At 69.1% G+C, this 57487-nt stretch carries 51 protein-coding genes (2 of these 51 running past the window's edge); 21 read left to right on the top strand and 30 right to left on the bottom strand.

Annotation, left to right across the window (positions count from 1 at the left end):
• From Q9R17_RS09020 to Q9R17_RS09000, 5 genes are all read right to left on the bottom strand, one after another.
• Positions 1–390: the beginning of an NAD(P)H-dependent glycerol-3-phosphate dehydrogenase gene (locus Q9R17_RS09020; RefSeq protein ID WP_308158074.1), read on the bottom strand. It extends 636 nt beyond the left edge of the window; 390 of the gene's 1026 nt are visible here — the first part of the coding sequence; it begins with the start codon at positions 388–390; its stop codon lies beyond the left edge, outside the window.
• A 17-nt stretch (positions 391–407) separates the two neighbouring features.
• Positions 408–923 (bottom strand): protein-export chaperone SecB, encoded by a 516-nt coding sequence (gene secB / locus Q9R17_RS09015; RefSeq protein ID WP_308158073.1) that lies wholly within the window; start codon positions 921–923, stop codon positions 408–410.
• A 110-nt stretch (positions 924–1033) separates the two neighbouring features.
• Positions 1034–1471, bottom strand: coding sequence for a rhodanese-like domain-containing protein (locus tag Q9R17_RS09010; RefSeq protein WP_308158072.1), 438 nt, complete (start codon positions 1469–1471; stop codon positions 1034–1036).
• A 56-nt stretch (positions 1472–1527) separates the two neighbouring features.
• Positions 1528–1956: a hypothetical protein gene (locus Q9R17_RS09005; RefSeq protein ID WP_308158071.1), complete on the bottom strand. Its 429-nt coding sequence runs from the start codon at positions 1954–1956 to the stop codon at positions 1528–1530.
• A gap of 31 nt (positions 1957–1987) precedes the next feature.
• Positions 1988–2455: a YiiD C-terminal domain-containing protein gene (locus Q9R17_RS09000; RefSeq protein WP_308158070.1), complete on the bottom strand. Its 468-nt coding sequence runs from the start codon at positions 2453–2455 to the stop codon at positions 1988–1990.
• Positions 2456–2490: 35 nt separating this feature from the next.
• Between Q9R17_RS09000 and Q9R17_RS08995 the strand changes: the two genes are divergently transcribed.
• The 3 genes from Q9R17_RS08995 to Q9R17_RS08985 all read left to right on the top strand — a co-directional run bounded on the left by Q9R17_RS08995 (position 2491) and on the right by Q9R17_RS08985 (position 5668).
• A complete protein-coding gene (locus Q9R17_RS08995; protein WP_308158069.1) occupies positions 2491–3279 on the top strand; it encodes a uroporphyrinogen-III synthase in 789 nt (262 codons plus the stop codon).
• Between the two features lie 97 nt (positions 3280–3376).
• Positions 3377–4354 carry a uroporphyrinogen-III C-methyltransferase gene (locus tag Q9R17_RS08990; RefSeq protein ID WP_308158068.1) on the top strand — a complete coding sequence of 326 codons (978 nt, stop codon included), beginning with the start codon at positions 3377–3379 and terminating at the stop codon, positions 4352–4354.
• Positions 4355–4360: 6 nt separating this feature from the next.
• Complete coding sequence (locus Q9R17_RS08985; protein WP_308158067.1) at positions 4361–5668, top strand: heme biosynthesis HemY N-terminal domain-containing protein; 1308 nt, start codon at positions 4361–4363, stop codon at positions 5666–5668.
• Positions 5669–5783: 115 nt separating this feature from the next.
• Here the strand turns inward: Q9R17_RS08985 and Q9R17_RS08980 are convergent, their stop codons facing one another.
• Positions 5784–7079 carry an acetyl-CoA C-acetyltransferase gene (locus tag Q9R17_RS08980; protein WP_308158315.1) on the bottom strand — a complete coding sequence of 432 codons (1296 nt, stop codon included), beginning with the start codon at positions 7077–7079 and terminating at the stop codon, positions 5784–5786.
• A 93-nt stretch (positions 7080–7172) separates the two neighbouring features.
• Here Q9R17_RS08980 and Q9R17_RS08975 point away from each other — a divergent pair, with 93 nt between their 5' ends.
• Complete coding sequence (locus Q9R17_RS08975; protein ID WP_308158066.1) at positions 7173–8060, top strand: hypothetical protein; 888 nt, start codon at positions 7173–7175, stop codon at positions 8058–8060.
• A 131-nt stretch (positions 8061–8191) separates the two neighbouring features.
• On the opposite strand, the gene Q9R17_RS08970 is transcribed toward Q9R17_RS08975, so the two are convergent.
• The 10 genes from Q9R17_RS08970 to glnA form a co-directional block, all read right to left on the bottom strand.
• Positions 8192–8821, bottom strand: a complete 630-nt coding sequence (locus Q9R17_RS08970) for a superoxide dismutase family protein (protein WP_308158065.1) — start codon at positions 8819–8821, stop codon at positions 8192–8194.
• Between the two features lie 31 nt (positions 8822–8852).
• Entirely contained in the window at positions 8853–9419 is a 567-nt protein-coding gene (locus tag Q9R17_RS08965) for a superoxide dismutase family protein (protein WP_308158064.1), read from the bottom strand.
• A 96-nt stretch (positions 9420–9515) separates the two neighbouring features.
• Positions 9516–10970 (bottom strand): nitrogen regulation protein NR(I), encoded by a 1455-nt coding sequence (gene ntrC / locus Q9R17_RS08960; protein WP_308158063.1) that lies wholly within the window; start codon positions 10968–10970, stop codon positions 9516–9518.
• A complete protein-coding gene (locus tag Q9R17_RS08955; protein ID WP_308158062.1) occupies positions 10963–12024 on the bottom strand; it encodes an ATP-binding protein in 1062 nt (353 codons plus the stop codon). The genes ntrC and Q9R17_RS08955 overlap by 8 nt, the downstream gene beginning before the upstream one ends.
• A 62-nt stretch (positions 12025–12086) precedes the next feature.
• Complete coding sequence (locus Q9R17_RS08950) at positions 12087–12365, bottom strand: hypothetical protein (protein WP_308158061.1); 279 nt, start codon at positions 12363–12365, stop codon at positions 12087–12089.
• Between the two features lie 84 nt (positions 12366–12449).
• Positions 12450–13616 (bottom strand): MltA domain-containing protein, encoded by a 1167-nt coding sequence (locus Q9R17_RS08945; protein WP_308158060.1) that lies wholly within the window; start codon positions 13614–13616, stop codon positions 12450–12452.
• Positions 13617–13686: 70 nt separating this feature from the next.
• Complete coding sequence (locus tag Q9R17_RS08940; protein ID WP_308158059.1) at positions 13687–14433, bottom strand: N-acetylmuramoyl-L-alanine amidase; 747 nt, start codon at positions 14431–14433, stop codon at positions 13687–13689.
• A gap of 98 nt (positions 14434–14531) precedes the next feature.
• The gene (gene amt, locus Q9R17_RS08935; RefSeq protein ID WP_308158058.1) at positions 14532–15962 is read right to left on the bottom strand and encodes an ammonium transporter; all 1431 of its coding nucleotides are present in this window, start codon (positions 15960–15962) and stop codon (positions 14532–14534) included.
• Positions 15963–15983: 21 nt separating this feature from the next.
• A complete protein-coding gene (locus tag Q9R17_RS08930) occupies positions 15984–16322 on the bottom strand; it encodes a P-II family nitrogen regulator (protein ID WP_308158057.1) in 339 nt (112 codons plus the stop codon).
• A 320-nt stretch (positions 16323–16642) separates the two neighbouring features.
• Positions 16643–18052, bottom strand: coding sequence for a type I glutamate--ammonia ligase (glnA, locus tag Q9R17_RS08925; protein ID WP_308158056.1), 1410 nt, complete (start codon positions 18050–18052; stop codon positions 16643–16645).
• A 223-nt stretch (positions 18053–18275) separates the two neighbouring features.
• Between glnA and Q9R17_RS08920 the strand changes: the two genes are divergently transcribed.
• Both Q9R17_RS08920 and Q9R17_RS08915 read left to right on the top strand, forming a co-directional pair.
• Positions 18276–19070: an undecaprenyl-diphosphate phosphatase gene (locus Q9R17_RS08920; protein ID WP_308158055.1), complete on the top strand. Its 795-nt coding sequence runs from the start codon at positions 18276–18278 to the stop codon at positions 19068–19070.
• Positions 19071–19142: 72 nt separating this feature from the next.
• Positions 19143–19955, top strand: coding sequence for an META and DUF4377 domain-containing protein (locus tag Q9R17_RS08915; protein WP_308158054.1), 813 nt, complete (start codon positions 19143–19145; stop codon positions 19953–19955).
• Between the two features lie 121 nt (positions 19956–20076).
• On the opposite strand, the gene Q9R17_RS08910 is transcribed toward Q9R17_RS08915, so the two are convergent.
• The 9 genes from Q9R17_RS08910 to Q9R17_RS08870 all read right to left on the bottom strand — a co-directional run bounded on the left by Q9R17_RS08910 (position 20077) and on the right by Q9R17_RS08870 (position 29077).
• Positions 20077–20688: a YbhB/YbcL family Raf kinase inhibitor-like protein gene (locus tag Q9R17_RS08910; RefSeq protein ID WP_308158053.1), complete on the bottom strand. Its 612-nt coding sequence runs from the start codon at positions 20686–20688 to the stop codon at positions 20077–20079.
• Between the two features lie 11 nt (positions 20689–20699).
• The gene (locus Q9R17_RS08905; RefSeq protein WP_308158052.1) at positions 20700–22775 is read right to left on the bottom strand and encodes a tetratricopeptide repeat protein; all 2076 of its coding nucleotides are present in this window, start codon (positions 22773–22775) and stop codon (positions 20700–20702) included.
• 69 nt (positions 22776–22844) lie between these two features.
• The gene (locus Q9R17_RS08900; protein WP_308158314.1) at positions 22845–23831 is read right to left on the bottom strand and encodes an alpha/beta fold hydrolase; all 987 of its coding nucleotides are present in this window, start codon (positions 23829–23831) and stop codon (positions 22845–22847) included.
• Between the two features lie 55 nt (positions 23832–23886).
• On the bottom strand, positions 23887–24678 hold the full coding sequence (locus tag Q9R17_RS08895) for a lysophospholipid acyltransferase family protein (RefSeq protein WP_308158051.1): 792 nt from the start codon (positions 24676–24678) through the stop codon (positions 23887–23889).
• A gap of 109 nt (positions 24679–24787) precedes the next feature.
• The gene (locus Q9R17_RS08890) at positions 24788–25222 is read right to left on the bottom strand and encodes a hotdog fold thioesterase (protein ID WP_308158050.1); all 435 of its coding nucleotides are present in this window, start codon (positions 25220–25222) and stop codon (positions 24788–24790) included.
• An 11-nt stretch (positions 25223–25233) separates the two neighbouring features.
• Positions 25234–27303 carry a phospholipase D family protein gene (locus Q9R17_RS08885; protein ID WP_308158049.1) on the bottom strand — a complete coding sequence of 690 codons (2070 nt, stop codon included), beginning with the start codon at positions 27301–27303 and terminating at the stop codon, positions 25234–25236.
• Positions 27300–27833: a YceI family protein gene (locus Q9R17_RS08880; RefSeq protein WP_308158313.1), complete on the bottom strand. Its 534-nt coding sequence runs from the start codon at positions 27831–27833 to the stop codon at positions 27300–27302. Before Q9R17_RS08880 ends, Q9R17_RS08885 begins: the two co-directional genes overlap by 4 nt.
• A 106-nt stretch (positions 27834–27939) precedes the next feature.
• Positions 27940–28416 carry a histidine phosphatase family protein gene (locus Q9R17_RS08875; RefSeq protein ID WP_308158048.1) on the bottom strand — a complete coding sequence of 159 codons (477 nt, stop codon included), beginning with the start codon at positions 28414–28416 and terminating at the stop codon, positions 27940–27942.
• A 31-nt stretch (positions 28417–28447) separates the two neighbouring features.
• Positions 28448–29077, bottom strand: a complete 630-nt coding sequence (locus Q9R17_RS08870) for a ParA family protein (RefSeq protein ID WP_308158047.1) — start codon at positions 29075–29077, stop codon at positions 28448–28450.
• Positions 29078–29200: 123 nt separating this feature from the next.
• Between Q9R17_RS08870 and Q9R17_RS08865 the strand changes: the two genes are divergently transcribed.
• Positions 29201–30685 (top strand): AAA family ATPase, encoded by a 1485-nt coding sequence (locus Q9R17_RS08865; RefSeq protein WP_308158046.1) that lies wholly within the window; start codon positions 29201–29203, stop codon positions 30683–30685.
• A gap of 544 nt (positions 30686–31229) precedes the next feature.
• On the opposite strand, the gene Q9R17_RS08860 is transcribed toward Q9R17_RS08865, so the two are convergent.
• Positions 31230–32135: an AEC family transporter gene (locus Q9R17_RS08860; RefSeq protein ID WP_308158045.1), complete on the bottom strand. Its 906-nt coding sequence runs from the start codon at positions 32133–32135 to the stop codon at positions 31230–31232.
• An 86-nt stretch (positions 32136–32221) separates the two neighbouring features.
• Positions 32222–32863, bottom strand: coding sequence for a tetratricopeptide repeat protein (locus tag Q9R17_RS08855; RefSeq protein ID WP_308158044.1), 642 nt, complete (start codon positions 32861–32863; stop codon positions 32222–32224).
• A 166-nt stretch (positions 32864–33029) separates the two neighbouring features.
• Between Q9R17_RS08855 and Q9R17_RS08850 the strand changes: the two genes are divergently transcribed.
• On the top strand, positions 33030–36716 hold the full coding sequence (locus Q9R17_RS08850; protein WP_308158043.1) for an indolepyruvate ferredoxin oxidoreductase family protein: 3687 nt from the start codon (positions 33030–33032) through the stop codon (positions 36714–36716).
• Positions 36717–36786: 70 nt separating this feature from the next.
• On the opposite strand, the gene Q9R17_RS08845 is transcribed toward Q9R17_RS08850, so the two are convergent.
• Complete coding sequence (locus Q9R17_RS08845; protein ID WP_308158042.1) at positions 36787–37401, bottom strand: DUF938 domain-containing protein; 615 nt, start codon at positions 37399–37401, stop codon at positions 36787–36789.
• A gap of 664 nt (positions 37402–38065) precedes the next feature.
• Here Q9R17_RS08845 and Q9R17_RS08840 point away from each other — a divergent pair.
• The 9 genes from Q9R17_RS08840 to Q9R17_RS08800 are packed head-to-tail and all read left to right on the top strand — an operon-like array spanning position 38066 to position 50426.
• Positions 38066–39697: a TldD/PmbA family protein gene (locus Q9R17_RS08840; protein ID WP_308158041.1), complete on the top strand. Its 1632-nt coding sequence runs from the start codon at positions 38066–38068 to the stop codon at positions 39695–39697.
• Positions 39698–39727: 30 nt separating this feature from the next.
• Positions 39728–41362, top strand: a complete 1635-nt coding sequence (locus Q9R17_RS08835; RefSeq protein WP_308158040.1) for a TldD/PmbA family protein — start codon at positions 39728–39730, stop codon at positions 41360–41362.
• 21 nt (positions 41363–41383) lie between these two features.
• Complete coding sequence (locus tag Q9R17_RS08830; protein WP_308158039.1) at positions 41384–42718, top strand: TldD/PmbA family protein; 1335 nt, start codon at positions 41384–41386, stop codon at positions 42716–42718.
• Positions 42718–43425 carry a DUF4159 domain-containing protein gene (locus Q9R17_RS08825; RefSeq protein WP_308158038.1) on the top strand — a complete coding sequence of 236 codons (708 nt, stop codon included), beginning with the start codon at positions 42718–42720 and terminating at the stop codon, positions 43423–43425. The genes Q9R17_RS08830 and Q9R17_RS08825 overlap by 1 nt, the downstream gene beginning before the upstream one ends.
• A 16-nt stretch (positions 43426–43441) precedes the next feature.
• Positions 43442–44425 (top strand): MoxR family ATPase, encoded by a 984-nt coding sequence (locus tag Q9R17_RS08820; protein ID WP_257471376.1) that lies wholly within the window; start codon positions 43442–43444, stop codon positions 44423–44425.
• Positions 44426–44432: 7 nt separating this feature from the next.
• Entirely contained in the window at positions 44433–45329 is an 897-nt protein-coding gene (locus Q9R17_RS08815) for a DUF58 domain-containing protein (RefSeq protein ID WP_308158037.1), read from the top strand.
• Positions 45326–46447 carry a BatA domain-containing protein gene (locus Q9R17_RS08810; RefSeq protein ID WP_308158036.1) on the top strand — a complete coding sequence of 374 codons (1122 nt, stop codon included), beginning with the start codon at positions 45326–45328 and terminating at the stop codon, positions 46445–46447. The genes Q9R17_RS08815 and Q9R17_RS08810 overlap by 4 nt, the downstream gene beginning before the upstream one ends.
• Positions 46444–48621, top strand: a complete 2178-nt coding sequence (locus Q9R17_RS08805; RefSeq protein ID WP_308158035.1) for a hypothetical protein — start codon at positions 46444–46446, stop codon at positions 48619–48621. Before Q9R17_RS08810 ends, Q9R17_RS08805 begins: the two co-directional genes overlap by 4 nt.
• The gene (locus Q9R17_RS08800; protein ID WP_308158034.1) at positions 48618–50426 is read left to right on the top strand and encodes a hypothetical protein; all 1809 of its coding nucleotides are present in this window, start codon (positions 48618–48620) and stop codon (positions 50424–50426) included. The genes Q9R17_RS08805 and Q9R17_RS08800 overlap by 4 nt, the downstream gene beginning before the upstream one ends.
• Before the next feature lie 35 nt (positions 50427–50461).
• Here Q9R17_RS08800 and Q9R17_RS08795 read toward each other — a convergent pair whose 3' ends face one another.
• Positions 50462–51073: a hypothetical protein gene (locus tag Q9R17_RS08795; RefSeq protein WP_308158312.1), complete on the bottom strand. Its 612-nt coding sequence runs from the start codon at positions 51071–51073 to the stop codon at positions 50462–50464.
• A gap of 190 nt (positions 51074–51263) precedes the next feature.
• On the opposite strand from Q9R17_RS08795, the gene Q9R17_RS08790 reads away from it, so the two are divergent.
• Positions 51264–53162, top strand: a complete 1899-nt coding sequence (locus Q9R17_RS08790) for a hypothetical protein (RefSeq protein WP_308158033.1) — start codon at positions 51264–51266, stop codon at positions 53160–53162.
• Between the two features lie 14 nt (positions 53163–53176).
• Here Q9R17_RS08790 and Q9R17_RS08785 read toward each other — a convergent pair whose 3' ends face one another.
• Positions 53177–53629, bottom strand: coding sequence for a hypothetical protein (locus Q9R17_RS08785; protein ID WP_308158032.1), 453 nt, complete (start codon positions 53627–53629; stop codon positions 53177–53179).
• Positions 53630–53833: 204 nt separating this feature from the next.
• Here Q9R17_RS08785 and Q9R17_RS08780 point away from each other — a divergent pair, with 204 nt between their 5' ends.
• The 3 genes in view from Q9R17_RS08780 to Q9R17_RS08770 are tightly spaced (at most 60 nt apart) and all read left to right on the top strand, a layout consistent with a single transcriptional unit that may run on beyond the window.
• Positions 53834–56323: a DEAD/DEAH box helicase gene (locus tag Q9R17_RS08780; RefSeq protein ID WP_308158031.1), complete on the top strand. Its 2490-nt coding sequence runs from the start codon at positions 53834–53836 to the stop codon at positions 56321–56323.
• Positions 56320–57363 carry a ribonuclease H-like domain-containing protein gene (locus Q9R17_RS08775; RefSeq protein ID WP_308158030.1) on the top strand — a complete coding sequence of 348 codons (1044 nt, stop codon included), beginning with the start codon at positions 56320–56322 and terminating at the stop codon, positions 57361–57363. The genes Q9R17_RS08780 and Q9R17_RS08775 overlap by 4 nt, the downstream gene beginning before the upstream one ends.
• Before the next feature lie 60 nt (positions 57364–57423).
• Positions 57424–57487, top strand: the start of a protein-coding gene (locus Q9R17_RS08770; protein WP_308158029.1) for an I78 family peptidase inhibitor. The gene runs 263 nt beyond the window's last position; only the first 64 of its 327 coding nucleotides appear in the window; its start codon is at positions 57424–57426; the stop codon falls past the right edge of the window.

Below are 57487 nucleotides of genomic sequence, written 5' to 3'. Positions count from 1 at the left end.
GTCACCGAGGATCTCGCGTGCCACTTCATGCAGGAAACGGCCCGACCCCGGTTCGAAGCCCTTGGTCGCCCACGCCACGCCGGCACCGGCCGGGCGCAGCGGCGCCAGCGCGCGCACCGTTTCATTGAACGCGTGCGACGGGGTCACCACCAGCACCCACGCCGCATCCTTCACCGCCGCGGCCATGTCGGTGGTCGCGCGCAGCGAGGCCGGCAACGGAATGCCCGGCAGGTAGCGGGTGTTCTCGTGGCGCTGGTCGATGGCCTCGACCATGGCCGCATCGCGGCCCCACAGCACGGTCGGGTGACCGTGCCGGGCGAGCAGGCTGGCCAGCGCGGTTCCCCAGGAACCGGCGCCAAGCACGGCGATCTTGTCAGCGCTCTCGTTCATCGACGATGCGGCGGCGATCAGGCGTTGCCGGCCGGCTCGGAATCGGCCAGCGAAGCGCCTTCGCCCTGTTCCTGGCGCTGGCGCAGGGTTTCCGCGTACAGGCCTTCGAAGTTGATCGGCTGCAGGAAGAACGGTGGGAAGCCGCCGGCCTGGATCAGGTCGCTGACCAGCTGGCGCACGTACGGGAACAGGATGTTCGGGCACTGGGTGCCCAGCAGCACGTCGATCGACTGCGGGTCCAGGCCGACCAGGCCGAACACGCCGGCCTGCTTCACTTCGGCCACGTAGGCGGTGCGCTCACCGGCCTTGCAGCTCAGGGTGACGGCCAGCACGACTTCGAAGGCGTTCTCGCCCAGGCGCTGGACCTGCTGGTTCAGGTTCAGCTGCAGCTCCGGCTGCACGGCATCGTTGAAGATGGACGGCGCGTTCGGCGATTCGAAGGAAACGTCCTTGACGTAGATCTTCTCGACGGTGAAAGCCGGACCGGTGGCGGTATCGGCCAGTGCGGCGCCGTTGGTGTTCTCTTCGGACATTGCCTGTTGCTCCCAGAAATGAATGCAATAAAAACGCGTGTTGAATGACAGCTATAGGGTCGGCCGGTGCGCAGCACAAGCCCACCCGCCGTGAATACGGAAAATAAAGGTCAGTTGCGACCCTTGACCAGCGGCAGCTCGGCCTGCTGCCAGGCCGGCAGGCCGCCGTCCAGCACGAAGACCTTCTCGAAGCCGGCCTTCTTCAGCGCCTTGGCGGCGGTTTCCGAGGCGGTACCGGTGCGGCACACCAGCACGACCGGGCTCTGCTTGGCATTGGCGACCAGCTTGTGGTCCGGGCCGAAGGCACTGGCCTGCGCGTTGCGGCTGCCGGCGATATGGCCCTTTTCAAAGTCGCCACTGGCCGACAGGTCGACCACGACCGCGCCACCGGCGGTCATCAGCTGCACCAGTTCGGCCGGCTTGACGCCCTTGAACCCCCGGAACAGGCGGCGGATCTCGGTCACGAGGATGGCCACGGTCAGACCGACCAGCGCCGCGGTCAGCATGGGGTTTCGGCCGGCAAAGGCCAGCAACTCTTCGTAATTCACTCAGGTCACGGGTCGATAAGCGGGCGCCGATTGTCGCACAAGCCGGCAACCGCCCGTCACTGGCCGCGCCACAGGTCCGGCAGGCCCGCCGTCTGCCACCAGCGCTTGGCCTCCGGGTCCCAGCGCCAGCGCTCGACCACCACCACCAGCCGTTCGGCCTGGGTGTTGACGTTGATCACGCCGATCTCGACCCGGCGTTCGACCACGCCATCGGGCAGCGCCGCGCTGGAACGCTCGCGGTAGGAGGACACGCGCAGCTGCGCATAACGCTCCAGCTCGAACTCGGTGGGTGGGTTTTCCTTGCGCTGCCGGGGATCCAGGTAACCGATGGCATCATCCATGCTGCCCCAGCGGATGGTCGCACCGTAGGCGTTCTGGGTGTTTTCCAGCGCGGTGCGCTGCTTGCGGCTCGGGCCGTCGGCGAAGGCCGCCGAACTGGCCAGCAGCAGCATGGACAGGATCAACAACGGGAACAACCGGCGCATCGCACTCTCCCCAGGGCGTAGGCCGCCCATCCTACCCTTTGGGGAAGGCGACGAAGCGACCGGTGAACTCGGCCGCTGCACGGCCGTCGGCCCCGGGCTGGGTGGCCACGATGCTGATGCGTGCCTTGCCGCGCTGGGCAAAGGTGGCCAGGAAGGTCTCCCAGCTGGCGGTGTCGGCCGCCTGCGCATGGGCATGCAGGTCCTCGTAGACCGGGGCCAGGTAGCGCAGCTGGCTGTCGGCCACGTAGACCTCGGCCGGGTGGCCGGCCAGTGCCAGGCGCAGGCTGACCAGCGCCCAGCCGGACAGGGTCAGTACCGAAGCCAGGCTGCCACCGAAGGCATTGCCCTTGTCGTTGACGTTGGCCACCAGCGGCGCGGTGATGCGCAGCACGCCATCGGCGTAGCCATCCAGGCGGATCTGCATCGCGCGCACCGCCGGCATGGTGTCCAGCACGTCCTGCAGGGCGGTCAACGAAGAAGACAGGACATCGGCAGACATCGGCGCAGCAGCCACGGCAACGAAGGGCCCGCATAATGCAGGCAATGGCCGACCATACGATACCCACTGGCTGGACCCTCGTTTCCCTGCGCCCGCAGGGACAGAATGCGGCCCTGCGACGGGCGTCAGGCCCGCTGGGCGGGCATCTGCTGGCACTACCGCCCTGGCGGTTGCGGCGCCAAAGCAGTTCGGTGGTGCTGTCCAAACTGAACGCTGCCCTGATGGCCGACTGCGTGGTGTTCACCAGCCCGGCCGCGGTGCACGCTGCTGCCGCCCTGCGGCCCCTGCCCGCCACAGCGGCGGTGCCGTGGCTGGCGGTCGGCGAAGGCACCCAGCGTGCCTTGCAGGCGCATGGCGTGCAGGGGGTGCAGGCCCCGGCACGGATGGACAGCGAAGGCCTGCTGGCCTTGCCGGTGCTGGCCCAGCCGGGCGGGCAGCGCATCGGCCTGGTCACCGCGCCCGGAGGCCGCGGCCTGATCGCCGCGCAGCTGGCCGCCGCCGGTGCGCAGGTGGTGCGTGCCGATGTCTACCAGCGGGCACCGCTGCGGTTGCCGGCGCGGGCCTTGTCGCGCCTGGCACGGTTACCCCGGCCCTGGGTGCTGGCGGTCAGCAGTGGCGAGGCCCTGGCACGCACCTGGGCACAGCTGCCACCGGCCTGGCAGCAGCAGCTGCAGGCACACGCGCGGGTCGTGGTGGCCAGTGACCGCCTGGCGGCGCAGGCGCAGGCGCTGGGACTGCAGCGTATCGACGTCGCTGGCGGGCCGACCGCCCTGCAACTGGTGCAGGCCGCACACGCCGCGCTCACGGCCCCGGCAGTGACCTGAACAGGGCCGCGATGCCAGCTTGCCGCTGGGCACCCCAACAGGGATGCTGTGTAGCGTACCCGGCCGGCCAGCCGCCGCGACCGACAAGGATGCCCGGATGAACGACACCCTCCCGCCCACGCCCCGACGCCCGCTGCGCTGGCTGCTGCCCGCCACGGCACTGCTGCTGGTCGCTGCCGCCGGCTATGGCGGCTGGCAGTACTGGCAGCAGCTGCAGCGCGAACAGGCCAGCCGCGCGCAGACCAGCGCCGTGCAGCTGCGGGGCCTGGCCGATGCGCTGGACGCCCTGCGCCGTGACCAGCGCGCCACCAGCCAGCGCCTGCAGGACGCTGCGGTGACCAACCGCGTGCTGCGCGATGAAATGCTCGGCCTGTCCCAGCGCAGCGCACTGCTGGAGGAGAACCTGGCCAAGCTGGCCGACAGCACCGCCCACGGCCGCCAGGCGGTCTATCTGGACGAGGCCGAGCTGCTGCTGGGCCAGGCGGGGCAGCGGCTGGCTTACGCCGATGACGTGGAGGGCGCCCGCCGGCTGTATGCGATGGCCGCGACCGCGCTGGGGCACCTGGCCGACAACGACGGATTGAACCTGCGCCAGGCCCTGATCCAGGAGCGCGATGCGCTCGATGCGCTCGGCCAGGGCCCACGCCATGCCGCACGCGCGCGGCTGGCCACCATCGAGGCGGCATTGCCGTCGCTGCCGCTGCAGGTGCAGGCCACCGCCACGCCCGCCTCCGCCGGCACCCCCTGGTGGCAGCGCACGCTGGCGCCCTTCGTGGACATCACCCCGACCCGCCTGAACGGGCCACTCAGCGACGCCCAGCGCCAGGCCGGGCTGGAAGCACTGCAGGTGGAACTGACCCTGGCCCGTGCGGCCATCGAGCGCGGTGACCGCCCCGGCAGCGATGCCGCGCTGCGGCGCGTGGAGCGCTGGCTGCCGCGGCTGTGGCCGGATTCACCAGCCCTGCGCAACGTGCGTGGTGAACTGCAGGGCCTGCGCACGATGCCCCTGCAGCTGGACAGCGCCACCCTGGGCAGCACCCTGCAGCAACTGCGTACCCTGCGAGACCGGAGGTAAATCCCGATGAAGCCATTGCAATCCGTTGTCGTGCTGCTGCTGGCCGTGGCCATCGGCGTGTTCGCCGCACACTGGCTGGGGGCCGCCGACCTGAACCGCTTCGGGGAAGTGATCCTGCGCTATGGCGGCTACGACTACCACAGCAACCTGCCCAAGGTGGCCCTGCTGGCGGTGATCGCCCTGCTGGTGCTGTGGCTGCTGTGGAGCCTGATTGCTGCGCCGTTCCGCGCGTGGGGCCGCTACCGCCGCAAGCAGGGCCGCGTGCGCCTGATCGATGGCCTGCAGGCTTACGAGCATGGCCAGTGGCAGCGTGCGGAAAAGCTGTTCGACGGCGCGGCCGCCGACAAGGAAGTGGCCGCCGTGGCGCTGGCCCATGCCGTGCGCAGTGCGCAGGCCCGCGCCGATGCGGCTGCCAGTGACGCCCTGCTGCAGCGCCTGGCGACCGACGATGCCACCCTGCATGCCCTGCTGCGCGCCGAACAGTTGCTGGAACGCGAGCTGCCGGTGGATGCGATCAACACGCTGGATGCGGCGGCGGTGCAACCGCTGCCGCCGCGCGGCTTGTGGCTGCGTACCGAAGCACTGGCACGCGCCGGCCGTGCGCATGAGGCCTATGGGCAGCTGGGCCCCCTGCGGCAGAGCAAGGTGCTGCCGGCCGAGGTGGCCAGTGAACTGGAAGCACGCCTGGCTGCGCAGGCGCTGCTGGAAGCGGCCGATGTCAACGCACTGGCCGCGCAGTGGGAAACCACGCCGAAGGCATTGCGCCCCACCGCCGATGTGGTGGGTGCCTATGCCACCCGCGCCGTCGCGCTGTCGTGGGACGAACCGGCGCTGCTGGCGCTGGAGCAGGCGCTGGACAACCGCTGGGACGACACGCTGGTGGAGCTGTACGGCCGCCTGCCGGCCGAGCGCCTGGCCACGCGGGCAGCGAACCTGCAGCGCTGGCGCAGCACGCACGATGCATCGGCCGCGTTGCGCCTGGCACAGGGCCGCATCGCCCTGGCCCAGGAACAATGGGATGCCGCCGATGGCTTCCTGCATGAAGCGATCGCTGCCGGTGCCGGCGCACCCGCATGGGAAGCGCTGGGCCTGGCCTTCCTGCAGCGTGGCGAACCGGCGCTGGCGGCGCAATGCCTGGCCAATGCACTGCGCCTGCAGCGCGGCGAAGACAGCCTGGCGCTGGTGCACGCGGCAGCCGCTGCGGGTGAGCCGGCACCGCGCGCCACGGTGGAAGAACACGGCACCGGCGACGTTCCGCCGGTGTACAACGCCAACGAGGACCGCGACGCATTCGGCAACCCGCGTCTGCCGTGACGGCCGGCGGGAGGGGATCCACGCCATGCGTGGATTGCCCACCACCGGCGATACGGAAGCGATACGAAAAAGCCGCCCGATGGGCGGCTTTTTCATGCACGCGGACGCGCGGCGATCAGCGTTCGACGATCGCCACCACGCCCATGCCGCCGGCGGTGCAGATCGATACCAGCGCGCGGCCACCGCCCCGTTCGGCCAACTGCTTGGCGGCCGTGGCGATCACGCGCGCACCGGTGGCGGCAAACGGATGGCCGGTGGCCAGCGACGAACCGAGCAGGTTGATCTTGTCCGGGTCGATGCGGCCCAGCGGCGCGTCCAGGCCCAGGCGGTTGCGGCAGTAGTCCTCGCTCTCCCACGCGCGCAGCGTGCACAGCACCTGCGCGGCGAAGGCTTCGTGGATCTCGTAGATGTCAAAGTCCTGCAGGGTCAGGCCGTTGCGCTTGAGCATCTCCGGCACGGCCACGGTCGGTGCCATCAGCAGACCTTCGCCATGCACGAAATCCACCGCCGACACATGCGCATCGCGCAGGTAGGCCTGCGGTTCGTGACCATGCGCACGCGCCCATTCCTCGCTGGCCAGCAGCACCGCAGCAGCACCATCGGTCAGCGGGGTGGAATTGGCCGCGGTCAGCGTGCCACGGCCGGACACCTTGTCGAAGGCGGGCTTGAGCGTGGCCAGCTTTTCCAGCGATGTGTCGGCACGCAGGATGTTGTCGCGCTCGACGCCGCGGAACGGCGCGATCAGATCGCTGAAGAAACCGCGCTCATAGGCAGCCGCCAGCTTCCTGTGCGAGGCCACCGCCCATTCGTCCTGCGAATCGCGCGAGATGTTCCATTCCTTGGCCATGTCCTCGCAGTGCTCGCCCATGCTCTTGCCGGTGCGCGGTTCGGCCACGCCGGGGAATTCCGGCTTGAGCTCGGAGAACTTGAAGCCGGACGTCAGCGCACGGATCTTGTCGCCGGTGGTCTTGGCCCGGTTGGCTGCCAGCAGGCGTGCACGCAGCTTCTTGCCGTACACGATCGGCACGTCGGAAGTCGTGTCCGACCCGCCACCGATGCCCGATTCGATCTGGCCCAGCGCGATCTTGTTGGCCACGGTGATGATGCTGTCCAGCGAGGTACCGCAGGCGCGCTGCAGGGTGATGCCCGGGGTCAGCGGCGACAGGCCGGAGGACAGCGTCGCTTCACGGCCGAGGTTCCAGTCGCTGGGGTGCTTGATCACCGCGCCCATGGCCACTTCGCCCAACTGCTGGCCATGCAGGCCGAACCGTTCGACAAGCGCCCCAAGCGTACGTACCGACATGCCCAGGTTGCCGACATCCGAATACGCGGTGTTCTGCCGGCAGAACGGAATGCGGACACCACCGAGAATTGCGACGGGACGGGCGTTGGGCATGGAGATACCTGGCAGGAATGAGGGTGTCTGCAACATGGCCTGCACGACAGAGCAGGCATAATGGCACCAAGTGTAGCTGCCGCCCTGTGATGGGCCAACCGTGAAACCATGACCAAACCCGACCCCGCGATGAATGCCCTTGGCGTGCTGGCCCTGGAACTGGCCGGCGGTGAAATCCCGCGCCAGGCCGTGCTGGGTGCCGAACAGGCCGGTGAACTGGCCGAGCGTGTCGGCCGCGATCTGGCCAAGCTGGTGCCGCAGGTGAGTGCGCTGGACCTGGTGTTCGCCGCCGCCCATTTCGACCCGGCCGAGGTGCTGCGCCCTGGCTGGCCGATCCATCGCCGGCTGGAAGAACTGCAGATGCGCGCGCCGGGCCGCAACCAGGGCCCGCGCGTGCTGGCCTTCGGTGCCAATGCCGAGGGCGAGGTGCCGCTGCCCTTCCAGGCCGATGCAACGCTGGCCGGTGGTGGCCTGCGCGTGGTGCCGTTCCTGCTGACCGGCACCGAGGTGGCGGTCACCAGCGAGGTGGCCAACGCGCTGGAAGAAGTGCTGCTGGCCCAGGGCATGGCCCACGCCGATACCGCACTGCTGGCGCAGAACGCTTTCGGTGCCCGCGTTGAGCATGCGCGCTATTTCACGGTCAATGACCTGGCCGCAATGATGTCGATGCAGTACGACAACCAGGGGCTGGCGGCGCTGTGGCCGCTGATCGAAACGGCGATCATGGCCCCCGGTGACGACGAATGGCTCGACACCGCGCCCGAACCGCTGCTGCGCTATACCCATGGCGAAGCCCGCATGGCGCTGTTCGACCCGGCCGGCTGGTGCGCGTACTACAGCCACAGCAAGAACGATTGCGGCCGTCTGCAGGGCATCTACGAGCAGTACCTGATGCGGCAGCGGCAGATGGCAGCGGTGCTCGAAGCGCACGGCGTGCCGGTGCTGTTCGTGCACTGCGAGGCCGGGCAGGACGCGCGCGCGCTGCTGGCGCGCTGAGCGGCGCAGGCATGCCGCCAGGCATGGCCTGGCGCTACCTGCCCCTACGAATCCAGCGGGCATGGCCCGGCGGATTCGATGCAGAAAAACGCCGGCGTCTGCCGGCGTTTTCCGTTTCCAGAAGGTCGTCCTTACGGGGCCTTCTGGATCACCGCGCAGGCCAGGCGTGCGCCGGCGTTGCCGGTCGGCTGGCTGGTGTAGTCGTCCGGGTCGGCGTGCACGATCAGGCCACGGCCGATGATGTCGAAATCATCGCCCTTGCCGATGTTGACGTTGCTCGATACCGGGCCATCGATGGTGGCCACGCCCTTGTCGTCGGCCTTGATGTTGGGCATGTCGCCACCGTGGTGCGGATCGGCGGTGACACTGCCGTGATCCTGGTGGCCCGGATTGAAGTGGCCACCGGCGCTCATGCCATCCGGTGCACTGCAGTCACCCTTCTCGTGGATGTGGAAGCCGTGCTCGCTGCCCGGCTTGAGGCCGCTGACCTGGCCGGTCACGTGCACCTTGCCGTCGACCACGCTGAAGGTAACGGTGCCCTTGGCGTCGCTGCCCTGGGTCGGTGCGAGTTCGGCGGTGGCGGTGGCGGTGGCGGTGGCGGTGGCCGGCGCCGCGGCCGGCGCAGTCTCTGCGGCCGGGGCGTTGCTCTCGGCCGGGGCCGCCGCCGGGGCCTCGGTCTGTGCCGGCGCCGAGGGCTGGCTGCACGCAGACAGGCCGATGGCGGCAATGGCCGCGAACAGGGAGGTGTGGATCAGACGCATGGAACACTCCTTCGGTTGGATGCCCTGGCCTTCAGCGCGTGACGCGGATCAGGCCGCAGGCGATGCGGACGCCGGCATTGCCGGCGGGTTGGCTGCGATAGTCATCAGCATTGGCATGCACGACCAGGGAACGGCCGGCGATATCGGTGGCGGCACCGCCGCCCAGCGTAACGCCCTTGAGATGGACATCGACGTTGGCGCGCCCCTGTGCATCGGCCCGCAGGTTGTCCATGTCCCCCAGGTGGTGCGCGCCGGCACCGGCACGGCCATGGGCCTGCCCGGCAGGATTGAAATGATTGCCGGCGCTGCTGGCATCCACCGCGCTGCAGTCGCCACGCTCGTGCACGTGGAAGCCGGCCACCTGCAGCGGCTGCAGGCCACCGATCAACCCGGTGACATGCACACCGCCCGGTTCAACCACCAGGGCCAAGCGACCGCTGACGATGCTGGCCGACGCCGGTGACAGGTTGGCTTCGGCCTGCTTGGCGGTACTGACCACCGGCACGGCCGGAGCGCTGGGGCGGGTGGGCGGCGTGCTGCCACAGGCCGCCAGCAGCACGGCGGCGGACAGCGGCAGCAGCAGGTGGGTCAGGCGCATCGGGATTCTCTCCTTGCAGGGAACACTACGGACGGCATCGTCCAGGGCGGATCAACAGGTTGGCAATGCCATGCATGCACCGCGTGCACGGCACGTTCAGTGCGGGGTACGGCGGCGGCCGGCGCCAAGCTTGCGGGTGAGCGTGTTGCGGCCCAGTCCCAGCCGCGCGGCCGCTTCGGCGCGGCGGCCATGGGTCAGCTGCAGCGCGGCGTCCAGCAGCGCATGGTCCACGCGTTCACGCACCTGGGCGTGCAACCCTTCGGCGCCTTCGGCCAGGCGCTGCTTCGCCCAGGCCGCCAACAGGGTCTCCCACTGGCCCGGGTCGGCGGAAACGCTGCCGCGCCCACCACGGTCGCGGTGCAGCGCGGTTTCCACATCGGCCACGCCGATGGTGTCGGCGGCGGCCAGCGCGGCCATGCGCCAGCATACGTTTTCCAGTTCACGGACGTTGCCCGGCCAGTCATGCTCGCGCAGGGCCTGCAGCGCGGCGGCGGTGAGCCGCTTGGGCGGCGTGTCCAGCCGGCGCGAGGCGGCGGCCAGGAACGTGCTGGCCAGCTGGGCGATGTCCTCGCGGCGCTGGCGCAGCGGTGGCAGCTGCAGGCGGACCACGTCCAGCCGGTGCAGCAGGTCCGCACGGAATTTCCCCTGCGCCACCAATCCTTCCAGGTCCTGGTGGGTCGCCGCGACCACCCGCACGTCCACACGGATCAGCTCACGCCCGCCCACGCGGAAGAATTCGCCCTCGGCCAGCACGCGCAGCAGGCGCGTCTGCAGCGGCAGCGGCATGTCGCCGATCTCATCCAGGAACAGGGTTCCACCATCGGCCTGCTCGAAGCGGCCGACATGGCGGCGCTGCGCACCGGTGAAGGCACCGGCCTCGTGACCGAACAGCTCGCTTTCCAGCAGTTCGGCCGGAATGGCGGCGGTGTTGAGGGCCACGAACGGGCCCTTGGCGCGTGGCGATTCGCGGTGCAGCGCGTTGGCGACCAGTTCCTTGCCCGTACCGGTCTCGCCGGTCACCAGCACCGCCAGCGGCGCCTGCGCCAGGCGCCCGATGGCGCGGAACAGCGCGCGCATGGCCGGGGTATCGCCCACCAGCTGCGGGGGCTGGTCACGGCCGGCCTCGGCCGGCACCGGGGTGGCCGCCAGGGCCGGTGCCACTTCGGGCAGCACGCGCCGGGCCAGCGCCACGGCATCGTCCAGATCGAACGGCTTGGACAGGAATTCATGCGCACCGCCCCGGAACGCACCGGCAGTACTGGCCACATCGGTATAGGCGGACATCACCACCACCGGCAGCTGCGGATGCGCGGCCTTGAGCTTGTCCAGCAGCACCAGCCCATCATCGCCGGGCATGCGCACATCGGTGAACAGCAGCGCCGGGGCCGGCTGTTCCTGCAGCGCCGCCAGGGCCGGCGCGGCGCTGTCGAAATCCTGCACCTGGTAGCCGGCTTCGCGCAGCGCGGTACTGAGCACGAAACGCACGGCGCGATCATCATCGACCACCCAGATGCGCTGCGCGCTGGACGCGCTGGAAAGGGAATCAGGCATCGCGCAGGACCTCCTGGAGGGCAGCGGCGGGGCCGCCGATCGGCAGCAGCAACGTGAACACGGTATGCCCCGGGCGCGAGCGGTAGGTCAGCGTGCCACGGTGCTCGCGTGCGACCTGCTGGGCCAGTGCCAGGCCCAGGCCGGTGCCTTCGGCACGGCCGCTGACCAGCGGCAGGAACAGGTGTTCGGCCAGTTCTTCGGGCACGCCGCGGCCGTCGTCGGCGATTTCCAGCCGCAGCGCCAGCGTGTGCAGCTGCTCGGCGATGCGCACGCCATGCTCCACCCGGGTGCGCAGGGTGATGGTGCCGGCACCGGCCTGGATGGCATTGCGCACCAGGTTCCACACCGCCTGGGTGAGGCGATCGGCATCGCCATGGAATTCGGGAATGCTCGGGTCGTAATCGCGCTGCAGGCGCACCGCCCAGCCGGCCTCGCTCTCGGCCAGCCGCAGCACGCGTTCCAGCGCCGCGTGGATGTTCAGCGGCGCATGCGGCGCGGCCGGTGCCGGCGACAGCAGCTGCTCGAGCAGGCCGTTGAGGCGCTCGATCTCCGAGCCGATCAGCTCGATCAGTTCGCGCTCGGCGGCATCGCGCTGCGCCGCACGGCGGGCCAGCAGCTGCGCGGCGCCCTTCAGGCCGGCCAGCGGGTTGCGCAGCTCGTGCGCCAACCCCTTCAGCGCCGCACTGAGCGCACTGGGCAGGGCCTGGGTCGGGTCCAGGCCCGGGAATTCATCGACCGGGTGCGCTTCGAGCAGCCAGCCGCCGTCATCGCGGCGGCTCATCCAGCCTTCGGCGAAGCGCGGTGCATCGCCCGGCAGCGCCAGCGCCAGCCGGTGCAGGCGCAGGCTGTCGCGTTCATCGCGGGCCAGGAAATGGGCCAGCGCCTCACCCTGCACTTCCAGCGCCGCCAGCGGCTGGCCCAGCAGGCGGCGGCCACTGACCCCCATCCAGCGCGCAAAGGCCGGGTTGCAGCCGGCAATGCGACCGTCAGCCCCGGCCCAGGCCAGCGGCGTGCCAAGGGTGTCGAGGGACGGCGGGGGAACGGGGTCGGACATTGCACCAATGTAGTGCAAAAGCGGGACGGATGATGGATCGGGCCGGCGGCGGCAGCCGGCCGTCAGACAGGGTAGCCGGTGGCCAGCCGCGCCTTCTTCCAGGCCGCGTCGAATTCGCGCGCGGTGATTTCGTCGTCTTCGTCCAGATCCAGGAATGACACCGGCTGCTCGGCCAGCGGGAAGCGGTCATCGCTGTGGCCGTGCGCGTCGGCCCAGACGGCGGTCATGCCGTAGATCTCCACCTGGCGCACGATCGTGTCACCGCGGGCTTCCAGCAGGACGTTGCCCTTGCCCAGGCCCGATTCGGCCCAGTGCTTGTAATACTTCTTTGCGTTCTTCATTGCGGAGGCCCTGGCCGCCTGCGCGGCCGGAAAGTTCAGGAAAGCGCCATTATCGCCCGGCTCCGCAGTGCGAAGGTGGCCGGTTCAGTTGGCCGGTGCCGGCAGTGCCGCGCCCTTGGGCCACAGCAGCCACATCCGGCCCGCCTGCTTCATGTGCCCGGCCAGGTCGCCGGCGGCATCGCCGGTGCCCCAGTACAGATCGGCGCGCACCTGGCCGGCAATCGCACCACCGGTGTCCTGTGCGGCGACCGGGCGCACCAGCGCGCTGCCGTCCGGGCGCGTGGTGGACAGCCACACCAGGCTGCCCAGCGGCACCACGGTGCGGTCCACCGCCACGCTGTAGCCGGCGGTCAACGGCACGTTCAACGAACCACGCGGGCCTTCCGGGCTGTCCGGGTTGCGCACGAAGAACACGTAGCTGGGATTGCTGCGCAGCAGTTCCGGCACGCGTGCCGGATGGGCCTGGGCCCAGGCGCGGATGCTTGCCATGCTGACGTCTTCCTTCTTCAGCTCGCCCTGGTCCACCAGCCAGCGGCCGATGGCACGGTAGGGGTGGCCGTTCTGCTCGGCGTAGGCCAGGCGCACCTGCGTGCCATCGGCCAGGCGCACGCGCCCGGAGCCCTGGATCTGCAGCAGCTGCAGGTCCATCGGGTCGGTCAGCCAGGCCAGCACCGGGGCCTTTGCCCCCTTGCTGGCAATCGTGCCGGCATCGTCATAGGGCTTGAGCACCTTGCCCTCCAGGCGCCCACGCAGGCGCTTGCCCTTCAGTTCGGGGTAGAGGCTGTCCAGCTGCACCACGATCAGGTCATCGGGCGTGCCGTAGACCGGCACGGTCGCCGTGCCGGTGCGGGTCAGGCTGCCGCTGTAGACCGGCTCGTAGTACCCGGTGATCAGGCCATCGGCGCGATTGTCGGCCGCACGCAGGGCGTACACATCCAGGTCGCGCTGCAGGAACTGGCGGATCTGCGCCGGGTTGCCATCGGCGACGGTGCTGGCCGTGGCGCACGGCTGCGCCCAGACCGCATCGGTTTTCAGGCGGGGGCAGGCGCTGCGCCAGGCCAGGAAACCGGCACGCAGATCGGCATCGGACACCGCCGGCAGCGCGCTCCATTCCACCTTGGTGTAGGGCTTGGCCGTGCCCGGCCGGGCCGGTGCGTCAGGGCGCGGCGCGGTGGTGCTGCAGCCGGCGAGGACGGCGATGGCCAGCAACAGGCCGTGCCTGCGGGTGAACAACGAAGCGGAATCAGTCATGCCGCCATGGTGGAGTGCGGGCCGCTGGCCGGCAAGCCGGGCGACGCGACGCGTTCATGGCGCCGCCGGATCACGGCAGCTGCAACAGCAGCGAATACAGGATGCGGGCATCTTCGGCGTCCAGCTGTGCCGGCAGGTCATCGCGGCCGCGGAAATGCCGGTGGAACGCCGCCGCCGCTGCGGGGCGGTTGTCGAGGGGATAACCGAACCGCGCCAGCGCCGCCCACGCATCAAAGCCGTCCGGTGCAGCACCATCCTGCACGCGCGGCCACAGGCCGAAGCCGGCCTGGGCAAGCTGCTGCCACGGGAAGAACCGGCTGGGGTCGACCTTGCGGCCCGGTGCCAGGTCGCCATGGCCGATCACCTGCCGCGGCGGAATGCCCAGGCGGGTGGTCAGATCACGCAGCAGCACGATCAGCGCGTCGATCTGCGCACCGGTGAACGGGCTGCGCCCGTTGTTGTCCAGCTCGATGCCGATGGAGGCCGAGTTGAGGTCGGTAATGGTGCCCCAGCGCCCTGCCCCGGCATGCCAGGCGCGGTGCTCATCGGCCACCAGCTGGTAGCGGTGGCCATCCGCACCGATCAGGTAGTGCGCGCTGACCCGGCCACCGCTGTTGGCGGTGCGCAGTGTCTTCAGGCTCTGCTGCACCGAGGCCTGTTCGGTGTGGTGCAGCACGATGACGACCGGCTTGCGGGCGTTGTAGTTGGGCGATGGCACCCATGTCGCCAGCGGGTTGCGCTCCACCTTCGGCGAGGAAGCACAGGCGGCCAGCAACAGGCAGGCCGAGAGCATCAGGGCGGTGCGGATCGGGTGCATGCCCCGATTGTGCGCGATCACAGGGGATCGTGCATGCCGTGCCACGCCCTGCGCGGAGGGGGCAAGCGGGCGGCCGTTCCGGGCCGCCCGCCCGTACATCAGGCCTCGTAGGCCGATTCACCGTGCGAGGTGACATCCAGGCCGGTGCGTTCGGCCTCTTCGGTCACGCGCAGGCCGACCACGGTACGCACCACCAGCAGGATCAGTGTGGTCACTACGGCGCACCAGGCGATGGTGAAGCCGACGCTGACCACCTGCACCCACACCTGGTGGCCGATATCCAGGCCCGCCTTGGTACCGCCCAGCGACTGCGCGCTGAACACGCCGGTGAGGATGGCACCGACGATGCCACCGACGCCGTGCACGCCGAACACGTCGGCGGTGTCATCGACCTTCAGCAGGCGCTTGAGGCCGGTGACACCCCACACGCAGATCGCGCCGGTCACCACGCCGATGACGATCGCGCCCAGCGGGCCGACCGTGCCGCAGGCCGGGGTGATGCCGACCAGGCCGGCCACGGCGCCGGACGCCGCGCCCAGTGCCGACGGCTTGCCCTTGGTCACCGCTTCCACCAGCGTCCAGCCGACGACCGCCGCGGCGGTGGCCAGGATGGTGTTGATGAAGGCCAGCGAGGCCACGGTATCGGCGGCGGCGGCCGAACCGGCATTGAAGCCGAACCAGCCCACCCACAGCAGCATCGCGCCGATATAGGTGTAGGGCACATTGTGCGGCTTCAGCGCGGTCTGGCCGTAGCCGATGCGCTTGCCCAGGAACCAGGCGCCGACCAGGCCGGCCACGCCGGCATTGATGTGCACCACGGTGCCACCGGCGAAATCGATCGCGCCCATCTCACCCAGATAGCCGCCGCCCCAGACGATGTGCGCCATCGGGATGTAGCTCAGGGTGAACCACAGCGCCGAGAACAGCAGCACGGCCTTGAACTTGATGCGTTCGGCGAAGGCGCCGACGATCAGTGCGGTGGTGATGCCGGCAAAGGTGCTCTGGAAGGCCACGAACAGGTAGTCCGGCAGGCCCTTGATGGGCGTGTTGCCGACCGATTCGGGGGTGAAGCCCTTGAGGAAGGCGAATTCGGTGAACGAGCCGAAGAACGCGTTGCCGCTGCTGAACACCGCGCTGTAGCCATAGGCCACCCACAGCAGCAGCACCAGCGAGAACACGACCAGGATCTGGCTGAGCACGGACAGCACGTTCTTCGAACGCACCAGGCCGCCGTAGAACAGGGCCAGGCCCGGCACCACCATCAGCAGCACCAGCAGGGTGGAGGTGAGCATCCAGGCCACGTCGCCGTGGTCGAAGGCGGGGGCTGCTGCAGCGGCGTCGGCAGCCGGCGCGGCGGCCGCTGGCTGCAGCGGTTCAACGGCCACCGGTTCGGTGGGCAGCGGCGTGGTCTGTGCCGCCTGTGCGTTGGCCTGGCCCGGCCAGGCACCCACGGCCAGCAGGCTGAGCAGCATCATCAGGCACACGAGATGGAACCGGGCTTGCCACCCGGTGAAAAAGCGCAGCTTCATGGTGGGATCTCCGGAAGGGGGTTACAGCGCGTCAGCGCCGATTTCGCCGGTGCGGATGCGGATGACCTGCTCGACAGCGGTGACGAAGATCTTGCCGTCGCCGATCTTGCCGGTGCCGGCCGCGGACTGGATCGCTTCGACCACGGCATCGGCGCGTTCGTCGGTGACCACGGTTTCGATCTTGATCTTGGGCAGGAAATCGACCACGTACTCTGCACCGCGGTACAGCTCGGTGTGGCCCTTCTGGCGGCCGAAGCCTTTCACTTCGGTCACGGTGATGCCCGACACGCCTGCGTCGGAAAGGGCCTCGCGGACCTCGTCGAGCTTGAACGGCCGGATGATGGCGGAGATCAGTTTCATGCGCATATCCCGATGGTGGAAGGAGCCAGGGCGCATGCGCGCCATGGCGTCAGGCAACCACGGGCCATCGCGGGATGGCCGTGGCTGTTGCACCGGACATGGACGGGGCCGGGACGGCCGTGCCTCTCTCCTTGCACGGCCGACGCGGGAGGGAGGGCGGCCCGTGTCGCGTGTCCGTTCTCTCTTACCCCTGGTTCGGCGGACTCATCGCCCGCTCCACCATGGCAGGCCGCAGGGGCCTGCTTTGCGGCTCCCCAGCCGCAGAACCGGAAGCGATGGCGGCAGGTGGGAGGGGAAACCCACCGCCATCGCCACGCCGGTCAGTTCGCGTAGTACAGCTGGTATTCCAGCGGGTGGGTGGCCGCGCGGAACTTGGTCACTTCCTGCATCTTCAGCGCGATGTAGCCATCGATGAAGTCATCGCTCATCACGCCGCCGGCCTTGAGGAACTCGCGGTCCTTGTCCAGTGCTTCCAGGGCCTGGTCCAGCGAGGAACAGACCTGCGGAATCAGCTTTTCTTCTTCCGGCGGCAGGTCGTACAGGTCCTTGTCGCTCGGCGCGCCCGGGTCGATCTGGTTCTTGATGCCGTCCAGGCCGGCCATCATCAGCGCGGTGAAGGTCAGGTAGCCGGACTGGATCGGATCGGGGAAGCGCATTTCGATGCGGCGGGCCTTCGGGTTGGACACCCACGGAATGCGGCACGAGGCCGAACGGTTGCGGGCCGAGTAGGCCAGCATCACCGGGGCTTCAAAGCCCGGCACCAGGCGCTTGTAGCTGTTGGTGCCCGAGTTGGCGAAGGCGTTGATGGCCTTGGCGTGCTTGAAGATGCCGCCGATGTACCACAGCGCCAGCTGGCTCAGGCCGCCGTAGCCATCGCCGGAGAACAGGTTGGTGCCGCCCTTGGACAGCGACTGGTGCACGTGCATGCCGCTGCCGTTGTCGCCGACGATCGGCTTGGGCATGAAGGTGACGGTCTTGCCGTTGCGGTGGGCCACGTTCTTGATGATGTACTTCATGCGCAGCAGTTCATCGGCCTTCTGCACCAGGGTGCTGAACTTGGTGCCGATCTCGCACTGGCCGGCCGTGGCCACTTCGTGGTGCTGCACTTCCACTTCGATGCCGACCTGTTCCAGCGTCTTGCACATCTCGGCACGCAGGTCGTGCAGCGAATCGGTCGGCGGAACCGGGAAGTAGCCGCCCTTCACGCCGGGGCGGTAGCCGCTGTTGGTGCCGTCGTACTTGGCGCCGCTGTTCCACGCGGCTTCTTCCGAGCCGACCTGGAAGAAGGTGTGGCCCATGTCATTGGCGAAGCGGACCGAATCGAAGATGAAGAACTCCGGCTCCGGGCCGAAGAACGCGGTTTCGGCGATGCCCGAGGCCTTCAGGTAGGCTTCGGCGCGCTTGGCGATGCCGCGCGGGCAGCGGCCGTACGGCTGCATGGTGGCCGGATCGAGGATGTCGCAGCTGATCACGATGGTCGGATCGGCATAGAACGGGTCCACGTAGGCGCTGGCCGGGTCCGGCAGCAGGACCATGTCCGACTCGTTGATGCCCTTCCAGCCGGCAATGGAGCTGCCGTCGAACATCTTGCCTTCTTCGAACAGCGACGGCTCGACGATGCTGACCGGGAAGGTGACGTGCTGCTCGACGCCACGCATGTCGACAAAACGCAGATCGACGAATTCGATCTGGTTGTCCTTGATCAGCTTCTCAACGTTTTCAACGGACATCGGGTGCAACCTCGGTGGGATGAATGCCTGCCGTGATGGAGCAAAGACCGTGCCAACATTTTGATCTTCACAAGTCATTGATTCTTCTGGATGGGCACCGCGCGGGTGCGTGCCGGCCCGCACCAGTGTGGTGCGCCGGTGCAGGACCGCACTGCTTTGGTGCAGGGTGGATGCTCTATCCTCTGCGGCTCCCCTTTTTCCCTGACTGAGCCTGCTTCCGCCCATGTCCGACCTGCTCTCCGCCCTGCTGCTGGGCATCCTCGAAGGCCTGACCGAATTCCTGCCGATCTCCAGCACGGGCCACCTGCTGATCGCCCAGCACTGGCTGGGCGCGCGTTCGGACTTCTTCAACATCGTCATCCAGGCCGGTGCGATCCTGGCGGTGGTCCTGGTGTTCCGCCAGCGCCTGCTGCAGCTGGCCACCGGCTTCGGCCAGCGCGAGAACCGCGAGTACGTGTTCAAGCTGGGCGCGGCCTTCCTGGTCACGGCGGTGGTCGGCCTGGTGGTGCGCAAGGCCGGCTGGTCACTGCCGGAAACCGTGGGCCCGGTGGCTTGGGCGCTGATCATCGGCGGCGTGTGGATGCTGCTGGTGGAGGCCTACACCGCACGCCTGCCCGATCGTGACCAGGTGACCTGGACCGTCGCGATCGGCGTGGGCCTGGCGCAGGTGGTGGCCGGCGTGTTCCCCGGTACCTCGCGCTCGGCCTCGGCCATCTTCCTGGCCATGCTGCTGGGCCTGAGCCGCCGCGCCGCCGCTGCCGAGTTCGTGTTCCTGCTGGGGATTCCCACCATGTTCGCCGCCAGTGCCTACACCTTCCTGGAACTGGCCAGGGAAGGAAACCTGGCCAGCGAGAACTGGACCGATGTCGGCGTGGCCTTCGTTGCCGCGGCCATCACCGGCTTCGTCGTAGTGAAGTGGCTGATGGGCTACATCAAGTCGCACCGGTTCACCGCGTTTGCGGTCTACCGCATCGCCCTGGGCGCTGCACTGCTGCTCTGGTTGCCTGCCGGCAGCTGAACACGGCAGGCCACGCCTGACCCCGTCGTGGCCGTTGCCGCGTTCTTCCCCTGGTTCCTCAAGGAGATTTTCATGAACCGCACCCTTGCCCTGATCCTGCCGCTGGCCCTGCTGGCCGCCTGCAGCCAGCCCCCGGCCAACACCACGGCCGCGATCAATCCGGCCACCACCGGCACCGAAGCCACCCCGCCCGCGCTGGATGCGAAGTGGCTGCAGGGCCAGCACTGGCGCCTGCAGGGCGCCACCGGTGCCGACGGCAAGCGCATCGATGCCCTGTTCGTGCGCGCCGATGCACCGGTCACGCTGGACTTCAACGAGGGCCGGCTGTCGGTGAGCAACACCTGCAACCACCTGGGCGGTGGCTACACCCTGGCCGGTGGCACGCTGACGGTCAGCGCCATGGCCTCGACCCTGATGGCCTGCACCGACAAAGCGCTGATGGCGCTGGACCAGGCCGTGGGCAGCCGCCTGGAAGGCACGCTGAAGGCAGCACTGAACGCCGATGGCACGCTGGCGCTGACCACCGCCAAGGGCGACGTGCTGGTGTTCGCGCCCGAGCCGACCGCTGAAACCCGCTACGGTGGCCCGGGCGAGACGGTGTTCCTGGAAATCGGCGCGAAGACCGCCAAGTGCTCGCACCCGCTGATTCCGGACTACCAGTGCCTGCAGGTGCGCGAAGTGAAGTTCGACGACAAGGGCCTGAAGCAGGGCACCCCGGGCGCGTTCGAGAACTTCTACGGTTCCATCGAGGGCTATGCCCACGAGGAGGGCGTGCGCAACGTGCTGCGCGTGAAGCGCTTCAAGATCGCCAACCCGCCGGCCGACGCACCGTCGCAGGCGTATGTGCTGGACATGGTGGTCGAATCAGCCAACGAGAAGAAGTAGGAACGGAAAAGGGCGGCCGCAGGGCCGCCCTTTTTTGTGGGTGCGGTGACGGACTGCCGCCTCTTCGCCCCCCGCATCCTCCCCCGGCGCACGCATCACGTGCACCGGGGCGGCAGGCGCATCAGGCCAGCGCCGGGTTCAGCGTGTAGGTGCCGTACAGCGCGGCTTCTCCCAGCACGTGGCCCTGCATGGCACGGTGCGCATCGGCAGCGGTGAACGGTGTCGGCAGCGCCAGCGTGGCCACATCCAGCGCGAACACGCGGAAGAAATAGCGGTGCACGCGCGCGTCGTTGAACGGCGGGTACGGGCCGTCATAGCCCAGGTAGTCACCGGCCATGTCCGGGTTGCCGGCAAACCAGCCGGTGAAATCATTCAGGCCCTGGCGGCTGCCGGCCGGACCGGCCGGGGCGGTCTTGCCCTTCACCACGAAGCCGTCGCTGCAGCTGCCTGCGGCCAGTTCGCGGATGTCGGCCGGGATATCGGCCATGACCCAGTGCACGAAGTCGCAGCGCGGCTGGTCGGACGGGATGGTCATGTCGTTGCGCCCGACGGTCTCCGGCACGGTCGGCACGTCCGGGTCCACGCAGACCAGGACAAAGGAACGCGTGCCTGCCGGCACCTCGCTCCAGGCCAGGTGCGGGTTGTGGTTGGGCGCGAACCCCTGCGCGTCGCCCGCAGCGAACGTGCGGTCGATCGGGCTGCGGTTGGCCAGGCTGTGGCTGATCAGGTGCATGGGGGGTTTCCTCAGGTTTCCGGGTAGCCCAGCCGCACCGCGACCGGGGTCAACTGGGCGATGGCCGACGACAGCGCCTGGCGGTAGTGGCGCCAGTGGCCGGCCGGGAAGCGCGGCGGGCCCAGGTGCTGGGCCGGCGGCAGCGCGCGGCCGAACAGCCGCGACAGCAGGTCGGCCATCGCATGGGTGTCATTGCCGATGTCATCGATGCGCACCATCGCCAGCGGGTACAGGTCTTCATCCTGCAGATTGGCGATCTGGGTCAGGGCGCGCACCAGCCATTCGGTGGCTTCGGACAGCGAGGTCACCGCCAGCGGCGCGGCCGCGCCGTAGGCGATCCAGTCCAGCAGCATGTCGCGCGGATCGCGCAGCACCACCAGCAGGCGCCCCTGCGGCAGCTGCGGGCGCAGCGCCCACAGCAGGGCGTTGTCCCACCACAGCAGCCAGTCGATGACGGTGTCACCTTCGATGCCCCGCACCGACAGCTGCTCGCGCCAGCGCTGCAGCAGGCGCTCGGGGGTCAGCACGCCGGACGCCAGGTCCTGCAGGGTGTGGTAGTTCTGGAAAGCATCATCCGGCGGCGCAGCGCCGAAACGGTCGCTGCGGAACACCGGGCTGGCCCCGGCCAGGGTGGCGGCCACGCGTTCCACCCCCGAACCCGGGGCGCCCCACAGGAAGATCGGTGCCGACGCACCACCGGCCACCTCGGCCGGATCGCCCATCGGCGGCCAGCTCGGCGGCGCCTTGGCCTGCGGCGGCAGTGGCAGCCGCTGCGGCGCCTGCTCGGCCTGCAGGGCCAGCCAGGTGCGCACGGCCTCATCGGTCTGCCCGGCACGGTCGAGCACTTCGCCCAGCCAGGTGCGCAGGTCCGCCCGCGCGGCGTCCGGCGCCGCATCGATCAAGGCCTGCACGTGGGTGACGGCGGCAGCCGGGTCGCGCTGCAGCAGCGCGTCGACCAGGCGCACCTGGCCGCTGATGCGGTCCGGCTGCACGGCCACGATGCGCTGTGCCAGGGCCTCGGCCTGGTCGGCCTGCCCGGCCATGTCATGCAGGCGCATGCGGGCTTCCAGCGCCGGCAGATGGTCGGGCATGGCCGCCAGCCAGCGTTCGACCACCGCCGTGGCCGCTTCGCTGCCAACGGTTTCCACCGCCAGGCGGGCCAGCCAGACATCGTGCAGCTGGTCATCGCTGGCCAGTACCGCATCCAGTTCGGCACGCGCCTCGTCCTCCCGGCCCAGGCGCTGCCAGCACATCAGCAGCAGCTGCAGCACCTGGCGGTCACCGGGCAACGACTGCAGCAGCGGCAGCAGCTGGTCGCGTGCCTGCAGCGGCTGCCCATCGCGCAGGGCCAGTTCGCCGCCCAGCCGGTGCATCACCGGGGTATCCATCTCCGGCAGGCGCATGGCCTGCTGCAGCGCTTCCAGCGCCGCACCGGTGTTGTCCTGGCGCAGCGCCAGCTGCACCACCAGCCCATGCAGCGAGGTGAGGGACGGCTTCAGTTCCAGCACGCGGCGGAAGGCCTGTTCGGCAAAGGCCAGCATGTCCTTGCGCAGGTAGGCCGACCCCAGCGCGTACAGTACGCGCGGATCGTCCGGCATCGCCCGCGCGGCCGCGGACAGCAGCGCCAGCGCGCGGTCGGCATCGCCACGCTGCAGCGCCACCATGCCATCGAGGGCATGCAGTTCGGGATGGTCCGGTTCGACCTTGGCCGCCAGCTGCGACAGCCGATGGGCTTCATCGGCATCGGCCCGGGCCAGCGCCAGGTGCGCCTGCATCACGTACGCATCCAGCGCGTTGGGGTTCAGCCCGGTGGTGCGCTGCAGGGCCTGGCTGGCATCGTCGAACTGGCGCTGTGCCAGCAGCAGCCCGGCCTGCTGCAGGTGCAGTTCGGCATCATCAGGGGCAAGCAGCAGCGCCTGCTGCAGGGCAGCCAGGGCAGCCTGCACCTGGCCCTGCTGCTGCAGGGCCAGCGCCAGCCAGCGATGGGCCTGGGCGTGCTGGGGGGCGTTCTCGGTCCATGCCTGGGCCAGCTGCACGGCCTGGTCGGCCTGGTTCTGGCGCAGGGCTTGGAGGATCTGGTCTTGCATGGCGGTCCGGCTGTAGGGCAAACCACCATTGTAGCGGTGCCGGTGCGGGCGCCGTCCGTGGGGGCCTGTTCAGGCGATCGCGCACTGCAGCCGCTGGGCCACCCAGCGTTCGGAGAAGCCATCACCGCGCCAGTTTTCCAGGAACCCGCAGTGGCCGCCCCAGCAGGCGGTTTCCAGCCGGGCCTGCACCGGCAGCTGCCAGTTGCCGAAGCTGACATAGGGAATGACCGGGTCATCCTGCGCCATCAGGATGTCGGCCGGCACCTGCAGGCTGGCCAAGCGGTCGCCGGCGATGGAGTAGCCATCGAAGTAGTCCTGCAGCGAGCCGAAATCGGTGTGCCGTTCCACCAGCCACGCCGTCAGCGCGCGGATGTCCAGCCGCAGTACGCTGTCGTCGCAGTCACTCAGCTCGGGGAACAGGTCGCGCTTGCGGCGCAGCGAGCCGGCCCACTTGCGGCGGAAGTACCAGTCGTACATCGCCGGGCCGTTCTCGATGCTTTCCATGGTCAACGCCGGGTCCAGCACCGGGCAGACCGAGGCCACGCGCAGCAGCGGCACGCCGGCGGCCGGCGCGCGCAGGGCCAGGCGCAGCACGAAGTTGCCGCCCAGCGAATAGCCGGCGGCCACCAGCGGCAGGTCCGGCCAGCGCCGGGCGACATCGGCCGCAGCCTGCACCACTTCATCGATACGGTTGGAGTGGAAGATGCCCGGGTTGAGGTGGTGCGAATTGCCGTGGTCGCGGAAGTTCAGGCGCACCACGTCGAACCCTTGGTCGAGCATGCGCGCGGCGGTCATGCGCATGTAGCTGGATTCGGCGCTGCCCTCCCAGCCGTGCAGCAGCAACGCCATGCCCTTGGCCGTGCGGCCGGGCACGTGGCTGTGGAAGCCCTGCAGGCGCACGCCGTCACCGCCGTCGAGGATGAGCTCGCGCGTGCTGGCGCCACTGGCGGCCAGCAGCAGCTGGCCACGGCGCAGACGCAGGCGGCTGGAACTGAGCATGGACTGCAGGTGCGGGTTGCGCAGCCAGCGCGGCGGCCGGTAATCATCGGCGTGCAGCAGCATGCCGTCGCCCGGAAGCGGAGCCGGTGGCGTGCGCACGGCCACCATCGCCTCAGTCCCCGGTCATGGCCGCCACGATGCACGCGCGCGAGGTTTCCGCGATGCGCCGGCGGCCTTCCAGGTCGTGGCTGCCGATGGGTGCCAGGAAATGCACTTCGGCGCGACGCGCCGGCTCACCGAGCAGGCGCAGGAAGTTGGCGAAGAAACTTTCACCCGGCCCGAAGGCCACGATCGTCTGGGCGTCGCCGCGCTGGCCATAACGAAGCGCCACCGGCTGCACCGGCACGCCGGTTGCCACCGCCGCCTGGAAGATACGTGCGTGGAACGGGCCAACGTCGTGGCCGCCACGGGTACGCCCTTCCGGGAACACGCCCACGCCCTTGCCATCGCGCAGGCGTACGGCCATTTCCTGCATCACCCCGCCCAGCGATTCGGTGTTGCCGCGCTGGTGGAAGATGGTCTGCCCGCGTGCGGCCAGCCAGCCCACCAGCGGCCAGCCGGCGATTTCACGCTTGGCAACGAAGCCCATCATGCGCTGGCTGTGCAGGATGCAGATATCGACCCAGCTGACATGGTTGGCCACGAACAGCACCGCACCGGGCAGGGGCTGGCCCATGCGCACCAGGCGGAAGCCGAAGATCCACATCAGCCCGCCCTGCCACAGGTTCACCACCCGCGCGTCCAGGCGCTCGCGCCCCACGCGCAGGGCACCCCACGGCGCCATCATGCCGATCAGGGTCAGGGGCAGGAACACGATGATGTGGACCAACAGCAGCGGTACGCGGTACAGGTAGCGGCACACACGCGCCACGCCGCCACGTGGGGCCGGAGTGGGGGAAGTCATCCGCGCACGATACCCGAGCGCCGCAGTGGCTGCCAGCCGGATTTGGCCATAAGTCCAATAGACACCGGCCATGGGCGGGGAACACTGGGTTCCGCCGGCGCCTGCGGCATCACCCGTGGCCGGCCGGTACCACGGCCAGGGTCAGCCGCGAACTGCACACCAGCCGGCCCTGCTCGTCCTCGATGCGGATGTCCCACAGCTGGGTGCTGCGGCCCACATGCAGCGCGCGTGCGGTACCGGTGACGGTGCCCGAGCGCACCGCGCGCACGTGGTTGGCATTGATTTCCAGCCCCACGCAGACCTGCGTGCGGGTGTCCACGCACAGGTTGCCGGCACTGCTGCCCAGGGTTTCGGCCAGCACCACCGACGCGCCGCCGTGCAGGATGCCGTAAGGCTGGTGGGTCCGCGCGTCCACCGGCATGGTGGCCTGCAGCCAGTCCTCGCCGACTGCGGTGAAGGCAATGCCCAGGTGGTCGATCAGCGTCCCGCGGCTGAGCACGTTGAGGGCATCGATGGAAACCGCATCGCGGAACACCTGGGGCATGGCGTGGACCTTCAGAGAATGGGAACGAGGCCTGCGCCGAAGGCCGTGAGCATGCGCACCAGCAGCCACTTCGGGCCGACGTTGACTTCGGGGAAGTCACCCACGGCGGTATAGCAGGCATGGAAATCCGGGCTCTGCCGCGGCAGCGGCTGCGGGCAGTCCGGGCCGGGCTGGAATTCGTAGTCGGTGGCGTAGCGCCAGGGCCAGAAATCCAGGATCGGCAGCGCTTCGGACGCCTTGCCCATGCTGTAGTTCAGCCCGGACAGCACCGGTGGCTTGGCGCGCGGGGCCACGGTCCAGGAATTCTGCGGGTCGGTATCCCGCAGGATGCTGTCGGCCAGGCGCTCGGCGAAAGCGGGGTCGTCGATGATGACGGCCCCTTCGGTGTTGTAGTTCTCGCTGCGCGGGTCGAAGTTGTGGGTGCCGATGACGCCGATGCGGCGGTCGACCACCAGCGACTTGGCATGCAGGCCCATGCGGGCGCCCTTGCGGGTGACCGGCAACGGCTTGTTCACCGCCTTGCTGCCCAGGAACGAAGGCCGCGTTTCGGTACGCAGCAGGTGGCGCTCCACTTCGCTGCCGGCGGCACGGCGGCGTGCCCGGGCGCTGTCATGGGGCGCGCTGCTGCTGTTGCCCGCAGGCCGGTCGGGGGCATCGTCCCGGCCAGCCACGGTGGCCGAACGGGCACTGCCGCTGCGTGCGTTGCTGCCGGCCGCGCTGCCGCCGACCAGGGTGTTGCGCCGGCCTCCTTCGGCCTGCCCGTCCGGCAGCGGCCCCTGGATCGGCGATGGCAGCAGGTTGCGGTAGTCCACCGGCGCATCCAGCGGGAACGGCTTGTATTCAAAGATATTGAAGCCCAGTTCGCGCATGTTGCGCCGCTTGTACTTGTAGGACAGCGCATACACGATCGGGTTGTCGGTGGCTGCCAGGCTGTTGCTGGACACCACCACCCGCGGCGGCTCCGGGCGCTTGCGCAGTTCGCGGAACAGCTTCTGTGCCGGCTTGGACAGGACCAGATAGGGCGTCTGCAGGATCACTTCCTTCTTCGCACCGGCGATCAGCGCATCCAGCTGCGGCTCGGTGACGTGCTGGCCGGCCAGCGGCGCATCGGCGCGCTCGCGGCGGTGCTTGCGGGGCAGGTCGGCCACGTAACGCACCGAGGCCACCGGCAGGGCGGTGTCGACGAAGCTGCGCTCGATGAAGGCCGCGTCGCTGGCCTCCTCGCTGACCCGCTGCACCCGTTCGGGGCGGCGGAACTGGGCCGGCGGCAGCGCGGGCACGCCCTGCTTGAGCAGGGTACGGCCGACATCGTTCAGGCGTTCGGCCGGCACGCTGCGCTTGGCATGCCAGAAGGCATCGAAATTGGCCGCCATCGCGCGTGCCTCCGGGCCGGCCACCAGGACGTCGCGGTCGCGGAAGTTGTACTCGCTGTCCCAGTCGTAATAGTCATCCTGGTAGTTGCGGCCCCCGACCACGCCGATCGCATCGTCGATCACCAGCAGCTTGTTGTGCATGCGCTGGTTGAAGCGGCGGAAGCAGCACAGCACGCTGCCGGCATAGTCGAAGTAGTTCAGCCGGGCCTTGCCGAAGGTAGGGTTGTAGACCCGCAGCTCGAAGTTCTGGTGGGCGCCGGACAGGGCACCGAGGATTTCCAGGTCGGAAATGGCCGAAAGCTGGTCGATCAGCACCCGCACCCTGACCCCGCGGCGGGCGGCGGCCAGCAGTTCGTCGATGACCAGCCGGGCGCTGTCGTCCTTGTCGAAGATATAGGTCTGCAGGTCGATGCTGCGCGTGGCACTGCGCAGCAGGTTCAGGCGGGCCACCAGCGCGCCCTCGCCCTCGTCGAGGATGGTCGCGTAATGGCGCGGGGCCTGCGGGCGCGATTCGCTGAACGCGCGGCCGGCCAGGGCACGCAGCGGCGACTCCTGCGCGCAGCGGTCGGCGCGCCGGCAGTCCACCTCGGTCGAACGGGCCTGCACCGCGATCGCCTGGGCGCGGTCGCGCTGCTGCTCGGACAGCGACGCACAGCCACTGCCCAGCAACACGGTTGCCAGCACCAGCACACGCAGCAGCAGGTTCACGGTATCGGCGCCTCGCTCAGACGCGCTCGCAGTACGAAAGTCACTCGGTCACTCAAGGCAAGCTGCCAGCTGTCCATGCCATACCGGCCTCGTTGCACGGTACCGCGGCTGACGACATCGCAATCATAGCCGGGCTTGGCGCATTCCGCCTTCTCCACGCGCAGGGTCTCCGGGTGGCTGACCCCGCGCAGGCTGAGCCGGCCGTGGATGTCCCCCCCCTGCTCGACCAGTTCGGGCCAGTACGGCAGCGAATCGAATTCCACCACCGGGTACAGCCCGGCGTCGAAGAATTCCTCCCCGCGCATCCAGCCGGTGTAGCGGGGCTTGCCGGGAATCTCGACCGTACGGGTATACATCTTCAGGTGGACCTGGTGGCGGCCATCGGCCATCAGCTGGATGCGCCCCTCGAACTGCGGGAATACCCCCTCGATGCGCTGGCCGAAGCGCGTGCGGACCTCGAAGCCGATCTGCGAGCGCTGCGTATCGAGCAGCAGCACCCGCGGCCCGGCCACGCTGTGCACCGGGGGCAGGGTGGCCGGGGGCGGCGGCACCGACGGCAGCCCGGCGCTGGCGGGCCCGGCGGCCAGCAGCAGGGCCAGGCAGGCACGGTGTCGCACCACCACGGCGTTCACCGGCTCACGGCCACCAGAACGCGTTCAGGCTGGCCACGCCGGGTTCGATCGCCGCCTCCCGGGGGAAGCCGAGCACGGCGATGCCGGCCGGGGGCATGCCGCGGTAATCGCTGCTGGAGCCCTCGGTCATCAAGGCCACCAGCCGTTCCAGGCCGGGGTTGTGGCCGACGATCATCACCCGTTCCAGGTCGCGGCGTTCGTCCACCAGCGCGGCCAGGGTGCCCGGGGTGGCTTCGAAGATGCGGTCTTCCAGGCGCTTCTCGACATAGCCGATGGTGGCCATCACCGATTCCAGGGTCTCGCGGGTGCGCCGCGCCGGCGAACACAGCACGCAGTCGGGCAGCAGGTTGTTCTCCTTCAGCCACTTGCCGGCGGCTTCGGCTTCGGCCAGACCGACCGGCGACAACGGCCGGTCGAGATCGGCCTGGCCCGGGGTGGCCGGTTCGGCGTGGGCATGGCGCAGCAGGATCAGTTCACGCATCGCGGGATTCCATGGAAGAAGGGATGGAGGCTTACAGCTTGAGCCAGGCCAGCAGGGGTTCCCAGTCGGCCTGGTGCTCACGTACCTGGGCCGAGCGGTAATCGAACAGGCTGCGGCCCAGGCCGGTCATGACCACGTAGCTCTGGCTGTCACGCAGCTGCGCCACGACCGGGTAGGGCCAGTCGGCCAGCATCTGCACGGCCTGCTGGGAGGTCTGGGTCCAGGGCTTGGTGCGGTTCAGGACCAGCCCGACCGGCAGCTTGCGGCTGTGTACGCGGGGCACCTGGGCCAGGCTGTTGAGGAAGCCGACGATGGCCTCGATGTCCAGCGCTGACGGCAGCACGGGCACCACCACGGCGTCGGCCGCCTCCAGGAAATGGGGGATGTCATCGGCCTGGGCCCCGGCCGGGGCATCGATGATGACCGTGTCGGTGCCCTCGGGCAGCTTCTGCGCCCACTGCTTCCTGCGGTACACGTCGATCGGCAGTACCGCGCTCTCCAGCCCGGCCCGGCGCTGGGCCCAGCGGGTACTGGAACCTTGCGGGTCGGCATCGGCGATGACCGTGGCCTTGCCCTGCAGTGCCGCGTACGCGGCCAGGTGGGTGGCGACGGTGGTCTTGCCCACGCCGCCCTTGGAACCGGCCACCAGGATCGTCTTCATGCCAGCCTCGCTTCCAGGTACGTGCCCCGAGCGTACACCGGCGGTGGTGACGGGAGGTAGAGACGGCCTGAATCATTCCCCTCCGCCTTTGCTATCGTGACGCCCCCGAAGGATCGAACCGGCATGAGCGAACTGCAGGACCTGAGCGCGCTGATCCGCGCCAATACGCCCCTGATCGTGGTGGAGACCCAGGACGAGGGCCGCATCGTCGAGCTGTTCCGGCAGACGCTCATGCATGTCTGGCGGGCGCTGTACCGCTGGTCCATCACCGAAGGCCTGCGCCGCATCGACCTGGAACGCGAGGACGCGCCCATCGGCCCGCCCGACGCCAGCGCTGCCCTGCAGATGATCCGCCAGGCTGAACAGCGCGGGGTCTACCTGCTGCTCGATTTCCATCCCTACCTGGGCTATGCCAGCCACCAGCGTGCCCTGCGCGACCTGGTGCAGCGCCGCCACAGCCAGCCGCACGTGCTGGTGCTGATCGGTGCCAAGGTGGAACTGCCGGCCGAACTGGAAGCACTGGCCGTGCGCTTCAACCCACGCCTGCCCGATGCCAACGCCCTGCTGAAGATGCTGCGCGAGGAAGCCGATGGCTATGCCCGCGAACACGGCGGCCGGCGTGTCGAGGTGGACAGCGAGGCGGTGAAGAAGATCCTGAAGAACCTGCAGGGCCTGAGCCTGGCCGATGCCCGGCGCATCGCCCGCCAGCTGATCTATGCCGATGGCGCACTGCGCGACGACGACCTGCCGCAGCTGGCCCGGCTGAAGTTCGAGCTGCTCAACCGCAGCGGCCACCTGTTCTACGAGCATGACAGCGCACGCTTCGGCGACGTGGCCGGGGCCAACCGGCTCAAGCGCTGGATCAACCAGCGGCGGGTGGCCTTCATCGCCGGCTCGGCCCCGGCCGGGCTGGACCCGCCGCGCGGCATGCTGCTGCTGGGCGTGCAGGGCTGTGGCAAGTCGATGCTGGCCAAGGCGACCGCCGCCGGCTTCGGCGTGCCGCTGCTGCGCCTGGACGTTGGCGCGCTGTACAACAAGTACCACGGCGAAACCGAAGCCAACCTGCGCCAGGCGCTGGCCTCGGCCGAGCAGCTGGCCCCGTGCGTGCTGTGGATGGACGAGATCGAGAAGGGCCTGGCCAGTGGCGGCGAGGACGGCGGCGTCTCCCGCCGCGTGCTGGGCTACCTGCTGACCTGGATGGCCGAACGCAAGGCACCGGTATTCATCGTGGCCACCGCCAACCAAGTGCACGAGCTGCCGGCCGAGCTGCTGCGCAAGGGCCGCTTCGACGAGATCTTCTTCGTGGACCTGCCCAGCCCGGACGTACGCGTGGAACTGCTGCGCCTGCACCTGGGCCGGCGCCAGCTGAACCCGGACGATTTCGCGCTGCCGGCGTTGGCCGCGGCGGCGAACGGGTTTTCCGGCGCGGAGATCGAGCAGGCCATCGTGGCGGGGCTGTATGCCGCCCATGCCGAAAGCCGGCCGCTGGACACCGAGTTGCTGATGACCGAGATCCGCGCGACGCGGCCGTTGTCGGTGCTGATGGCCGAGCAGGTGGCGGCATTGCGCGAGTGGGCGTCGGGGCGGACGGTGTCTGCGGACGACTGAGGGTTTCCAGCCAACGGCGGAGCCCCTCGTGGCTGTTGGTTGGTCGCCAACGGCGGGTCATGCGCGTGGCCGGGCGGATAGGCCGCGCGGGGGACGCCGTGAATCCGTCCCTGGAGGCTTGTGAGCGCCATCCATGGCGCTCGCCCCCCGCGCAACCTACCCGCCCGACCCCTGACGGTTTCCGTGTGCGGTCAGCCACGGAAAAGAAAAAGAAGAGCAAGAGCAGAAGCCGGTCGCTTCGCTCTCATCCACGCATGGCGTGGATCTACCGTGCCGACCAAGGTCGACACCTACCAGAGCAGACGCGGGATCAGCGCCCGTGCCGACCAACGGTCGGCACCCACCCACAGCCGCAGGAAACTGTCGAAGGCGGGGTGGGTCCGGTGGCAGGGGTGTGAGCCGCATGGATGCGGCGACCAAGCCCCCATGGACGGGTTCACGGCGTCCCCTGCCACCGGACCCACCCCGCCATCCCACGGATAGCCCGCTTTTGAAGTTGAAGTTGCTTCGGCAGGTGCAGGGCTGCACGCCCTGCCAGAAAACCTCACCCCAACACCCACATCCAGGCCGGCAGCGTCACCAGCGACAGCACGATCCCATACCCCACCAGCGCCGCCGCCAACCGCGGCGCCAACCGGTGCGAGATCGCCAGCGCGGCGGCGGTGATCATCGTCGGCATCGCCGATTCCAGCACGTTGGCCTTCAACATCAGGCCCTGCAGCCCCAGCGCCCACGACAGCGGCAACGCCAGTGCCGGCAGCACCACCAGCTTCAACAGCAACCCCACCGCCAGCGGGCGCAGCTCTTCCTGGCGCAGGCGCAGCTGGATCGACAGGCCCACCGCCAGCATCACCAGCGGCAGCATCGCATCGGCCAGCTGCTTCAATGCGGTACCGATCCAGGCCGGTGGCTGCGCCGGCATCAGCAACACCGCGAACAGCAGCGCCCACAACGGCGGGAAGCGCACGATGCGCAGCAGCACTTGGCGCGCACCCGGCGGCCGGTCGCCGCTGTAACGGGCCAGCACCAGCAGGCCGAACGTGGACAGCAGCAGGAACGTACCGAACTGGTCATATACCACCGCGTAGGGCAGCGCCGCATCACCCAGCAATGCACGCACCATCGGGTAGCCGATGAAGCTGGAATTGGCCAGCGCCACGCAGATCAGCAGGACCGCCTGCACGTCACGGGCAAAACCGAAAAGGCGGGTCGCCAGCGCAACCAGCCCCCAGGTGGCCAGCATCAGCAGCCACGGCGTGGCCATCAGCCCCAGCAGGCTGGCATCGAGCTGCAGCCGCGGCACGTAGGTCAGTACCGAAGCCGGCAGGCAGACGTACAGCACCACTTTGTTGAGGGTCTCGGCCGCAGCATCGGGCAGCACGCGCAGGCGCGCGAACAGCATGCCCAGGCCCAGCATGGCCAGGATCAGGGCGAAGGCATCAAAGGCCATGGCCGGCTCGGATGCGGGCCATCAGCCGGGGAATCGATCAGCAGCGCACGCCACGCCCGGGCGCGCCGCGAGCGCGCCCGGACGACTCAGGGCCAGGCCGGCGGACTGGCTGCCCACTCTGCCTGCACCTGGGCCAGCGTCGTGCGTTCATCCTCGCGCCAGGCCGGCAGCAGGCGGGCGTGCTGGCTGGCATCGCTCCACAGGCTGGGCTCGGTACGCACCGCGGCGGCATACCACTTCACCGCCTCGGCCTTTTCGCCCAGCCGCCACAATGCCAGGGCGTAGGTCGGCGGTACCCAGGACGGATTGCCACGCAGCCCGCCGGCGGCCGCCTGCCATTGCGCCAGCGCGGCATCGGCATCGCCCCGCCGCAGCAGGGACCAGCCATAGTTCCAGCGCACCGCGCGGCCGTTGGCCGACGCAGCCGGCGCCTCGGCCAGCGCTTCGCGGTACAGCTTCTCGCCCAGCTCGGTGCGTCCCTGGCCGATGGCCACGTCTGCCAGTTGTACCGTCGCCTCCACGGTCTTGCGCCCGCGCTCGCGCTGCCGGATCAACTGCGCCACCAGCGCATCGGCATCGCCCTCGGCCGGCACCACCGAAACCGGCGTGGCAGCCGTGTCCTTCTCGAAATAGAACTCCTGTGGTGCCGGCAGTGCCGGCGCGGCCCACGCGGTGGCCGCCCCCGCAGCCAGCAGCACGCCAGCCAGGAGTTGTCCTGCGAACGTCATCGAATGTCCCCCACGCTGTAACAACAGCCTCCCTCCGGCCGATCCTAACCCCAGTACCACCATCGGCGCGAGCCCCCGGTGCGCTCCGGGGCCACTGTTACAATTCCGCGCCTCCCCCGACGCGCGACAGCGTGCCGGGCGCCAGCCGATCCTTACCGGGCCAGCCATGACCAGTACCGCGCAACTTACCTCGCCGTCCTCCGCCGACCTGATCGACCGCGACTACGCGCTCGACCACCGGTATACCCGCGAGCAGGGCCGGATCTACCTGAGCGGCGTGCAGGCGCTGGTGCGGCTGCCGCTGATGCAGCGCCTGCGTGACGCCGCCGACGGCATCGACAGCGGTGGTTTCATCAGCGGTTACCGGGGCAGCCCGCTGGGTGGCTTCGACCTGGAACTGTGGCGCGCCCGCAAGCACCTGGAGGCGGCGCGGGTGAAGTTCACCCCGGGCCTGAACGAGGACCTGGGCGCGACCATGGTCTGGGGCACGCAGCAGACCAACCTGTTCCCGGGCGCGAACGTGCAGGGCGTGTTCGGCATGTGGTACGGCAAGGGCCCCGGCGTGGACCGCTGCGGCGATGTGTTCAAGCATGCCAACGCGGCGGGCACCTCGCGCCATGGCGGCGTGCTGGCACTGGCCGCCGATGACCATGCCTGCCGCAGCTCGACGCTGCCGCATGGCAGCGAGGATGAATTCGTCAGCGCGATGATGCCGGTGCTGAACCCGGCCGGGGTGCAGGACATCCTGGACATGGGCCTGCTCGGCTGGGCGATGAGCCGTTATACCGGGCGCTGGATCGGCTTCAAGACGATCGCCGAAACGGTGGAGTCCTCGGCCTCGGTGGACGTGGACCCGTTCGCACGCCGCATCGTGCTGCCGGAGGATTTCCAGATGCCGGCCGGCGGCCTCAACATCCGCTGGCCGGACCCGCCGCTGGACCAGGAAATGCGCCTGCACCGCTATGCGGTGAAGGCCGCGCAGGCGTTCGCGCGCGCCAACGGCATCGACACGGTGGTGATGGACTCGCCGCAGGCGCGGCTGGGCATCGTCACCACCGGCAAGAGCTACCTGGACGTGCTGCAGGCCCTGGAATACCTGGGCCTGGACGAAGCCGCCTGCGCGGCCATCGGCATCCGCGTGTACAAGGTCGGCATGACCTGGCCGCTGGAACCGCAGGGCATCGCCCGCTTCGCGCAGGGGCTGGAAGACATCATCGTGGTGGAGGAGAAGCGTGCCTTCATCGAGCGCCAGATGAAGGAACAGTTCTTCAACTGGCCGTCCAGCTGGGGCCAGCGCCCGTCCATCGTCGGCAAGTACGACGAGAGCGGCGAGTGGATCCTGCCCTCCACCGGTGAACTGACCCCGGCCACCATCGCCGGCGTGATCGGCCGCCGCATCCAGAAGTTCTTCAACAACGATTCCATCGCGCAGCGCCTGCAGTGGATGCAGGAAAAGGAAGCCGAGCTTGCCCTGCCGCGCGCCAGCTTCCCGCGCGTGCCGCACTACTGCTCCGGCTGCCCGCACAACACCTCCACCAATGTGCCGGACGGGTCACGCGCGCTGGGCGGCATCGGGTGCCATTACATGGTGACCTGGATGGACCGCAGCACCGACACCTTCACCCACATGGGCGGCGAAGGCGTGACCTGGGCCGGGCAGGCACCGTTCACCGACACCCCGCACGTGTTCCAGAACCTGGGCGACGGCACGTACTTCCACAGCGGCTCGCTGGCGATCCGCCAGTCGGTGGCCGCCGGGGTCAACATCACCTACAAGATCCTCTACAACGATGCGGTGGCCATGACCGGCGGCCAGCCGGTGGACGGCCCGTTGAGCGTGCCGGACATCGCCCGGCAGATGCGCGCCGAGGGCATCCACACCATCGTGGTGCTGTCGGACAACATCGGCAAATGGACCGGCCAGCGCGAACACTTCCCCAGCGACGTGGAGTTCTTCGACCGCAGCGAACTGGATGCCGTGCAGAAGCGCCTGCGCGAGGTCAAGGGCGTATCGATCCTGATCTACGAACAGACCTGTGCCACCGAGAAGCGCCGCCGGCGCAAGCGCGGCAAGCTGGAAGACCCGGCCAAGCGTGTCATGGTCAATTCACTGGTCTGCGAAGGCTGCGGTGACTGCGGCAAGAAGAGCTTCTGCGTGTCGGTGCTGCCGAAGGAAACCGAGTTCGGGCGCAAGCGCGAGATCGACCAGTCCAACTGCAACAAGGACTATTCGTGCGTGAACGGGTTCTGCCCGAGCTTTGTCACCGTGCACGGCGGCAAGCCGCGCAAGGGCAGCAAGCGCGACGCGTCCACCCTGCTGGACAACCTGCCGGCACCGGCCATCCGCGGCACGCTGGAACAGCCCTGGAACATCCTGATCACCGGCGTCGGCGGTACCGGCGTGGTCACCATCGGCGCGCTGCTGGGCATGGCCGGCCACCTGGAAGGCAAGGGCGCGACCGTGCTCGACCAGACCGGCCTGGCACAGAAGGGCGGCGCGGTGACCACCCACATCCGCATCGCGCGCCGCCCGGATGACATCCACGCCGTGCGCATCGCCGCCGGCGAGGCCGACCTGGTGCTGGGCTGCGACATGGTGGTGGTGAACGATTACTGGGCGCTGTCGAAGGTGCGCGCGGGCCGTTCGCAGGTGGTGCTGAACACCTATGAAGCGATGCCGGGCACCTTCACCACGCGGCCGGACATGCAGTTCCCGGCGGCGGACATCATCGCCGGCGTGCGCGTGGCACTGGGCGGACAGGAGCCGCTGCTGCTCGATGCCACCCAGCTGGCCACCGCACTGCTGGGCGATGCCATCGCCGCCAACCTGTTCATCCTGGGCTATGCCTGGCAGCAGGGCCTGGTGCCGCTGTCGTTCGAGGCTCTGATGCGCGCGATCGAACTCAATGGCGCGGCGGTGGCCATGAACCAGCAGGCCTTCGCCTGGGGCCGCCTGGCGGTGGTCGATCCGCAGGCCGTGCAGGAAGCGGCCGGCCTGGTACGCAACCGCCACACCGATACCGAATCCACCCCGGGCCCGCTGCATCCGCTGCCGCCGGGCGAGTGGGAAGGCAACGAATGGGGCGCCACCGCCGCCCCGCGCAACACCGGTGACGAACGCGAACTGCGCGGCCTGCCTTCGCATGGTGGCGAGGTGGCGTTCCTGCCGCTGGACGACGCGCGCCTGTCGCGCTCGCTGGATGAAATGATCGAGCGCCGCGCCACCTTCCTGGTGGACTACCAGGACGCCGCCTACGCCAACCGCTACCGCCGCCTGGTCGAACGCGTGCGCGCCGCCGAGGCCGACCGCATCGGCGGGTCCACTGCGTTGACCGAAACCGTTGCCCGCTACCTGTTCAAGCTGATGGCCTACAAGGACGAGTACGAAGTGGCGCGCCTGTACACCAGCGGCGAGTTCCAGCGCCGCGTGCAGCAGCAGTTCGAGGGTGACTACCAGCTGCGCTTCCACCTGGCGCCCCCGCTGTTCGCCAGGAAGGACGAACAGGGCCGCCTGCTGAAGAAGGAATACGGCCCGTGGATGTTCAAGGCCTTCGGCGTGCTGGCGAAGCTGAAGTTCCTGCGGGGTGGCCGCTTCGATGTGTTCGGCCGCACCGAAGAGCGCCGCATGGAGCGCCAGCTGATTGCCGACTACGAGGGGACCGTGCAGGTGCTGCTGGACGGGCTGGGCGATGACCGCCTGGCGCTGGCGGTGGAAATCGCCAGCATTCCCGAGCACATCCGTGGCTTCGGCCACATCAAGGAAGCCCATTTCGAGCAGGCCAAGGCCCGCGAGGCCGCGCTGCTGGCGCAGTGGCGCAACCCGAAGGCACTGCACATCGTGCAGGTGGCGTAAGGCGGTTCTGCGGGGCGCCGGCGCGCCGGCCGCCCCTGCCGGACCCCGGAACGCGGCGGTGGCCTGCCCGCTACCCCAGCCGCCACAACAGCAGGCGGTTGTTGGCCGGCATCGCCACCTCCCGCAGACGGGTGAACCCATGGTCGGCCGCCAGTGCCTGCACGGCCTCCACGTCGCGGATGCCGCTGCGTGGATCACGCGCCTTCAGCCAGGCATCGAACTGCGCGTTGCTGTCGCTGGTGTAGCGGCCGTCCCGGTTGAAGGGGCCGTATACCGCCAGCAGCGCGCCATGGCGCAGCGTGCCCGGCAAGGCGGCGAACAGCGCCTGCACGTGTTCCCAGCTCATGATGTGCAGGGTGTTGGCGCTGAATGCCGCGTCGAACGTGCTGCCCGGCGGCAGGTCCAGGCCCGGCGCCGGCGGCAGTTCCACCTGCAGTGCCACCGGCGGCAGCAGGTTCAGCAGCGCCGCTTCCGCGCGCCAGGCCGCGATGCCGGGCAGGTGGTCGGGATGGTCGGTGGGTTGCCAGCGCAGCCAGGGCCAGCGCTCGGCGAAGAACGCGGCATGCTGGCCGGTGCCGCTGCCGATTTCCAGCACCCGGTGGCGATCGCCCATCCACGGGTCCAGCGCGGCGGCGATCGGTTCGCGGTTGCGTTCGCAGGCTTCTGAATACGGCTTGCTCGACATCAGGACGGTGTCCGGGCGGGGTCGGCCCCATTGTGCACGAGGGGGGTTTTGCTCGGCAGGGCTGCGCCCTGCACCTGCTCTGAGCCAGAGCAACAGCAAAAGCAGAAGCGGGCTTCCTGCGGGATGACGGGGTGGGTCCGGTGGCGGGGGACGCCGTAAACCCATCCTTGGGGGCTTGGCCGCGGCATCCATGCCGCGGACACCCCCGCAACCGGACCCACCCCGCCTTCGACAGTTGGCTGCGATCTGTCGGAACGGCATTCTGCTCTGGTGGGTGTCGACCTTGGTCGACACGGATGAATTCATTCGATATCTGACAGATGTGTCGACCAAGGTCGACACCTACCGACAGCCGCAGGAATCTGTCAGAGGTGGGGCGGTGTCGGATTGCGGGGTGTCAGCCGCATGGATGCGGCTGCCAAGCCTCCATGGACGGATTTACGGCGCCCCCGCAATCCGACACCGCCCCACCAACCCACGGATAGCCCGCTTTTGACGTTGACGTTGCCCTGGCTTGAAGCAGGTGCAGGGCTGCAAGCCCTGCCGAAACCCTCCCCAACCATGACTGCAGTCACTTGTGCCACCTGCCCCGTGCTGGCGAAAGTCAGGCGGTTGACGTGATCGGATTGGCCCCTTGCCAGCCGCACGGGGTGGGAGAGACGCTGTGCAACGACGAGAGTTCCTGGCACTTTCCGGGCTGGGCCTGGCCGGGATGATGCTGCCCAACAGCCGCCTGCTGGCGGCCGAACAGCTGCTCGAACCCGTGGACACCGTGCGCCGGCGCCGGCTGGCGGATGCCGCACTGGATGCCGCCCGCCGCCTCGGCGCCAGCTACTGCGATGTACGCATTGGGCGCTACCTGAACCAGTCCGTGATCACCCGCGAACACCAGGTGCAGAACGTGGTCAACCGCGAATCCTCCGGCGTGGGCATCCGGGTGATCGTCAAGGGCGCCTGGGGTTTTGCCGCCACCCACCAGCAGACCGAGGCCGCTGTCCGTCAGGCGGTGCAGCAGGCCGCAGCGATCGCCAGCGCCAATGCCGGCATCCAGCAGCGGCCCGTGCAGTTGGCGCCGACGCCGGCCGTGGGCGAGGTGCGCTGGCAGACACCGCTGCGCAGAAACGCCATGGCCGTGCCGATCCAGGACAAGGTCGAACTGCTGCTGGCGCTCAACGCCGCCGCGCTCGAGGCGGGTGCCGACTACATCAATTCCACCCTGTTCCTGGTCAACGAACAGAAGTACTTCGCCTCCAGCGACGGCTCGTTCATCGACCAGGACATCCACCGTATCTGGCTGCCGTTCACGGCCACGGCCATCGACAAGGCCAGCGGCAGGTTCCGCACCCGCGCCGGGCTGTCCTCGCCGATGGGCATGGGCTACGAATTCCTGGACGGCGATGCGCGTGGCAAGGTGCAGCTGCCCGGCGGCATCACCGCCTACCGCGATTCCTACGACCCGGTGGAGGACGCCATCGCCGCGGCGCGCCATGCGCGCGAGAAGCTGAAGGCCCCCTCGGTGAAGCCGGGCAAGTACGACCTGGTGCTGGACCCGTCCAACCTGTTCCTGACCATCCACGAGAACGTCGGCCACCCGCTGGAACTGGACCGCGTGCTCGGCTACGAAGCCAACTACGCCGGCACCAGCTTCGCCACGCTGGACAAGCGTGACGCCGGCTTCCGCTGGGGCAGTGACATCGTCACCTTCTTCGCCGACAAGACCCAGCCCGGCAGCCTCGGCGCGGCCGGCTACGACGATGAAGGGGTCAAGACCCAACGCTGGGACCTGGTGCGCGACGGCGTCCTGGTGGATTACCAGGCCACCCGTGACGAAGCCCATATCCTCGGTCGCACCGCCTCCCATGGCTGCAGCTATGCCGATTCCTGGTCCAGCGTGCAGTTCCAGCGCATGGCCAATGTCTCGCTGGCACCGGGCAAGCAGCCGCTCAGCGTCGAGGACATGATCAAGGACGTGGAGAACGGCATCTACATCCATGGCCGCGGTTCCTACTCCATCGACCAGCAGCGCTACAACGCGCAGTTCGGCGGCCAGCTGTACTACCAGATCAAGGGCGGAAAGATCACCGGCATGGTCGAGGATGCGGCGTACCAGATCCGCACGCCGGAATTCTGGAATGCCTGCACCGCCATCTGCGACGAACGTGATTTCCGCCTGGGCGGCTCGTTCTTCGATGGCAAGGGCCAGCCGGCGCAGGTGTCGGCGGTCTCCCATGGTTCGTCCACCACCCGCTTCAACGGCATCAACATCATCAACACCGCGCGCAGTCTCGGCGCATGAGCCCATCCTGCTTCGACAAGGAGAACCGCCTTGCAACGACGTGACTTCCTCGCCCTGACCGGGCTCACTGCCGGCGGCCTGATCGTGCCGTCCTTCTTCGGCAAGGTGATCGCCGCCGAGCAGCTGCAGTCCACGCTCGACCCGGCACTGAAGAAGCGCCTGGCCGATGCGGCGCTGCAGGCTGCGCGCAGCGCCGGTGCCACCTATTGCGATGTGCGCATCGGCCGCTACCTGCGGCAGTTCGTCATCACCCGCGAAGACAAGGTGCAGAACGTGGTGAACACCGAGTCCACCGGCGTGGGCATCCGCGTGATCGTCAACGGTGCCTGGGGCTTCGCCGCCACCAACGCCCTGGGCACCGCCGACGTGGCCAGGGCCGCGCAGCAGGCCGCTGCCATCGCCAAGGCCAATGCCGGGGTGCAGACCGCGCCGGTGCAGCTGGCCAAGGCACCGGGCGTTGGCGAGATCAGCTGGCGCACGCCGATCCGCAAGAACGCCATGGACGTGCCGATCAAGGAAAAGGTGGACCTGCTGCTGGATGTGAACGCCGCCGCGCTGGGGGCCGGTGCCAGCTTCGTCAACTCGATGCTGTTCCTGGTCAACGAGCAGAAGTATTTCGCCTCCACCGATGGCTCCTACATCGACCAGGATGTGCACCGCATCTGGGCACCGATGCAGGTCACCGCCATCGACAAGGCCAGCGGCAAGTTCCGCACCCGTTCGGGCCTGTCCTCGCCGATGGGCCTGGGCTACGAATACCTGGACGGCGCTGCCACCGGCAAGGTGGTCAGCCCCAACGGCGTGGTCAACTACAGCTCTTCCTACGACATGAAGGAAGACGCCATCGCCGCGGCCAAGCAGGCGCAGGAGAAGCTGAAGGCACCGTCGGTGAAGCCGGGCAAGTACGACCTGGTGCTCGACCCGTCGCACACCTGGCTGACCATCCACGAATCGATCGGCCACCCGCTGGAACTGGATCGTGTGCTGGGCTATGAAGCCAACTATGCCGGCACCAGCTTCGCCACCCTGGACAAGCGCGAGCAGCATTTCCAGTACGGCAGCGAGCTGGTCAACATCTTCGCCGACAAGACCCAGCCGGGCAGCCTCGGCGCGGTGGCGTACGACGACGAAGGCGTGAAGTGCAAGCGCTGGGACCTGATCAGCAACGGCAAGCTGGTGGACTACCAGACCATCCGCGACCAGGCCCACATCCTGGGCAAGACCGAATCCGATGGCTGCTGCTATGCCGACTCGTGGTCCAGCGTGCAGTTCCAGCGCATGGCCAACGTGTCGATGGCCCCGGGCAGGAAGGCGCTGAGCGTGCCGGACCTGATCAAGGACGTGGAGAACGGCATCTACATCATCGGCGATGGCTCGTTCTCGATCGACCAGCAGCGCTACAACGCGCAGTTCGGTGGCCAGCTGTTCTACGAGATCAAGAACGGCCAGATCACCCGCATGCTCGAAGATGTGGCCTACCAGATCCGCACGCCCGAGTTCTGGAACGCCTGTACCGCCGTGGCCGACGAGCGCGACTACCGCCTGGGCGGTTCGTTCTTCGACGGCAAGGGCCAGCCGGGCCAGGTCTCAGCGGTCTCGCACGGCTCGTCCACCGCGCGCTTCAACGGCATCAACGTCATCAACACCGCACGCAGCCTCGGCTGACCGGTCAGGAGCCCTTACACCATGAGTATCTTCACCGAAGCCCAGGCCAAGGCCATCCTCGACAAGGTCATCGCCTTGTCCAAGGCCGATGAGTGCAGTGCCACGCTGGCTGGCTCGATCGCCGGCAACATCCGTTTCGCGCTGAACAACGTGTCCACCAGCGGGATTGTCGATAACACCGAACTGGCCGTCACCGTGGCCTTCGGCAAGCGCGTGGGCACCGCCTCGATCAACGAATTCGACGATGCCGCGCTGGAACGCGTGGTCCGCCGTGCCGAGGACCTGGCGCGCCTGGCACCGGAGAACCCGGAGTTCATGCCGGCCATCGGCAAGCAGAGCTATCGCCCCAGCCCGACCTTCAGCGAATCCACCGCCGCGATCGACCCGGCCTTCCGCGCCAAGGTCGCCGCCGACTCGATCGCACCGTGCCGCGGCCATGGCCTGATCGCCGCCGGCTTCCTCGAAGATGGCCAGGGCTTCTATGCCACGGCCAACAGCAACGGCAACTTCGGCTACCAGCGCACCACCAGCTTCGACTACACCTGCACGGTGCGTACCGAAGATGGCCGCGGCTCGGGCTGGGTCGGCCGCAACCTGAAGGACGCCGCCGATTTCAAGGCCGACCAGGACGTGCGCATCGCGATGCGCAAGGCCACCGAATCGGCCGAAGCCAAAGCGCTGGAGCCCGGCAAGTACACCGTGATCCTGGAACCGGCAGCGGCGGCGGGCCTGATCAGCTTCATGATGAATTTCTTCAGCGCGCGCTCGGCCGACGAAGGCCGCAGCTTCCTGTCGAAGAAGGGGGGGGGCAACAAGCTGGGCGAGCAGGTGTACGACCCGCGCGTGAGCATGTACGCCGACCCGTGGCATGCCGAGGCACCGGTGCTGCCGTGGGATGGCGAAGGCCTGCCGCGCGAGCGCATGGCCATCATCGAGAACGGCAAGGTCGCCAACCTGGACTACTCGCGCTTCTGGGCGCAGAAGCAGGGCAAGACCGCCAAGGCCACGCCGGGCAACCTGCTGATGAGTGGTGGCGACAAGAGCACTGCCGATCTGGTGCGCGGCACCCAGAAGGGCATCCTGGTCACGCGCACCTGGTACATCCGCATGGTCGATCCGCAGACCGTGCTGCTGACCGGGCTGACCCGTGACGGCACGTTCTACATCGAGAACGGGCAGATCAAGCACCCGGTGAAGAACTTCCGCTTCAACGAATCGCCGGTCATCATGCTCAACAACATCGAAGAACTGGGCAAGCCGGTACGCGTGGCCGGCGATGAATCCTCCTTCGTGATGATGATTCCGCCGATGAAGCTGCGCGATTTCACCTTCACCTCGCTGTCCGACGCGGTCTGATGGACCGCCGGGCCTGCCTGCGCTGGCTGGCGGCCGCTGCTTCGGCGGCGGCACTGCCAGCCTGGGCCCAGGCAGGCCCGCGCAGTTCGCGCTACGACTTCTGGTTCACGCGGCTGCAGTACGACTCGGGCGACTGGGACGTGGACGCCCGCATGCCGTCGAACCTGATCACCTCGCTGATCGATTACACCGCGCTGCGGGTGGACCCGCAGGAGCACGTGGTGGCCCTGGCCGACCCACGCATGCTGGAAGCCCCGTTCTGCTACCTGGCCGGGCACACGCTGGTGGAATTCAACGCTGCCGAGCGGCAGAACTTCGTGCGCTACGTGCGCAACGGTGGCTTCGTCTTCGTCGATGACTGCAACCATGACATCGACGGCCTGTTCGCCACCTCGTTCGAAGCGCAGATGGGGCGCCTGTTCGGCCCGAAGGCACTGCAGAAGCTGCCCAACAGCCACCCGCTGTACCGCAGCTTCTTCCGCTTCCCCGATGGCCCGCCGGCCACCAGCTTCGAACTCAACGGCTGGGGAGATGACCTGGTGCACGATTACCTCAAGGGCATCGAGGTCGATGGCCGCCTGGGCCTGCTCTACAGCAACAAGGACTACGGCTGCGAGTGGGACTACGACTGGCGCAACAAGCGTTTCCTGGCCGAAGACAACACCCGCTTCGGCGTCAACATCGTGATGTACGCGTTGAACAATTGATAGGACCTGCACGCCCATGACCTCCCCCGACCTCGATTCCCTGCTGCCGCGCCTGCACGATCTGCGCGCTGCGCTCGCACGTGCTGTGGTGGGCCAGAACACCGTGGTCGAGCAGCTGCTGATCGGCCTGCTGGCCGGCGGCCACTGCCTGCTGGAAGGTGCGCCCGGGCTGGGCAAGACCCTGCTGGTGCGCTCGCTCGGGCAGGCATTGGAGCTGCAGTTCCGGCGCGTGCAGTTCACCCCCGACCTGATGCCCAGCGACATCCTCGGCACCGAGCTGCTGGAGGAAGACCACGGCACCGGCCATCGCCATTTCCGCTTCCAGCAGGGCCCGATCTTCACCAACCTGCTGCTGGCCGACGAACTCAACCGCACCCCGCCCAAGACCCAGGCCGCACTGCTGGAAGCAATGCAGGAACGCACGGTCAGCTACGCAGGTACCACCTACGCGCTGCCCGCGCCGTTCTTCGTGCTGGCCACGCAGAACCCGATCGAGCAGGCCGGCACCTACCCGTTGCCGGAAGCACAGCTGGACCGCTTCCTGCTGCATGTGCTGGTGGACTATCCCAGCGAGGACGAGGAGCGGCAGATCCTGGAACAGACCACCGGCGGCGCCACCGACGCGGTGCCGAAGGTGATGGATGCCGAAGCGGTGATCGCGCTGCAGGCGGCGGTGCGCCAGGTCCATGTCAGCCCCGATGTGCTGGCCTGGATCACCCGTCTGGTGCGCGCCAGCCGGCCGGGCGACGGTGCGCCGGCTGCGATCAACCAGTGGGTGAAGTGGGGCGCCGGCCCGCGTGCCGGCCAGTCACTCGTGCTCGCAGCGAAAGCACGCGCCCTGCTGCAGGGCCGTTTCGCCGCCACCCGCGAGGACGTGCAGGCGCTGGCCGCTCCGGTGATGCGCCATCGCCTGCTGCTCTCGTTCGCCGCCGAGGCCGAGCAGAAGCGTGCCGACGACGTGGTCGCCGCGCTGCTGCAGGCCGTGCCGTTCCCGGGTTGATCCACGCGTGAACGCAGGTACCCCGCTGACCCTGCCACCGGAACTGCGTGCGCGCCTGCGCCTGCTGCGGTTGCGGCCGCGCCAGGCCAGCGGCGCCAGTGGTATCGGCCAGCACGCCAGCCGCAGCCGCGGTGCTGGCCTGGAATTCGCCCAGTACCGTGCCTATGAGCCCGGCGACGAACTGCGCCAGATCGACTGGAAGCTGTACGCGCGCTCGGACCGCTTCTTCGTGCGCGAATCCGAACGCGAAAGCCCGATCACGGTCTGGCTGCTGCTTGATGCCACCGCTTCGGCCAACCAGGCCGATCGCGCGGCGCCACAACGCACGCGCCTGGACCATATGCGCGGCGTGGCCGCCTGCCTGGTCGAACTGGCCCTGCAACAGGGCGACCGTTTCGGCCTGCTGGCGATCAATGGTGATGGCCTGCAGCTGGTACCCGCGGCGAACGGCGCGCGCCAGCGTGACCGCGTGCACCTGCAACTGCAGGCCCTGCACGCGCGCGGCGGTTGGCCTTCGGCTGATCGGCTGCGCCCGCTGTGGGAACGGGCGCGCCCGGGCGACCTGCTGCTGGCGATCGGCGACGGCTTCGACGAGGCCGGCATCGTGCTGCTGGAACAACTGGCCAGCGCGCGTCGCGAGGTGGCACTGCTGCAGATCCTGACCGCCGACGAGCGCGACTTCCCGTTCGATGCCGGCCACCGCTTCCGCGACCCGGAAACCGGCGAGGAGCTGCAGGGTGATGGCGCGGCGATCCGTGCCGACTACCTGCAACGCTTTGCCGACGCACGCACCGCGCTGCAGGCGCGGCTGCAGGCCAGCGGCATCGGCAGCGCCACCGGTTGGCTCGACCAGCCGCTGGACCAGCCGCTGCAGGCGCTGTTCGGCCGAGGTAGCGGCGCATGAACCTGCTGTTCCCGCTGGGCCTGGCCGCGCTCGCCGCCTGGCTGCTGCCGCTGCTGATCCATCTCGCCCGCCGCCATCCGTATACCCCGCTGGATTTCGCCGCGCTGCGCTGGCTGCGCGCACGGATCCGGCCACGCCAGCGCATCCGCTTCGACGATTGGCCCCTGCTGTTGGTGCGCCTGCTGTTGTTGGCCGCGTTGGCGCTGCTGCTGGCGCGCCCGGCGCTGACCGGCAGCGCAGCACCGCCCAGCGCCTGGACCGTGGTCGCGCCCGGGCTGGATGCCCGCGCACTGCGCGGTACCGGCGAAGAGCGCAACTGGCATTGGCTGGCGCCCGGCTTCCCGTCCGTCGAGCAGCCTGCACCCACGACACCTGCGCCGCTTGCGAGCCTGCTGCGCGAACTCGACGCGCAGCTGCCAGCCGGCACAGCGCTGACCGTGCATGTGCCCGACCCGCTGCCTGGCCTCGATGGCGCACGCCTGCAGCTGTCGCGTCCCGTGCAGTGGCAGGCGCATGCGATGACACTCGCCAGTGCACAGGCCACAGTGGCCCCGCCACGCTTGCGCGTGCATGCCGAGGCACCGGCCAGCGCGCGGCACTGGATCGGCGCCCTGCAGCGTGCGTGGAGCACCCAGCCTGCCGCCGCCGAGCTGCCCACCGACACGCCCCCCGCACGCGGCGAGATTGCGGTGTGGGGCCGTAGCGATGCACTGCCGGCCGCATGGCAGGCCTGGCTGCACGACGGCGGCAGCGTAATGACGGCGGCCAGGCCTGATGCTGCCGCCACTGTGGTACTGCGAAGTGCGGAGGGCGCACCGCTGCTGTGGCAGCAGCGCGTCGGCCAGGGCCGCCTGCTGTCGCTGCCCGGCGAATGGGACGCTGCCCACAACGGCGCGCTGCGTGATGCCCGCTTGCCGCAGGCCCTGCTGCTGGCCCTGCAACCGCCAGCGCCACCGCGTGTGGGCGATGCGCGGGATCAGACACCGCAGCAGGCGGTACTGCCCGTGACCGCCGCCGCGCCACGCGAGCCGACCCCGTGGTTGCTGCTGGCCATCGTGCTGCTGTTCGCCCTGGAACGCTGGATGGCCAGCCGTGCCCGGCGCCGGGTGGCGGCATGAACACGCTTCAGCGCACCTGGCAGCGCGCGCGACGCCGTCGCGCGCTCATCACCCTGCTGCTGGGCCTGCCGTGGGCACTGGCTGCGACCGTGTTGGCGCTGCGCCTGGCGGGCTTCGATGCCGCCTGCGTGGTCGGCACCGTCAGCCTGCTCGCCTGCGCGGGTCTGGCCACTGCGCATGCCCGCCAGCTGGACCGGCGGTGGCTGCAGCGTCGGCTCGATGGCAGCGGCGCCAGCGAGGACAGCGCCGACCTGCTGTTCGCCGGGATCACCACGCTCAATCCGCTGCAGCAGCGCCAGCGCGCGCATGTGCTGGCCACGCTGGAACGCACGATGCCGGACCTGCGGCCACGCTGGCCGCGCACTGCACTGGCGCTGTGCTGGATCGCCGGCCTGGCCATCGCCCTGTCCGCGCTGGGCGGGCCACGCGGCACCGGCAGCCCGGTGGGGGCGAGGCCCGCAGCATCGGCGCCGGGCGCAGTGGCCGGTCCACTGCAACTGCAGTCCGCCCGCCTGCAGATCGACGCACCGGCCTACACCGGACGCGCGACGCTCACCCAGAACGCACTGGACGCCAAGGTCGCCGCCGACAGCCGGCTGTCCTGGTCATTGCGCTTCGACCGTACACCGGACAAAGCCTGGCTGCAGTTCCACGATGGTCGCCGGTTGCCGCTGCGCGAGCACGGCGGCCAATGGCAGGCACAGGACACCGCGCGCGCGCCGACCCTGTACCGCGTGGTGAGCGAGCCGGCCCTGGCCAGCACCCGCCTGTACCGGCTGGATGTGGTGGCCGACCGCGCGCCCAGCGTGCGCGTGCTGGAACCCGGCGCCAGCCTGGTGCTGGGCAGCCCCGGGCAACGCCAATGGGCACTGCGCTTCGAAGCGACCGACGACTACGGCGTCGCCACGCAGGCAACCCTGTCGGTCACCACCACCCAGGGCAGCGGCGAGAACATCACCTTCGTCCGGCGCAGCGTCACGCTCACCGGCAGCGGTGACGCGACCGCACGCCGTTTCGCCCACACCCTCGACCTGGCCGCGCTGGGCGCGCAGCCCGGCAACGATGTGATCGCCCAGCTGGAAGTGCGCGACAACCATGCACCCACACCCCAGACCGGGCGCAGCAGCAGCGTGATCCTGCGCCTGCCGACCACCGAGGCGGCCCTCGGGGCGGAGCTGGAAGGTCGTATCAAGAAGACCCTGCCAGCCTACTTCCGCAGCCAGCGGCAGATCATCATCGATGCCGAAGCACTCATCCGGCAGCGGCGCAGCACGGCGGCCGATGCATTCGTGAAGCGCAGCGATGCGATCGGCGTCGACCAGCGCATCCTGCGCCTGCGCTACGGCCAGTTCCTGGGCGAGGAAAGCGAAGGCGCACCGAAGCCACCACCGACCAGCGACCTGCCCACCAGCGACGCACCCGCTGCAGGCGACCACGACCACGACCATGACGACGATCACGGGCACGACCACGGCGCGCAGGCCGGTGCACACGACGACCATGGCCATGACCATGGCGGTTCAGCCGGTACCGATGCCCCGCCGGTGTTCGGCAGCGCCACCGATGTGCTTTCCGAGTACGGCCACACCCACGACCACGCCGAGGCCGCCACCCTGCTCGACCCGCAGACCCGCGCCACGCTGAAGGCCGCACTGGACCAGATGTGGTCGGCCGAAGGCGAGCTGCGCCAGGGCCACCCGGAGCAGGCGCTGCCGTTTGCCTACAAGGCACTGGGCTTCATCAAGCAGGTGCAGCAGGCCGAGCGCATCTACCTGGCCCGGGTCGGGCCGGAACTGCCGCCGATCGATGAAGGCCGCCGGCTCGGCGGTGATCGCGCAGGGTTGGCCAGTCGTGAACTGCCGTTGGCCGCGCGCACGCCGCCGGACCCGGCCATTGTCGAGGCCTGGCAGCGTCTCGGCGATGGCAGCGCCGTTCCCGATCTCGATGCACTTGCCGGCTGGCAACAGCGCAATGCCGCCTACCTGCCCGACGCACTGGACCTGGCTGCCGCCATCGAGCAGCTGCGTATCGAGCCCGACTGCGGCGACTGCCGCCAGCGCCTGCGCGCGCAGCTGTGGCGCGCCCTGCAGCGTCCGTTGCCGCAGGTGATGCGGCGCAGTACGACCGATGCGATGGGGCAGCGGTATCTCGACGCGCTGGAGGCGCAGCCATGAACGCCTCCGGATCGAGCCTGTGGATTGCGCTGGCACTCGCGGTGATCGTGGTCATCGCCAGCGTGCGCCAGCTGCGTGGAAGCACAACGCACCCAGGCCGCCGCTGGATCGTCATCGCGCTGCAGATCGCCGCTGCCGCGCTGCTGTACTTCTGCCTGGTACCCCCTGCCCATCAGCACCCTGCCGCGGGCCTGGTCGTTCTTGGCGCCGAGGCCGACACGTCCGGCACGCTGCCGGCCAGCGCAGGTCCACTGCTGCTGTTGCCCGAAGCGGCTGATGTGCCCGGTGGCCAGCGCGTACCCGATCTGGCCACCGCGCTGCGCCAGCATCCGGCGTCCACGCTTACCCTGGTCGGTGCCGGCCTGGTCGCACGCGATCGCGACGCGATGTTGCCGCCGGAGGTGCGCTGGCAGGCAGCGCCCGCGCCACGCGGCTGGGTCGCACTGCAGCCACCGGCCGACGTCGCCCCGGGTGCGCGCTTCGAGGTGCAGGCACAGGCGCGCGGCGTCGCCAGGGCGACGGCGGAACTGCTCGATCCGGCCGACAGCGTGGTCGATCGCGCGGCGCTTGCCAAGGACGGCCACGTGCAGCTCAGCGGCATCGCCCGCGCCGAAGGCCGCAGCGTATTCCGGCTGCGCCTGCTCGACGCCGAGGGCCATGGGGTGGAGACCGTGCCGGTACCCCAGCAGACCCTGGCGGCGGCACCGTTGCGCCTGCTGGTGCGTGCCAGCGCACCCGGACCGGAACTGAAGTACCTGCGGCGCTGGGCCGCCGATGCGGGCATCCGCGTGCAGGTGCAGGCCGATACGGGTGCCGGGCTCAGCGTGGGCGATGGCGTGGTGTCGCTCGATGCGGCAACCCTGGCGCGCAGCGACCTGCTGCTGCTGGACGAGCGCAGCCTGGCGGCCTTGAGCACAGGCCAGCTGGCCGCCGTGCGCCAAGCGCTGCGCGATGGGCTGGGCGTGCTGGTGCGCAGCGCTGGCGCGCCTTCTGCCAATGCGCGCCAGCGCCTGCATGACCTGGGGCTGCCAGTACAGGGTGACGGCAGCAGCCATTCGCTCGAACTTCCCGGCGACGGTGAAAGCGCGGTCCTCGCTGCACGGCGTGGCCCGCTCGCAGCCGGCACGCTACCGACCGGCGACGGCGAAGCGGCCGACCGCAGCTCGCACAGTGCCGCGCTGCCCGCGCTGGAAGCGCTGGCCCTGCAGGTCCCCGACAGCACCGCCCTGCTGTTCGACAACACAGGCAAGGCGCTGGGTGGCTGGCGCAGCGCCGGCAAGGGCCGCATCGGCCTGCTGCCGATCACCGACAGCTGGCGCTGGGTGCTGGCCGGTCGCGATGATCGCCATGGCGAACTGTGGAGCGACGTGATCGCAGCCCTCGCACGTGCGCAGCCGGCCACCGGCGGGCTGTGGTCACCGCAACCGCAGGCATGGGCGGGCGAGCGCGTCGTCCTGTGTGGCGTGCAGGCGCCACTGCAGGCATTCGATGCCAGCGGTGCGGGCATGCCGCTGGTGGTTGATGGCGCGTCATCGTCCCTGCGCTGTGCCGGCTGGTGGCCGCGTGAGGCGGGCTGGCAGCGCCTGCAGCAGGGTGATACGACCACCTGGCGGTATGTGTTCGACCCGAAGGACGCACCGGCACTGCACCGGCAGGCGATGATCGATACCACCACGCAGGCCTTGGCCACCACCACCGCCGGCAGCACACCGGTGATGCAGGCCGTGCCCGGATCGCGCTGGCCGTGGTGGCTGGCGTTCGTGCTGTGTGCGTCGCTGCTGTGGTGGCTGGAACGGCGGCGCTGAGCCCCTGCCATGAGGCATCCACGCATGGCGTGGATCTACTTCCGGTACACGCCGTCGAACCGCACGTTCATGCCACCGCATTCGCTGTTGTCGGACACCACCAGCACGTCGCCCAGCAACTGCGCATGCACCGTGCAGCTGTCCTCGACGAAATCCACCTGGCTGCCACGCGGCGTGGCCGAGGCGTTCACCGCGCCGATGTGCGGCCCACCGGGTCGCTCTTTCAGCGACGGGTTGGCCGACGGCCAGTAGGCATCGCCCTCAACCTGCAGCTGGTTGCCACGCACGCGGATACTCAGCCCGTTGTCGCCATCCTTCCAGTCACCGGCCCAGCCCTGCAGCGTCGGCGTCACGCGTGCCACCGGCTGCAGCTTGCTGCGCTCGACCCAACCGGCACTGCCGCCCATCTTGTTGGGGAAGAACGCGCAGCGGTACGGGCCCAGGTCGCGGCCAGTCACCAGCGTATCGCCGCTCACCACGTAGCTGCGCTGGCGGCAGGCCGGCTCGCCCTTGGCCGGGCAGCCGTCCATATCACCCAGCAGGTAAAGGCGCTGGGTGCCCACCACCTTGGCTACGGCAAAATCCGATTGCGCGGAAGGAAACGCCCCATTGCGGCAGGAGCCGTCGTCAGCCAGTTCGCTGGCCATGGCCGATGCAGGAAGCAGCAGGGCGAGCAGAAGAGTGTTTGAGTTCACGGCGGCGACCAGAGGATGGATGTCAGCATCCTACGCTGCGGCGGGACGGTCGCTGGCAGAATCCGCAACAAATTGCATTCCCGGGGCGGCACCTCCGGTGCAGGCTGGCGGGCCCGCACATCAGGACGTAATGCCGCCCCCCATGAAGATCGTGGCCGTTCTGTTCATGCTGCTTGCCGCGCTTCCGCTGCTGCTCCACCACATCGCCCGATGCGAGGCGCGCTGCGCGCTCAACAGGCTCTCACGACAGCCGCCGATCAGAGAGCTCAGCGAAGAGGAAAACGCGGCACTTGAGCCGTTCCGCACATGCCTGGATCTGGGCGCAGGCACCGAGGTACACCTCCTCGAAGGGCCGTGCGTGGAACACCGGATATGGATGCGTGGTGTCAGCTCCGGCTGGCACAGCATCGGCAGTGTCAGGATTCTGCTGCCTTTCAATGCCTTGGAACATGTCGGGCCCGCCAACCGCGCCGAAGTGGTGCTGAGCCGTGGCTTTGCGGTTGTCGTTCGCATGGGCGCGTTCGAAATCGCAACCGCCGGTACACGCACCTTGCGGACCGCCGCGAGACAGATCAGCGAGCGTTGTGAGACGGAAGAGGAAGGCGCTCAGCGCCGCCGGCCGAAGGCACCGTGGGCCGCAACCACACTGGCGCTGGCGGCAGGGGCATGTGGCGTGCTGCCGCAGATGGACGGTGGCCGGTGGACCGGGTACGCACTGGCCGTGGGACTGACGCTGGCAGCGGCCGCGTTCTTCCTCTACCGGCGCAGGCAGGTGGGCCCGCGCGCGCCGCAGCGCATCGTGCGCGTTCGTGGACGGCTCAGTGCACTGGACATCGTCGATCCCTGCGAGGCCACTTACACCCACCGCGTGATGCTGCTGGGGAGCAACCAGCGGCTGGTGATCGATCCCGTGTGGGGGCTATCCGGTGCAATCAAGCCCGGCCGCTGGCTTGAAGCGGAGGTCTGTGCGCTGGACCGGCGCCTGCTGTCGCTGGGGCCGGGCTGGTGCCTGCAGGACGATCTGCGGCGGTTCCCGCCGGTGCCTGTCGTCCGCCACCTGCTGATGTTCATCACCGCGCTGGCGTCCCTGATGCTGGTGTTCTGGTCAGGTGATCCTCCCCAAGTGCAGGCACAACGTGCGGCGGAGCTGGCAGGCCCCGGGGTGCTGCGAGGCGATGCGCTTCCGGCGACACTGCTGGACACTCCGCCCACCGTTGGTGATGGCATGCGCGTGACCGCCACCACCACGTGCGAACTGGTGCCACGGATGCATGGCGGGTACATGCTGGCCGTTCCGGACTGCACTCGGCTTCGCTGGGCCGGGACGCCCGTGCACGTCCCCCCTTTGGCAGTTGCGGCTTCCATCCTTCGACTGGGCTCGGACAATGCGCTGCGCGTGCACTGGCACCGGGACGATGGTCCCTTTCCTGCCTACCAGGCGGTCTCCGGCCTGGTCGCGCTCAGGCAGGAACTGGATGCCGCCTGCGAAGATGGCCTGACGGCCTGCGCGTCGCTGCGCGCACGTCTGGCAACGCTCCCCCAGGACGACACGGCCGTGCTTCCGCGGCAGTCCGTCAATGGTATCCAGCACACCTTCAGAGAGGCCGCCAACACGCATGTGCTGGTTGCATGGGCAGCGGCAACGCCTGGCCTGCTGGTGGCGCAACGCGGCGGCGTCGTGCTTGTCGATGCGGGGGCGAAGCCGTCTCATGCCGGCGCGCTCGCGTCCGGTGTAGCCGGCAGGGACTGGGAGAGAATGCGCGAGGCCGTGACCACGGCCAGGCAGACCACCTGGTCGGGAATACTCCAATCCCGCAGCAGCGACGGCCGCACTCTCTGGCTTGAGGTGGACCGGGAACGCCCCGCCAACGGCGCCTTCGCCGGCCTGGTCTATTGGGTGTGGCTTGTCGGCGCAGCCGCGCTCGCCATGGTGCAGGGCTTCTTTCTGGTGCGCGCCCTGTCACGGGCGAACGCGCGTCATGCTGCATTCGCCAACGCGCTCGAGCAGCGCCCGGTACCGGCGGCTCGCTGGCCGGAGTGATGGCTCCACCCGCGCTAGTTGCCGCTGGAAGCACCGCAGCCGTCCTGCTGCTGGCAGAACTGCAGTGCGCGCCGCTGCTGGTCCACGCTGAACGCCGGCGGTGGCCGGGCGATGGCGTGCTGGATGTCTTTGGGCGCATTGGTGAGCTTGTTGAAGCCCTGCGCCGCCTTGCCCACACCGTAGTAGATGGCTGCCATGACATAGCCGCCGCTCATGCTGACCTGTTCGGGTGACGGCGGCTCGCGCCAGTCGCGGCTGAAGCGGTTGTCCTCGATCTTCACCGGGTTCCTGAAGCGGTACAGGTCCAGCGGTTCCTCGTCCGGCTTGATCGCGCGCACTTCGCCCAGCGTGGTGACGTTGCCCTGTGCCGCTGGCGCCGCGTCCTGCGCCGGAGACAGGCCCGGCGGCTGTGCGGTCGATGCCTCCTGCGCCTGCACGGTGCCGGCCAGCAGGAGTCCAGCCAGCACTCCCACGCTTCCTTGTGTACGTCGTACCACAGCCTTTCACCCTGCCTGTTGCGGTTACCGCCAAGGATACGGGGGGCAGCTTCAGATTTCGTTGCCGGCGGCGGCGAGCGCCCCGCACTGAATGGTTCAGTCCATCCCGTAATGGCGTCTCACACCTTGAGATCCATCTGTGGTGCCATGTCACCCCCTGTATTCCGTGCCCCCATGGCCTACGAACTCGCCAAGCGCACTGCCGACGCCGAGCACCAGCTCGCCACCCGTGATGGCCTGCCCGCCCGCGATGGCGCCCTGCTTGGCAGCCGCCTGCAGCGCCGTTACCAGGACCGCATCACCGGCAGCTTCGCCATTCCCGGTCGCGAGGGCCGCTATGCGCCCCTTCCCGCGTCGGTGCCGCCGGCCTTGGCCGCAGCCCTGAAGGCACGCGGCATCGAGCAGCTCTACAGCCACCAGGCTGAAGCGTGGGACGCCAGCCAGCGCGGCGAGCACGTGGCCATCGTCACCCCCACCGCCAGCGGCAAGTCGTTGTGCTACACCCTGCCGGTGGTCAGCGCGGCCATGCAGGACAAGGCCAAGGCGCTGTACCTGTTCCCGACCAAGGCGCTGGCCCAGGACCAGGTGGCCGAGCTGCTGGAACTCAACCGCGCCGGCGACCTCGGCGTGAAGGCCTTCACCTTCGATGGCGACACGCCGGGCGATGCACGCCAGGCGATCCGCCTGCATGGCGACATCGTGGTCTCCAACCCGGACATGCTGCACCAGGCCATCCTGCCCCACCACACCAAGTGGGCACAGTTCTTCGAGAACCTGCGCTACATCGTCATCGATGAAGTGCATACCTACCGCGGCGTGTTCGGCAGCCACGTCACCAACGTGCTGCGCCGGCTCAAGCGCATCTGCGCGTTCTACGGCGTGCAACCGCAGTTCATCCTGTGCTCGGCCACCATCGGCAACCCGCAGGCGCATGCCGAAGCGCTGATCGAGGCACCGGTCACCGCCATCACCGAATCGGGCGCGCCCAGCGGGCCCAAGCAGGTGCTGCTGTGGAACCCGCCGGTGATCAACCCCGACCTGGGCCTGCGTGCCTCGGCGCGTTCGCAGAGCAACCGCATCGCGCGCATCGCGATCAAGTCCGGGCTGAAGACGCTGGTGTTCGCGCAGACCCGGCTGATGGTCGAGGTGCTGACCAAGTACCTGAAGGACATCTTCGACCACGACCCGCGCAAGCCGTCACGCATCCGCGCCTACCGCGGTGGTTACCTGCCTACCGAGCGCCGCGAGACCGAACGCGCGATGCGCGCGGGCACCATCGACGGCATCGTCAGCACCTCTGCGCTCGAGCTGGGCGTGGACATCGGCAGCCTCGACGTGGTGATCCTCAACGGCTACCCCGGCAGCGTGGCCGCCACCTGGCAGCGCTTCGGCCGCGCTGGGCGTCGCCAGCAGCCCGCGCTGGGGGTGATGGTGGCCAGCTCGCAGCCGCTGGACCAGTACGTGGTGCGGCACCCGGACTTCTTCGCCGAAGCCTCGCCCGAACATGCGCGCATCGCCCCTGACCAGCCGCTGATCCTGTTCGACCACATCCGCTGTGCAGCGTTCGAGCTGCCGTTCCGGGTGGGCGATGGCTTCGGCCCGATCGACCCCGACGTGTTCCTGGAGGCGCTGGCCGAAACCGAGGTCATCCATCGCGAAGGCGAGCGCTGGGAATGGATCGCCGACAGCTACCCGGCCACCGCGGTCAGCCTGCGCGCGGTGGCCGACGGCAACTTCGTGGTGGTCGACCGCAGCGATGGCCGGCAGCAGATCATCGCCGAAGTCGATTACTCAGCGGCGGCGCTGACCCTGTACGAAGGTGCCATCCACATGGTGCAGTCCACGCCGTACCAGGTGGAAACGCTGGACTGGGAGGGCCGCAAGGCCTACGTCACCCGCACCCACGTGGACTACTACACCGACAGCATCGACTTCACCAAGCTCAAGGTGCTGGACCGTTTCGATGGCGGCGTGGCCGGCCGTGGCGATGCGCACCATGGCGAAGTGCACGTGGTGCGCCGCGTGGCGGGCTACAAGAAGATCCGCTATTACACGCATGAGAACATCGGCTACGGCCCGGTGAACCTGCCCGACCAGGAACTGCATACCACTGCGGTGTGGTGGCAGCTGCCACAGGCGCTGCTGCTGCGCGCGTTCGCCAGCAGGCAGGATGCACTGGATGGTTTTCTCGGCGCCGCCTACGCGCTGCACATCGTCGCCACGGTGGCGGTGATGGCCGATGCGCGCGACCTGCAGAAATCGGTCGGCAACGGCGATGGTGCCTGGTTCGCGATCGCCGACCAGAGTGGCCGTGGCCAGCTGCGCGGCAGCGAAGGTGATCCCGGCATCGTCGAGCTGCTGCAGGAATTCGTGCCCACCGTGTACCTGTATGACAACTTCCCTGGTGGCGTGGGCCTCAGCGAACCGCTGTGGCAGCGCCAGGCCGAACTGGTGCAGCGCGCGCGCGAACTGGTGCAGCGCTGCGACTGCAGGGCCGGCTGCCCGGCCTGCGTCGGCCCGGTGCTGGCCGCGCAGGAAGAAGATCAAACCTCGCCGCGTGCACTGGCACTGCGCGTGCTGGACCTGTTCGATGCGCAGGCCTGCCAGCAGGTGCCCGACGTGGCGGTAACCCCACGCGACCCGATGGAGCTGCTGGCACCGTGAGCCTGAGCCTGGACAAGCTGCGCCTGCTGCGCAGGCAGGCCGGCGACCCGAAGGCGGCCACGCCCGCGGCGCCGGAGGCTCCCGCTGCACCGCCGGCACCCGTGGCCGCCAACGATGCACGACAGCCCCCGGCCGAGCGTTCGGTGTTCGCCTGGGTCGAACAGGAAATCCGCCACAAGCCGACCGGCGCGGCAGTGTCGGCGCCGGCAGCACCAGCGCTGCGCCGGCCCGAAGTGGGCAGCCTACATCGCCTGCTGGGGCTGCGTACGCGTGGCGGCCCCACCCCTGCACGGGCCAGTGCCCAGGATCGCCAGCTGCCCGGCAGGGAAATCGCCCCCGGCCTGTTCCTGATCGAATCGCTGCAGCCGCAGGCGATCCCGGCACAACCGCTATCGCTGGATTTCGCCCGGCGCGAGGGCGAACACGTGGCTGCACGTGACCTGCTGTTCTTCGATACCGAAACCACCGGCCTGGCCGGTGGCACCGGCACCCGCGCCTTCATGATCGGCGCGGCCGACTGGCATGCCTGCCCGCAGCGCGGCGAGGGCCTGCGCATCCGCCAGCTGCTGATGTCCACCATGGCTGCGGAAGACGCGATGCTGGCTACGTTTGCCAGCTGGCTGCAGCCGACCACCGTGTTCTGCAGCTACAACGGCCGCAGCTACGATGCGCCACTGCTGAAGGCGCGTTACCGGCTGGCCCGGCAGCGCGATCCGATCACCGCACTGGATCACGTCGACCTGCTCTATCCCACGCGCCGCCGTTATCGCGGCAGCTGGGAGAACTGCAAGCTGTCCACCATCGAACGCCAGCTGCTGCGCGTGGCGCGCGAGGATGACCTGCCCGGTTCGGAAGCGCCTGCGGCGTGGCTGCGCTACCTGCGCGGCGGCGATGCGGTGAACCTGCGCCGCGTGGCCGACCACAACCACCAGGACGTAGTGACCCTGGCGCTGTTGCTGCAGCGGTTGGTGCAGGAGCAGCAGCGCGAACGGGAAACCCTGGCGCTGGTGGCCGGAGCCGCAGGCGCCCCCCCGCGTTGACACGGCCTGCAGGCCGGTTCGCGCATGCTGCGTTTCCGTCCTGCCACCGGGAGACTGACCATGCGCCTGCACCTGCTGTTGATCTGTGCCCTGCCATTGGCCGCCTGCAGCCACGCCGGCACGC

Source organism: Stenotrophomonas sp. 24(2023), assembly GCF_030913365.1.
GTDB lineage: Bacteria > Pseudomonadota > Gammaproteobacteria > Xanthomonadales > Xanthomonadaceae > Stenotrophomonas.
Note: the sequence above shows the minus strand (reverse complement) of the source record. Positions and strands in the feature narration are given on the sequence as shown.

Coding starts and splice junctions, on each gene's coding strand:
- Q9R17_RS08830 (WP_308158039.1), top strand. CDS start 41,384: ATGAGTATCTTCACCGAAGCCCAGGCCAAGGCCATCCTCGACAAGGTC.
- ntrC (WP_308158063.1), bottom strand. CDS start 10,970: ATGCCTGATTCCCTTTCCAGCGCGTCCAGCGCGCAGCGCATCTGGGTG.
- Q9R17_RS08940 (WP_308158059.1), bottom strand. CDS start 14,433: ATGCACCCGATCCGCACCGCCCTGATGCTCTCGGCCTGCCTGTTGCTG.
- Q9R17_RS08865 (WP_308158046.1), top strand. CDS start 29,201: ATGAGCGAACTGCAGGACCTGAGCGCGCTGATCCGCGCCAATACGCCC.
- secB (WP_308158073.1), bottom strand. CDS start 923: ATGTCCGAAGAGAACACCAACGGCGCCGCACTGGCCGATACCGCCACC.
- Q9R17_RS08970 (WP_308158065.1), bottom strand. CDS start 8,821: ATGCGTCTGATCCACACCTCCCTGTTCGCGGCCATTGCCGCCATCGGC.
- Q9R17_RS08985 (WP_308158067.1), top strand. CDS start 4,361: ATGAAGCCATTGCAATCCGTTGTCGTGCTGCTGCTGGCCGTGGCCATC.
- Q9R17_RS08820 (WP_257471376.1), top strand. CDS start 43,442: ATGACCTCCCCCGACCTCGATTCCCTGCTGCCGCGCCTGCACGATCTG.
- Q9R17_RS08890 (WP_308158050.1), bottom strand. CDS start 25,222: ATGCCCCAGGTGTTCCGCGATGCGGTTTCCATCGATGCCCTCAACGTG.
- Q9R17_RS08920 (WP_308158055.1), top strand. CDS start 18,276: ATGTCCGACCTGCTCTCCGCCCTGCTGCTGGGCATCCTCGAAGGCCTG.
- Q9R17_RS08930 (WP_308158057.1), bottom strand. CDS start 16,322: ATGAAACTGATCTCCGCCATCATCCGGCCGTTCAAGCTCGACGAGGTC.
- Q9R17_RS08845 (WP_308158042.1), bottom strand. CDS start 37,401: ATGTCGAGCAAGCCGTATTCAGAAGCCTGCGAACGCAACCGCGAACCG.
- Q9R17_RS08855 (WP_308158044.1), bottom strand. CDS start 32,863: ATGACGTTCGCAGGACAACTCCTGGCTGGCGTGCTGCTGGCTGCGGGG.
- Q9R17_RS08825 (WP_308158038.1), top strand. CDS start 42,718: ATGGACCGCCGGGCCTGCCTGCGCTGGCTGGCGGCCGCTGCTTCGGCG.
- Q9R17_RS08990 (WP_308158068.1), top strand. CDS start 3,377: ATGAACGACACCCTCCCGCCCACGCCCCGACGCCCGCTGCGCTGGCTG.
- Q9R17_RS08950 (WP_308158061.1), bottom strand. CDS start 12,365: ATGAAGAACGCAAAGAAGTATTACAAGCACTGGGCCGAATCGGGCCTG.
- Q9R17_RS08995 (WP_308158069.1), top strand. CDS start 2,491: ATGCAGGCAATGGCCGACCATACGATACCCACTGGCTGGACCCTCGTT.
- Q9R17_RS08795 (WP_308158312.1), bottom strand. CDS start 51,073: ATGGCCAGCGAACTGGCTGACGACGGCTCCTGCCGCAATGGGGCGTTT.
- Q9R17_RS08850 (WP_308158043.1), top strand. CDS start 33,030: ATGACCAGTACCGCGCAACTTACCTCGCCGTCCTCCGCCGACCTGATC.
- Q9R17_RS09005 (WP_308158071.1), bottom strand. CDS start 1,956: ATGCGCCGGTTGTTCCCGTTGTTGATCCTGTCCATGCTGCTGCTGGCC.
- Q9R17_RS08875 (WP_308158048.1), bottom strand. CDS start 28,416: ATGCGTGAACTGATCCTGCTGCGCCATGCCCACGCCGAACCGGCCACC.
- glnA (WP_308158056.1), bottom strand. CDS start 18,052: ATGTCCGTTGAAAACGTTGAGAAGCTGATCAAGGACAACCAGATCGAA.
- Q9R17_RS08870 (WP_308158047.1), bottom strand. CDS start 29,077: ATGAAGACGATCCTGGTGGCCGGTTCCAAGGGCGGCGTGGGCAAGACC.
- Q9R17_RS08965 (WP_308158064.1), bottom strand. CDS start 9,419: ATGCGCCTGACCCACCTGCTGCTGCCGCTGTCCGCCGCCGTGCTGCTG.
- Q9R17_RS08780 (WP_308158031.1), top strand. CDS start 53,834: ATGGCCTACGAACTCGCCAAGCGCACTGCCGACGCCGAGCACCAGCTC.
- Q9R17_RS08915 (WP_308158054.1), top strand. CDS start 19,143: ATGAACCGCACCCTTGCCCTGATCCTGCCGCTGGCCCTGCTGGCCGCC.
- Q9R17_RS08790 (WP_308158033.1), top strand. CDS start 51,264: ATGAAGATCGTGGCCGTTCTGTTCATGCTGCTTGCCGCGCTTCCGCTG.
- Q9R17_RS08905 (WP_308158052.1), bottom strand. CDS start 22,775: ATGCAAGACCAGATCCTCCAAGCCCTGCGCCAGAACCAGGCCGACCAG.
- Q9R17_RS08805 (WP_308158035.1), top strand. CDS start 46,444: ATGAACACGCTTCAGCGCACCTGGCAGCGCGCGCGACGCCGTCGCGCG.
- Q9R17_RS08895 (WP_308158051.1), bottom strand. CDS start 24,678: ATGACTTCCCCCACTCCGGCCCCACGTGGCGGCGTGGCGCGTGTGTGC.
- Q9R17_RS08910 (WP_308158053.1), bottom strand. CDS start 20,688: ATGCACCTGATCAGCCACAGCCTGGCCAACCGCAGCCCGATCGACCGC.
- amt (WP_308158058.1), bottom strand. CDS start 15,962: ATGAAGCTGCGCTTTTTCACCGGGTGGCAAGCCCGGTTCCATCTCGTG.
- Q9R17_RS08860 (WP_308158045.1), bottom strand. CDS start 32,135: ATGGCCTTTGATGCCTTCGCCCTGATCCTGGCCATGCTGGGCCTGGGC.
- Q9R17_RS09000 (WP_308158070.1), bottom strand. CDS start 2,455: ATGTCTGCCGATGTCCTGTCTTCTTCGTTGACCGCCCTGCAGGACGTG.
- Q9R17_RS08800 (WP_308158034.1), top strand. CDS start 48,618: ATGAACGCCTCCGGATCGAGCCTGTGGATTGCGCTGGCACTCGCGGTG.
- Q9R17_RS08975 (WP_308158066.1), top strand. CDS start 7,173: ATGACCAAACCCGACCCCGCGATGAATGCCCTTGGCGTGCTGGCCCTG.
- Q9R17_RS08810 (WP_308158036.1), top strand. CDS start 45,326: ATGAACCTGCTGTTCCCGCTGGGCCTGGCCGCGCTCGCCGCCTGGCTG.
- Q9R17_RS08945 (WP_308158060.1), bottom strand. CDS start 13,616: ATGACTGATTCCGCTTCGTTGTTCACCCGCAGGCACGGCCTGTTGCTG.
- Q9R17_RS08955 (WP_308158062.1), bottom strand. CDS start 12,024: ATGTCCGACCCCGTTCCCCCGCCGTCCCTCGACACCCTTGGCACGCCG.